A 56,292-nucleotide genomic window follows, 5' to 3' on the forward strand; every position below is an offset into this window, starting at 1 on the left:
GGCACGGGGTCGTTTTTTGCCATCGGTTTCGTGGCCCTGGCGGGCTTTGGCATGGCGCGGGCCACCGCCCACACCAAGCTGCTCAACTTCACCTCCAACATCGCTTCTCTGCTCTTTTTCACCCTGGGGGGCAAGGTGGTGTGGAGCGTGGGGCTGTGCATGGCGCTGGGGCAGTTCATCGGGGCGCGCATGGGCTCCAAGCTGGTGCTCAAGAAAGGGGTGAAGCTCATCAAGCCGCTGCTGGTGACCGTCTCCCTGGTGATGTCCGCCAAGCTGGTGTGGAGCCAGTACCCCGAGCTCTTTGCCTGGTTGGGCTGAGCCGGTACCCCCATGACGAGGGCCCGATCGCAGATCGGGCCCTCTTGCGTTTCAGCCCAGTGCCGATAGTTGCCGGAAATGGGCTTGCAGCGCTTGCACCAGGCGGGCAATGCGATCGCGCTTGAGGCTGTTTGGCCGATAGACCAGGTGGAGCGGGCGGCCCAGTCCCGGCAGGGGGCGTGCCTGTGTCCCCTGCTCACCCACCAACGCCAGCAGGCCGGCGGGCAGGAGCACGGGGCCAATGCCTGCCTTGGCCAGTTCGATCAGCGCCAGGTAGGAATCGAGCTCCATGGCGGGGATAAGCCCGAGGGCGGCCAGGGGCTCGCGCAGATAGCGGTTGGAGGGGTTCTCCAGATCCATGGTCAGGATCTTGCGCACCTTGCCCTGCATCCCCTGACTCACGTCGCCTTCAGTCAGTTGCTTGCTGGTCACAGTTTCTTGCAAGGCGCTCTGGTGATCCGGCTGCGCCGCCTCATCCAGAGCGTCCCCCACCAGATAGAAGGGCTCCTCCAGCAGCCGTTCGGCACACAGCCCATGGCCCGGCGGCAGGCGACCGGCGCAGATCCCGAGCAGGGCATCCCCGCCGCGCACCCGGGCCAGAATGACCGGGGTGTGGTGGGTAGAGAGGGCAATGTGGGGATCCCGTTCAAGGTAGGTGTGCATGAAGCGGGCGAGGTAGCCCGCCAGCAGGGTTTCGGAGCAGGCGATGGACAGAGGGGTCTGATCCGTGAGGATCTGGCTGTCCGCCAGCACCCCCTTCATTTCGGCGAGGCTCGGGGCTACCCGGGCGAGCAGTTCACGGGCCTGGGGAGTGAGGCGGATATGACGGCCATCCGGCTCGATGAGCTTCTTGCCAAGGCGCTGCTCCAGCTGGGCGATGCGCTTGCTGACCGCCGACTGACTGATATAGAGGCGGCTTGCAACCTTGGCCATGGTGCCCTCGCTTGCCAGCAGGCAGAGTGTCTCCAGCCCTTCCAGTAACATGCGTCCTCCCTCCTCGTGTGTTGGACGCGGTTACCTTAGGGGCTGGTGGCATCAGGGGCAAGTACCGTTTGCGGCCCTTGATAGCGGCCAGCGCCACGCCTTGACGGGGGGCGCGAAGATCACCAGGTTGCCGATGAGGCTCACCACCACGCCGACGATGGAGACCGTCTGCCAGACAAAGCCTTCATAGAAGGTGGAGAGGGTGAGGGCCACCAGGGGGAAGAGCACGGTGGCGTAGGCCGCCTTGCTGGCACCGATGCGCCCCACCAGGGTGAGGTAGGCGGTGAAGGCTATGACGGAGCCGAAGATGGCCAGATAGACCATGGCGGCGAGGTAGCGCGGGTCGGTGGGCAGGGTGAGTGACTGACCGAGTACCGTGACCCAGCCCAGCAGCAGCGCCACGCCGTAGACCATGCCCCAGGGTACCATCTGTAATACGTGATAGCCCTGGCGCTGTCCCCGGGCGGAGACCAGGTTGCCCAGGGAGAAGCAGAGAGTGCCGGCGCAGGCAAAGAGCAAGCCCTTCCAGCCGTTTGCACCCAGTTGCGCATCCGCCAGCACCGGCCAGAAGAGCAGCAGGGTGCCAAGCAGCCCCAGCAACGATCCTTGCAGCCAACGCAGGCCCGGTCGTTTACCTTCGAACAGCCAGAGATTGAGGCCGTTGAAGATGCTGGCGCTGGCGAAAATCACCGCCGACAGGCCGCTCGGGATATAGAGGGTGGCGTGGTAGAAACAGAGGAAGTTGGTGGAAAAGAGCAACGCACCGAGCAGGGCAGCATAACGCTGGCCCGCCCAGGGCAGGCGCGGAAACTTGCCGCTCACCGTGAGCAGGGCGAACAGGGCCAGGGCCGCCAGGGCGAAACGATAGAGCACCGAGACCTCGATGGGGATGGGGCCGAGCTGCCAGGCGATGGCAATCCAGGTGCTGCCCCAGATGAGGATGGTGGAAACATAGAGCATCAGATTCATGGTGTGATCCCATCAAGAGAAGATGATGTGATCAGCATGAACCGTGAGGCGGGGGGCCGGCTTGCACCATCTTGCGGTTTTTTCAACGGAGGCGCAGCCTTTGACCATGAGGCGCGATAAGATGGCGACAGGAAAGGGGCGGCAAGTGCCAGAGAGGGACGCAAGCGTGCAGCATGCCATGCAGCAGACAAGACAGGCAGGGGTCTTTGATGCCCTGGTGAGCACCGGTGCCAGGCTGGAGGACTCCTGCTGGCTGGAGCCCGGACTCGGGGTGGCGAGCTGGTGCAACCGCTACGATCAGACCCGCTACCACAAGCCGGGCAACCACACCATCAGCGTCTACCTGCAGGGGGGCGAGCAGACCGAGCGGCTGGACGGCCCCGGTGGCCATGGCGGTGCCGGCAAGGTGTGCATCATGCCGGATCACCACAGGTCCGAGTGGCTGGTGCGCGAGGAGTTTCGCTTCTTCCACCTCTACTTCACCCCCGCCCACTTCACCCGTATCGCCGAGCAAGCGTGCGACAAGGAGGGGCGTCATCTGCAACTGGAAGACAAGACCTTCATCGACGATCCCCAGGCGGCGGCCCTGGTGCAGGGGCAATTGATGAAGCTGGACTGGCAGCACGGCATCGATCGCATGGCGCTCTCCCACGGTGCCTGGATGCTGATGTTGCACGCCTATCGCCATCACACCCGCGAGGCCCCGGCGCTGCCGGAGGTGCGCGGCGGCCTGGCCCCGGCCGTGGTGCGCCGGGTGCAGGAGTATCTGCAGGCTCACCTGGCCGAGCCGATCACTCTGGGAGAGCTCGCCCGGGAGGCGGGTCTGAGCGAATACCACTTCGCCCGGATGTTCGGGCAGAGCCTGGGCTGTCCGCCCCACCGCTACCTGCTCGGGCTGCGGCTCAAGCGGGCCAAGCAGTTGCTGGCGGGAAGCGAGCCTCTGGCCAGCATCGCCGCCCAGTGCGGCTTCTCCTCCCAGGCCCATTTTGGTAACCGTTTTCGGGAGGCGTTCGGCCTGAGCCCGGGCCAGTGGCGAGCCCAGTTGTCATTCTCCTGTCACAGATAACCCTGAGACTCTGGGCAAAAGAGGTGTACCCTCTGTCTCTTGTCCATTGAAAGGAATGCCCATTGAATCATCGCAAACGTCAGACCCGCACTCGCCATCTCTGGTTCAACCACTGGAATGCCCCCCTCTATCGCGCCACCCAGCCGACGCCGCCCGAACCGCTCGTTCCTCACAGTTCCCGCTGAAAACGCCGTTACCCGATAGGATTTTTCCGGCAACTTTGCCACTATTGCGCCATCAGGATGGACTGGATATGGCCGCATGTTTCTGGAACGCATTGAAGTCAAAGGTTTTCGCGGAATAAATCGCCTCTCCCTCGGGCTGGACAACACCACTGTGCTCATCGGCGAAAACGCCTGGGGCAAATCCAGCCTGCTGCGGGCCCTCTGGTGTCTACTGGGGGATGCCGAGCCCTATCAATTTGGTCAGGATGATTTTCACCGGCCCGAAGATCCCGAGCTCGAACCCTCGCGCACGCTGCAACTGGTGCTCACCTTCAGCGAGTATCGTCCCCAGATGTGCCAGCACTCACGCCGTCTGGCCCGCCTCGGGGCGGCCTGGATCCCCCACAAGGACAAGTTCCACCGGGTGCATTATCGTGCCAGCGCCGAGTTGCAGGACGATGGCAGCGTGCTCACCACCCACGACTTTCTCGACGGCATCGGCAAGAGCCTGGCCATCGACAACAATGAGGCGCTGGTGCGTCTGCTCATTACCATGAACCCGGTGTTCAGGCTGCGGGATGCCCGTACCGCCCGGGAGGGCATCGAGCGGCTGCCCTGGGGGGATCTGTGCGAGCAGCGGCTGGACGAGCTGGCCGGCAAGCTCACCGACGAGCCCCAGCGCATCGGCGAGCCAGAACTCAAGGAGGCGCTGCAGGCGGTGCAGCAGTTGATGGAGCACTACTTCAGCGCCCTGGCGCCCATCAAGCACAAGCCTCGCAGCCAGCGGGATATCGTCAATCGCCCCATGACCCTGCGCAATCCCGGCAACCTGCAGGTGCTGCTGCGCAATGCGGATAACCGGGCGCTGCAACTGGCCATGGCGGGCATGGCGGCCATGCTGCTCCACGCCCGGGGCAACCGGGAGCTGGAGGAGGGGGCCAGACCCATATTGATGCTGGAAGACCCAGAGAGCCGCCTGCATCCCACCATGCTGGCCCTGGCCTGGGGTCTGCTGGAGCAGTTGCCCGGCCAGAAGCTGCTCACCACCAACTCGGGGGACCTGCTCTCCTCCTTGCCCCTCAATCAGGTGCGTCGTCTGGTACGCCGCCAGCAGGACATCCTCTGCCATCAGTTGGGAGGGGAGCGCTACAGCAGCGACGATCTGCGCAAGATTGCCTTCCATGTGCGCATCAACAGGCCCATGTCGATGTTTGCCCGCTGCTGGCTGCTGGTGGAAGGGGAGACCGAGATCTGGCTGCTCTCGGAGCTGGCCCAGATCTGCGGCTACAGCCTGCGGGCGGAGGGGGTGCGCATCATCGAGTTCGCCCAGTGCGGCCAGGCTCCCCTCATCAAGGTGGCCCGGGACTTTGGCATAGAGTGGCACCTGCTCACCGACGGTGACGAGGCGGGCGCCAAGTATGCGAGCTCCGCCCGCTCCCTGCTCAAGGGGGAGCGCGAGCGGGATCGGCTGACCCAGTTGCCGGCGGCAGACATAGAGCACTACCTCTACCAGAACGGGTTCGAGGGGGTGTTCCGGCGCGAGGCGGGGGTCGGGGGGCGCTCCACCCTCAACGCCGGGCGCATCATCGCCAAGGCGATCCACCATCGCAGCAAGCCAGGCATGGCCCTGGCGGTGGTGGAGGAGGCGGAGCGCCTCGGCAGCGAGCACATTCCCCCTGTGCTCAAGCAGATGTTTGCCCGGGTGGTTGCCCTTGCCCGGGGACAAAGCTGACCGGCGACGTTGGGAAGACGGAGGGAGTTTGGATATACTCCCTGCCTCTTGTCCTTCCTTACCCTGTGATGGGTGCACCCGCACCCGGACTGCTGCCGGAGACCCTATGTTCGTCCAACTTCCTTTTTGGCTCTTTCCCCTGACCGGTCTGATGGCCCTGGGGGCCCTGATCGCCGTGGGGCTCGTCCTGTGGCGCGGGGATCTCTGCCCGGGCCAGCGCTCGCGGATCACTACCCAGCTCTTCTCGGTCTGGGTGATCACCGGGCTCTCTCTGATGCTGGCGGTGGAGGCCAAGGTTGCGGGCTGGCTCATCTGGAGCGGGGGGGCCGCCCTGGTGCTCGGTATCGTGCTCTCCCTAGTCCAGTCTCGCCTGGAGGGCAAGCGCGCCATCCCCGCCACCCTGCTGTGGTTGCCCGCCATGCCGCTCGCCCTCTACGGGCTGGGTCTGATGCAGATCCAGGGCTGGCTCGGCGGCCTGCTGCAGATGGTGCTGCTGGGGTCGGCCTTTGCCCACCTGATGCTGCTGCGTGCCCGCCACCGCCTGCAAGCCTTCAATCTGCTGCTGCCCCTGGCGGGGCTCGTCTCCGCCATCCTGAGTCTTATCTGGCTGGCGGTGCTGGTGGGTTGGCAGGGGAGCAGCGCCGGGCTCGACCCGCTGATCCCCGGGGTAGTGACCCAGGCCGGCCTGCTGGTCGCAGCCCTGCTGCTCTGGTTCAGCCCCATCTACCGTCAGCAGGAGACGGCCCCCGTGGTGGTCTCCGTGACCCTGTGCGGCCTCATCATCGCCCAGATTGCGGCGACCAGCGTGTTGCACCAGCTGGCCTGATCCCGGCGCATCCTTCCGCCCGCACCTTGTCGTGCGGGCTTTTTTTATGGCAAAGAGGGGCAAGGCGGGGAGGGGCCTGAGGGGCGAGAGATCGCTAGCTGCCTGAAAAAACTGCGATTTGTTGCAAAAGAGCGCAGTATGTGACTGTTTAATCCCCGAATAAACTTTTTTTAGGATATTTACTTGCAATCTCAGCGTTGGCGCCTATTATGGGCGACCTCGGACGCGGGGTGGAGCAGCTCGGTAGCTCGTCGGGCTCATAACCCGAAGGTCGTCGGTTCAAATCCGGCCCCCGCAACCAACTATTTGTGTCCATGGCAAGCGCATAGCGCTGCGGTGGAGACGAAGACAGCAAGAAGCAACTGCTCTGCTTTTTGTGGTGGCAATACAATTCGGACGCGGGGTGGAGCAGCTCGGTAGCTCGTCGGGCTCATAACCCGAAGGTCGTCGGTTCAAATCCGGCCCCCGCAACCAACTATTTGTGTCCATGGCAAGCGCATAGCGCTGCGGTGGAGACGAAGACAGCAAGAAGCAACTGCTCTGCTTTTTGTGGTGGCAATACAATTCGGACGCGGGGTGGAGCAGCTCGGTAGCTCGTCGGGCTCATAACCCGAAGGTCGTCGGTTCAAATCCGGCCCCCGCAACCAACTATTTGTGTCCATGGCAAGCGCATAGCGCTGCGGTGGAGACGAAGACAGCAAGAAGCAACTGCTCTGCTTTTTGTGGTGGCAATACAATTCGGACGCGGGGTGGAGCAGCTCGGTAGCTCGTCGGGCTCATAACCCGAAGGTCGTCGGTTCAAATCCGGCCCCCGCAACCAACTTCTGACTTATTTTCTTCTGCATTACCTCTCTTATCCCCTCCAGCATCTGTTGCTTGCACACAATAATGTGTGTTTTTCCGATCCCTCTCGCCATTTGTTCGGTATCATCCTGCTTTCTGTTCATGGATGAGGCCGCACCCTGTGATGACCCCTTTTAGCTATTCTTCTCCCCAAATCACGATGCAGAGCACCTCCCTCGCCGAGGTAATGGCAGGGCCGGCTGCCGTCAAACTCCTGCTCATTGCCGACTCAGCGCGCGATACCCTGCTGGCGACGCCTCCCTTTGCCGCCGTGGCAACCCAGATAGCCCTGGGTCAGAAGGCCCCCTATTCCCTTGACGACAGTCAGGGGCTGCAACGGGTGATCTTCATGGATGCCCGCCCGGCCCTGGATCATCGGCTCTACAAGCAGGTGCGCAGCTGGGTGGGCTCGCTGGCGGGCCTCAAGGCGACGCACCTGGCGCTCCATCTGGAGGGCTTTGACGATGAGCATCGCGCACAACTGGCAAGGGTGGTGCTCGCCTGCCTGCTCGCCGCCGATGTGACCCTGCCGACCCAGAAACGGAGTGAGGCGACAAGACCGGGTTATCAGCAGTTGCAACTTTCCCCCCCTTGCGAGCTGGACATGGCCCGCCTGAGCGCAGAAACCGAAGGCAACGGTCTGGCTCGCCACCTGGCAGTGCTGCCAGCGTCCGAGCTCAATGCCCGTCATTACCGGGCCTATGCCCGGGAGCTGGCGCAGCAGGAGGGGTGGCAGTGGCAGGAGTTTGATGAGACGACCCTGGCACAGAAGGGGGCTGGCGCCTTCCTGGCGGTGGCCCGTGGTTCGGCGGACGGTCAGGCCGCCATCGTCAGGCTCAGTTACTGTCCGGCCAACCCGGTGCGCCGCGTCGCGCTGGTGGGCAAGGGGATCTGCCACGACTCCGGTGGCTACAACCTGAAAGTCGGTGGCAGCATGTATGGCATGCACCTGGACATGGGGGGCAGCGCGGTGGCCCTTGGCACGCTGCTGGCCATCAGCCGGGCGAAACTCCCCGTTGAGGTGCACTGCTGGCTCGCCATCGCCGAGAACCACATCGGCCCGCAGGCCTTCCGGCCCGGTGAGGTGGTGACCGCGCTGAACGGCACCACCATCGAAGTGGTGGACACCGACGCCGAGGGGCGCATGGTGCTGGCGGATGCCCTGACCCTGGCGGCCGGGGACAAACCCGACTTGCTGATCGACTACGCCACCCTGACTGGCGCCTGCAAACGGGCGCTCGGCAGCCGTTACAGCGGCGCCTTCACCAACCGCCCCGTGTGGCTCACCACTCTGATAGCGCTGGGCCAGCAGAGCGGGGAGCGAGTCTGGCCCTTCCCCCTGGACGAGGATTACGATGACAACCTCGATAGCGAGTGGGCCGATCTGTTACAGTGCGCGCCGGGCGCCTCCCCGGATCACATCGATGCCGCCCGTTTTCTCACGCGCTTCGTGCCCGCCGAGCTTCCCTGGTTGCACCTCGACCTGAGTGGTTTTCGCAACAAGGGGGGCAATGGCGTGGTGGGCAGCGAGGTAACCGGCTTTGGTGTCAGGCTGACCCTGACCCTGCTCGACAGCCCTCTGGGGATGGGTGCGCCCGACGCATGACAACGTGGCCAAGCACAATCAATAAGGACAAGCGTGAAACAAGCAAGCTATGACTGGGTGCTGTTCGATCTGGACGAAACCCTGCTCGATTTTCCGGTCGCCAGGGCGCTGGAGCGGACCCTGCAGATCTACGGCGTGGCGCCGACTCCCCCCAAGATGGCGGAGTACCATGCCCTCAACCAGCGGCTCTGGCAGCAGTACAACTCAGGGGAGATTGACGCCACCCACCTGCAGCAGACCCGTTTTTCGCTCTTTGCCGAGCAGGTCAACGTGGCGCCCATGGCGATGAACGAGACCTTCCTGCAGCAGATCATCGCCCTGAGCGTGCCGCTGGAGGGGGTGGAGGAGACCCTGCAGGCCCTGAAGCGCAAGGTCAGAATGGGGATCATCACCAACGGCTTCAGCCTGCCCCAGCGCGGGCGCCTCGACAAACTGGGCTGGAACAGCTGGTTTGAGCCTCTCGTTATCTCTGACGAGGTGCAAGTGACCAAGCCGGCGGCGGCCATCTTCCAGCATGCCCTGGCGCAGATGGGTCAGCCGAGCCCGGCGCGGGTGTTGATGGTGGGGGACAATCCCAAGACCGACATCGCCGGTGCCGCCGCCCAGGGGCTTGCCACCTGCTGGTACAACCCGGGACGGGAAACAGGTCCGTGCGAGGCGACCCACGAGATCCACCACTTCGCCCATCTCTGCGCGATTGTGCTGGGAGAGTAGGTCCCCATGTCCGCAAGGATGTAAAAAAACAAGGCAGCCCATGGGCTGCCTTGTTTGCATCCGGCGTCTGCTAGCGGCCGAGGCGGGCGAGCAGCCAGGCCTCCAGCAAGGCCACTCCGGGGGCCAGCACGGCTTCGTCGAAGTCGAACTCCGGATGATGGTGGGGGGCCGCGAGGTTGGCTCCCAGGATGAGATAGGCGGCCTCGCCGCCGTGCTGCTGTACCCGCTCGATGAGGAAACCGGCATCCTCGCTGGCCCCGAAGCGGCGGGTGTGGATGGTATCAAGGGAGATCCCCTGTGCGAGAGGCACGATTTCCTCGATGAGGGCTGGGCTGTTCTCGATGCCGATCGCTTCCCCCTGTTTGCGAATGTGGTAGGTCGCGCCCTGCATCATGGCCGCCCCCTCCACAATCTGCTGCACCTGATTGAACATGTAGTCGTTGAGGGCCGGCGTCGCGCCACGGGTCTCCCCCATCAGGCGGGCATGGCCCGGGATGACGTTGCGTCCACTGCCGCCGTTGAGCTGCCCCACGTTGATGCGGGTCATGCCGTCCCGATGGCGGGGAATGCCGAGCATGGCGGTGGTGGCCATGCAGGCCGCCGCCAGGGCATTGTGGCCCGCGTTGGGCTCGAGCCCCGCATGGGCGGCTTGCCCCATGAACTCCACGTCGAATTTGGTTGAACAGAGAAACTCGGTGGGGTTGACCACCAGCTCACCACTGCTCGCGTGAATGCCGATGTGCAGTGCCAGCAGGGCGTCCACGTCGTCGAGCTGCCCCCCTGCCGCCAGCGCCTTGCCGCCTCGGCAGCCCTCTTCAGCCGGCTGGAAGAGGAGCTTGATGCGGCCAGTGAGGCGATCGGCGAGGGCCGCGATCCGCTCGGCCAGCACCAGCCCGATGGCGGTGTGGCCATCGTGGGCACAGGCGTGCATCCAGCCCGGGTTGGCGGAGTGCCAGCCTCCCTGGCCGGGCAGGTGTGACGCCTCCTGGCTCTCTTCGACCTCCACCGCATCGATATCGAAGCGAAACGCCAGGGTGGGGCCGGGCCGCCCGCTCTCCCAGAGTCCCATCACGCCGGTGAGTGCGTCGATCCGCGTCAGCCACTCCGGATGCGCCCCCTGGTGCAGGGCACGGGCCTTCTGGGCCTCGACGTCTATTTCCCGTCCCATGATGAGGGTGCTGGCGAGCAGTTGATCCCCCAGCATGATGGAGAAACCGAGTTCACTGAGGTGTTGGGCGATGAGGGTGGTGGTGCGAAATTCACACCAGGCGGCTTCGGGGTGACGATGAAGGTCGCGGCGCCAGTGGCGCAAGGCATCCTGAGTCATGGTGGTTCCTGCGTGGCAAATCCAGCGGCCATTGTGACGGGCAGGGGGGCAAGAGTAAATCCCGCAGGGGGAGATGCGACAAGGGGAGCCCGGGCTCCCCTTGAAAGATGGCATGGATGTCGACGAGGTCGTTTTGTGTGCGCAGATCGCACTCAATGATGGCTTGGCATCATCCTTTGCCAGAGCACGTCAAAAACCCATGTTGCAGTCTGTTTTTTGAACCGCCCTTCTGGTGCAGAGGTGGCAGATGGCTGATTGACCGACTTAGAGCTGTGCCAGCGACGGCATGGAGACGGCAACCAGAGTGAAAAACACGGTGAAAACGGCGGTAACTACGAACTCTTTCATGATTTTATCTCCCTTGGTTGGCTCATGATGGAACCAAGATACCACAACAGAACGATAAAACAACGAAAAATGTAATTATGAGGCAAAAATGGTTTGGTGGTGAAATATGGCCGCATTTTCCCAAGTTTAAGGGCGTTTTTTATCCTGGGAAGGGTTTCATAGTGATATCAGTGAAAGCGGATACATATAAAGTCTTTAAATACATTGAGTTATGTTGTTCTTGTGGCTTTCTTCTTGGTGGCTCCAATTGGGTTTTTTGTGGTGATCTCCATTTTTCATCAGCAAAATGGCCTGCGGGATGCGCCGATTGATGTCGTCCTAGGGAGGTTGGTGGTTGTCAGCCAGGTTTTGTCATCCCATGTCATGTTTTCTCACAACTTGTTTCCCAACCCCAGTCTGCAAGGCTGTTGCCAGCCAGGGTTATCCGATGAAGGCTCAATTTTCTGCTCATCCCAAACAGGATGGGAGCAAAAAGAGTACGAAAAAACGACAAAACGGCCGCCAAAGGAGCATGGAAGGAAAGGGGGAAGGCGGGAAAATGGAGGTTCGATCTTCATGGGGCCTTGGGTGGTCGGAAGCCCCGTTTTTCGCTGTTTTCTTGGGGGGACGAGCCACTGGGCCCGCGCGCAGGGGAAGCGGGAGAGATCGTCGGCCCACCCGGGTGGCTATATGGCGCCAGTGTGATGGGATGAAGGGCAGGGGAGGCCTGGCGCAGGGCCGTGGCACTGCGGCACCAAGGCCTTTATCCAGACCCGTCGCGAACAAGGTGAGCAAGCAGAAAAGCGGGGGAAAGAAGTAAAGGAGAAGGTCGTGGGGTCAGAGGCTCAGGGCCGCCGGGCAAGGGGTAAGACATGGCGACAGTGGCCAGTGGATAGTCGGGCCCCCGCAGGGGGAGGAGGGGGTGAGGAGCCCGCATAAAAAAACCCTCCAGAGGAGGGTTTTTTGTCAGACCACAGCCCTTAGAACAGGGTGGTGGAGAGATCGTACAGCTCCTGGTTGAACGGGCGCTTCAGGTTCTCGATGCAGTCGATGATGTCGTGGTGCACCATCTCGTTGCCCTGAATGCCGACGCAGCGGCCACCCTGGCCCGCCAGCAGTTGCTCGACGGCGAAGGCACCCATGCGGCTGGACATGATACGGTCACGGGCAGTGGGAGAACCGCCACGCTGGATGTGACCCAGGATGGTGGCGCGGGTTTCGCGGCCGGTCATGGCCTCGATGTCTTTCGCCAGGGCGTTCACGTCGGTGACGTGCTCGCAGATGGTGATGATGGCGTGCTTCTTGCCCTTGGCTTCCCCTTCCTTGATCTGCTGCAGCAGCTTCTCCTTGTCGAAGGCCACTTCCGGCACGATCACGTACTCGGCACCACCGGCAACAGCGGCAGACATGGCCAGATCGCCGCAGTGGCGGCCCATGATCTCGACCACGGAGATGCGGTGGTGGGAGCTGCAGGTGTCGCGCAGGCGGTCAATGGCGTCCACGACCACGTTCAGGGCGGTGTCAAAGCCGATGGTGAAGTCGGTACCGGCGATGTCGTTGTCGATGGTGCCCGGCAGGCCGATGCAGGGGAAGCCCTCTTCGGTCAGCTTCTTGGCACCCATGTAGGAGCCGTCACCGCCGATGACCACCAGGGCATCGATGCCGTGTTTCTTCAGGTTTTCGACCGCTTCGGCACGGACTTTCGGATCCTTGAAGGCGGGGAAACGGGCGGAGCCCAGGAAAGTACCGCCACGGTTCACGACGTCGGAGACGCTGTGACGCTCGAGCTTGACGATACGGTCCTGGTGCAGACCGAGGTAGCCATCATAGATGCCGTAAACTTCCAGGCCATGATGCAGACCGGCGCGCACCACGGCGCGGATGGCTGCGTTCATACCCGGTGCGTCACCACCACTGGTCAAAACACCAATACGTTTGATTTGTTTGGTCATGAGTGCCTCTGGATCTGAGTTGTCGAAAATCAAGATTCTGAAAAATACGGCTGGCCGCTTTTACTATATCGGCTTTCCTATGGCGAGAGGGTCCATAGGAAAGCGATATGCAAAGAGGGGCGGGGCCCCTCTTTGCTTGGCGCTTACTTGGCGGCGCCAGCGATGATCTGGGAGAAGTCGTCCACTTTCAGGGACGCGCCACCCACCAGGCCACCGTCGATGTCCGGCTGGCCGAACAGGTCGGCAGCGGTGGCGCCAGTCACGGAGCCGCCGTACAGGATCTGTACCTTGGCAGCCACGGCTGCATCAAAACCGGCCAGGTATTGACGGATGTGAGCATGCACGGATTGTGCGATCTCCGGGGTGGCTGTCTTGCCGGTGCCGATGGCCCATACCGGCTCGTAAGCGATGACGGCGTTCTCGAAGGAGGCGATGCCGCAGCGATCGATCACGGCCTTGAGCTGGGTCTCGACCACCTGGTTGGTGGTACCGGCTTCGAACTGGGCCAGGGTTTCACCGATGCACAGCACGGGGATCAGGCCTCCCTTCTGAATGGCTTCGTACTTGGCAGCCACCACGTCGTCGGTCTCTGCGTGCAGGGTACGACGCTCGCTGTGACCGACCAGGGAGTAGGTGCAGCCGAAGGCTTTGAGCATGGAGGGGGCGTTTTCGCCAGTGAAGGCGCCGGACTCGTGAACGTCGGCGTTCTGGGCACCGTAGGCGATTTTGCTGCCGGCGGTCAGCTGTTCAACCAGACCCAAAAAGATAACCGGCGGGCAGACGGCCACTTGCACGGAAGGATGAGCGGCAGCGGCCGGGGTCAGTCCTTTGATCAGGGCTTCTACAGAAGCCTTGGTGCCGTTCAGTTTCCAGTTACCCATTACCAGGTGCTGTCTCATCTTCTATATCTCCTAGGCATTTGATTGCGCAACATTATATGAATTGAACCGAGCCCAAGATAGCTGACCCGGCGGCAAATGACGTAATTTTTTTTCGCTTTCCTGATCCAAATCAGGAATGCAAGGCGCGATTGCTCACTCGGTGACCTGCCCACGCAAACGGGCCCACCATACCCCAATCCACTCGTGAATGGCAGCCTCGGAATACATCAGATAACGCCCCTTGGGGAGGTAGCTGTAGAGGGGTTGCGGCTCCTGACTCTGCTTGGCGGTGTAATCGGTGGGAGCCGGCACCGCATCGAGTCCCTGACTGCGATAGAGGGCCATGGCCCGGGGCAGGTGGGTGGCCGAACTCACCAGCGCCACCCGCTTGCCGTTGAGGTGGGCGGCGATGCTGACCGCCTCGTCATGGGTGTCTTTGTTGTTTTCAAACAACGTCATGCGCGCACGCGGGATGCCAAGGCTTTCCGCCATGCGGGCGTTGACCTCGGCGTTCGACAGGGGATCCCCGGCCACGGCGCCGGAGAAAACCAGCTCGGCCTCTGGATAGGCCAGGGCCAGGCGAACCCCTTCCAGGGTGCGCGCCAGGGAGATGTTGTTTTGCCAGGCGCGCTCTGGGATGGCCGGATCGCTCACATGACCGTTGCCCAGCACGACGATGGCCTGGATGTCAGGATGCAGGCTCACCTCGAAGGGGGGATAGGTCTGCTCCAGGCTGCGGGCCAGCTCGTAGCTCACCGGCCGCGTCCCCATCAGGGCAATGATCACCAAGGAGAGGGTCGCCAGCAGCCTGCCGCTTTTTTGAAAGCGGGTGAACCAGAGCAGCACGAGCGCCAGCACCAACAAGGAGAGAGAGAAGGGGAGCGGCATCAGCAGATGGCCCAGCCATTTCTTGATGACAAAGAAGTTGAGCTCGAACACGACAGACACGTCCTTGAGTTTTCAGCAAATTCGGGATGTGACAGAATACCCCTCTTTTTTCCTGTGGCCCAATCCTGTGTGGTTCCTCCTGCGGCCCTCATGGCGGGGCGGTCGAAGATGAGTGTGTCTTGAAGCAAGATCAGAGTTTTGACGGGCGCGCGGACAAGTTCGCTCGCAACATTTACGACTCCACCAAGGGGAGCATTCGCACCACCATTGTCTGGAGTGACATCGAAGCCTGCCTGGCGCGCCTGGGCAACCGGCCGCTGCGTATCCTGGATGCCGGCGGCGGCTTTGGCTACTTCGCCCAGAAACTGGCGGCCATGGGCCACCAGGTGGAGCTGTGCGATTTGTCGGCAGAAATGCTGGATCTGGCCCGGGAGCAGATCGCCCAGAAGGGGTTGGAAGACAGAATTCGTCTCATCCATTGCCCCATTCAGGATCTCAAGCACCACGTGACCGGCACCTTCGATCTGGTGCTCTGTCACGCGGTACTGGAGTGGCTCGCCGAGCCGCGCCAGACCTTGCTGGGTCTGTTCCCTTTCGTCAAGGCTGGGGGCATACTGTCGCTGCTTTTTTACAATCGTCACGGCCTCCTGTTCCAGAGCCTGGTGGTGGGCAATTTCGACTATGTGCGCCTGGGCCTTCGCAAGAAACGCCAGACTGCCCTGACTCCCACCAATCCCCAGTTGCCCGAGCAGGTCTATGACTGGATAGGCCGGGGGGGATTGCGGATCATCGGCAAGACCGGGGTGCGCGTCATCCACGACTACATGCGCCACAAGCAGGATCAGGTCGAGAAGTTCGAGGACCTGCTCGCCATGGAGCAGCAATATTGCCGCCAGGAGCCCTTTGTTTCCCTGGGGCGCTACATCCATGTGATGGCCCAGAAACCGGCCGGTTGAGACACACCGGCGTGAACACGATGCGGGATCCAGCCGCCGGGGCGCCACCGACCCCGGCCTATATCACCACGGCGGGCGAAGACCTGCCGACTATAACAACGAGATGATAACGTCATGATGAGTACATCCCGTACCCTGCCAGAGACGGTGGGATGGGTCAGACAGGAGGGGTTGGCGCTGCACCTCCCCACCGACAGGCTGGCCTTTCTGATAGCGATCAAGACGCTCTCCGAGGACGAGTCTGATCTCTCGGAGGCCGCGCTGCACGATGCCTTTGGCTATGTCAGCAGTGCCTTCGGCCAGATGGACGAGACCCTCACCGGTCGCGCCAACAACGCCATCAACGATCTCATTCGTCAGCAACTGCTGTCGCGTTTCACCACCGACATGGTGGCGGGGGAGAGCCTCTACCGCCTGTCGCGCCTTGGCATGAGCATCGTCGATTTCTTCATGGATCAGCGCCAGGTGGACTCCATCAAGCTCTCCATCCTGCTCGAGCACCTGGCGGCCGAGCTCGACACCGCCCGCAAGGCGGCGCTCGAGACCAACACCCGGGAGCAGTGGGACGCCGAGGTGCTGCCGCGCCTCTCCTTCTCCCTGGAAGAGACGCTCGGGCGCATCGATCTCACCCAGCGCGCCATGGACGAGCAGCAAAACCAGGTCAAGAGCGAGATCGCGGCCCTGCTGACCCAGAACTGGGTCGATGCCATCCACAGCTGCGAGAAGCTCCTGCACGAGACCGGCCAGACCCTGCGCGAGTTGCAGGACACCCTGGACGCCGCCGGCCACCGCCTGCAGGCGGGGCTGCTCAACATTCAGGAAGCGGCCCAGGGGCGTGAGGATCTGTTCCACGTCGAGGAGCTGACCCACGCCCTGCAGGGGCGTCTGGATGTCATCACCGCCTGGGGCCAGCAGTGCATCGAGCTCTGGTCCCGTTATGACAGGCACGTCCACAAGTTCATCCGCAACGCCATCGACATGGACAAGAACCGCGCCTTCAGCCAGCGGCTGCGGGAATCCATCCGCAACTTCGAGCAGCACAGCTGGTTGTTGCGGGTGGCCGAAGAGCCCCGTTTGCTGGAGCTGCGGGATGAAACCATCGCCATCCACGACGAGGAGGTGACCGGCGAGGTGCCCCTCGAGATGGAGTACGTGGAGATGGTGGACATCAACCAGGAGCTGGCGGAGCGCATCGAGCGCTACCTGGCCCGCTACCCGGAGCAGGGAGATCGGCTGGATCTTGCCGACGTGCTGCGGGAATACCTGCTGGATTACCCGGCCCATGCCCACTTCGACGTGGCGCGCCTCCTGATCGATCAGGCCGTGCGTCTCGGCCATGCCAGCGGTGAGCGCGAGCACCACCGCCAACCCGCATGGAAACCCATCAACCAAGCTGGATCCAAGGTTCAGGCCTATGTCATCGATCAATACTGAATTCCCCTTGCCCCTGCGTCTCGCAGAGGCCATCGCCAACCCCTTGTTTCCGCGCATCGACACCGCCCTGCGCTCCGGTCGCCACATCAGTGCCGACGAATTCGAGCAGCACTCGGCCCTGGTGGAGTACCACCAGGAGCTGGAGATCTTCTACGGTCGCTATCAGGTGGAACTCATCAAGGCACCGGAAGGCTTCTTCTACCTGCGTCCGCGCCCGAGCGCCGACATCGGTACAACAGTGTTATCTGAGCTCGATATGCTGGTGGGCAAGGTGCTCTGCTACCTGTTCCTGAGCCCGGACAGGCTCGCCTCTGAAGGGGTGTTCGCCATGGGCGAGCTGCAAGAAGAGGTGCTGAGTCTGGCGGACGAGAAGCAACTGCTGCGCATGGTCAACAGCCGCTCCGGCGGCACGGATCTGGACAAGAAGAAGCTGCTCGAGAAGATCCGCACCTCCATGCGTCGCCTCAAGCGCCTCGGGATGATCACCCCCCTTGGCAACAGCGACAAATTCCGGGTCAACGAGTCCGTGTTCCGCTTCGCCGCCGATGTGCGCTCCGACGAGGATCCCCGCGCGGTGCAACTGCGGATGATCCAGGAAGGGGAGGCCATTTTCCACGATGACGAGATGCCGAGCAGCGATTCCCTGTTCGAGGATATCGAAGAGGATCTGGACGAAGAGCAGCTGGAGCTGGAGGTGGAAGATGATCTGCAACGTTAATGTGCCGGCACTGATGGTGTCTGCCGGTTTGATGGAGAGTGTGGCGTGAGAGGCAAATTCAAATCCCTGACCATGGTCAACTGGAACGGCTTCTTCGCCCGCACCTTCGATCTCGACCAGCTGGTCACGACCCTGTCCGGCGGCAACGGCGCGGGCAAGTCCACCACCATGGCGGCCTTTATCGCGGCCCTCATTCCCGACCAGTCACTGCTCCACTTCCGTAACACCACGGAGGCGGGTTCCAGCAGTGCCTCCCGCGACAAGGGGCTCTACGGCAAGCTGCAGCGTGGCCACTGCTATTCGCTGCTGGAAGTGATGAACAGCCGCGAGCAGCGGATCTGGGTCGGCGTCCACCTCGAACAGGTGGCCAACCGTGACAACAAGGTCAACATCACCCCGTTCGCCCTGGTGGATGTGCCCGAGCACCTGGCGCCCACGGATCTGCTGCTGGAGAAGCTCGACGATGGCAAGGGCCGGGTACGTGCCTTCGCCGATCTGAAGGGGGCGGCAGCGGAGCTTGGCGCCATCAAGGTCGCCAAGTTCAATACGGTGACCGATTATCACAACTTCATGTTCGAGTTCGGCATCACCCCGAAGAAACTGCGGGATCAAAAGGATCGCGGCAAGTTCTATCGCCTGATCGAAGCCTCCCTTTACGGCGGTATTTCGTCTTCCATCAGCCGCTCCTTGCGTGAATACCTGCTGCCGGAGAACTCCGGGGTGCGCAAGGCGTTCCAGGACATGGAGGCGGCCATCTACGAGAACCGCCGCACCCTGGAAGCCATCAAGGAGACCCAGGGTCAGCGGGATCTCTTCAAGAATCTCATCACCGAGACCACCCACTATGTGGCCGCGGAGTATGTGCGGGGCGCCGCCGAGAAGAGCCGTCTCTCCGAGCTGGCCCTCAAGGCACGCTCTGAGCTCGCCGGCAAACGCCGTCTGCTGGCCGAGGAGAAGCAGCGCGCCATCTATCTGGCGGACGAGGTGGATCAGCTCACCAACCGCGAGAAGCTCCTGACCGACGAGCTGGAGTCCGCCGCCGAGCACCTGGCCAAGGTGATGGCGGCCGTGGCCCTGCAAAAGAAGATTGCCCTCTATCGCGCCGATCTGGCGGAGCTCAACGACAAGCTCGAGCAGCAGCAGGCGGTGGTGGAAGAGATCCACGGCCAGTTGCTGGAAGTGGAGGAGCGCAAGGAGCTGGCCCAGGCAGAGGTGGACAGCCTCAAGACCCAGCTCGCCGACTATCAGCAGGCGCTCGATATCCAGCAGACCCGCGCCATCCAGTACCGTCAGGCGGTGCAGGCCCTGGAAAACGCCCGCGAGCAGTGCGAACTGCCGGGGCTCGAGCCTGCGCAGGCGAGCGACACCCTGCACCAGTTCCGCGCAGCCGAGCAGAACCTCACCAGCCGGGTGCTGGGGGCCGAGCAGCAGTTGGCGCTGGCCAAGGCGGCGGTGGCCGAACACGAAGCGGCGCTGGCGCTGCTGCTCAGCATCGCACCCGAGACAGTGCGCGAGGCTGCCTGGCCCACCGCGCAGGCGCTGCTCAAGCGCCACATCGAAGACAAGGCCCGCATTGCCCAGGGGCAGGGTCTGCGCGCCGCCCTGGCTCGCCTCGAGAAAGAGAGCGAAAGCCAGAAGACGCTCTTGCGGCTGCGAGACGAGCTGGCCCAGGCGTCTGGTCAGCACATTGCTAGTCAGGACGAGCTGGAGATCTTCCTCGAAGCCCAGCGCACCCGCCAGGAGGAGCTCTCCGAGCAGCAGGCAGAGGCCAATCAGCGCCGCGCCAGCCTCGAGCATCAGGGCACTCAGCTGGGTCGCGATATCGCGGAACTGACCAAGCTGGCCCCGCGCTGGCTCAAATCCTTTGAAAAACTCGAGCAACTGCGCGAGCAGAGTGGCTTGGCCTTGGCCACCGCCGAAGAACTCTCTTCCGGCATGCAGAGCGTGCTCGACAAGGAGCGGGAGTTTGAGCAGGAGAGCAACCGCATTCAGGGCCAGAAACAGGCGCTGGAGATGCAAATTCGCAACCTGCAGCTGGGTGCCGGCGAGGCGGATCCCCGTCTTGCCCGCATCGCCGAGCAGGTGGGGGGCGTGCTGCTCTCGGACGTATATGACGACATCTCCATCGACGATGCCCCTTACTACTCCGCGCTCTACGGCCCGGCTCGCAGCGCCCTGGTGGTGCTCGACCTCGAAGGCGCCATCGAGCGGCTGAAAAAGCTGGAAGATTGCCCGGAAGATATCTACCTCATTCAGGGCAACCCCGACTCCTTTGACGAGGATCTGGTGGAAGCCGACGAGCTGGGGGACGCCGTGCTGGTGCGCACCAGCAAGCGTCAGGTGCGCTTCTCCCGCTACCCCGAGCTGCCGCTGTTTGGCCGTGCCGCCCGGGAAAAACGCATCGAGCAGCTCGATCTTGAGCGCGAAGGGCTCATCGAGGGCTACGCCAAGGCCGCCTTCGAGCAGCAGAAGTACCACCGTCTCTACGGCCACTTCCGCGACTTTATCGGCCAGCATCTGGACATCGCCTTCCGCCCCGACCCCGAAGCGGAAGTGCAGGCCAAGCAGCACGAGCAGCGCAAGCTGCAAGAAACCATCGCCGAGTGCGACAAGCAGCTGAGTGATGCCAAAGCCGCCGCCGCCCAGCTGACCCGCCATATCCAGCTGGTGCAGGGGATGCTGCCCTTTGCCCACCTGTTTGCCGAGGCAGACCTGGTGGCCCGCCTCGAGGCGGCTCACGCCGACGTGGAGGCGCTTAAAACAGCCGAAGCCTTTATCGCCAAGCACGGCAAGGCGTTGGAAAAACTCGAGACCCAGGTGCAGGTGCTGCGTCAGGATCCGCAGGATCTGGCGGCCCTGCAGGCAGCCTTTGACGAGGTGAGCGACCTGCTGGCCGAGCAGAAGCGCCGTTGCTACGCCCTCGATCAGCTGGTGGCCCGTTTGCCGCACTTTGCCTATCAGGATGCGCAAGATCTGCTGGGCAAGGCGTCCGAGATGAGCGAGCGACTCAAAGAGAAGCTCAAGGCGGCAGAGCTTGCCGCCCGCACCGCCGGTGAGCAGCACAAGCAGATCACCCAGCGCCACACCGAGGCGCTGCAACTGCGCACGGCGCTCGATTCCAGCGCCTCGGCCAAGGGGCAGACCCTGGCGGAGTTCGAGCAGGAGCTGGCGGCCATGGGGCTGACCCTGTCGGATGACATGGAAGAGAAGGCCCGTGCCCACAAGAAAGAGATTGAAGAGCTGCTTATCCGCACCCGGACCCGCCGCACCAGCGCCGAGGCCCAGTTGCAGGTGTGCAAGCGCGAAATCGAGTCCCTTGGCGGTCGTCTCAAGCTCGAAGGCAAGGATTACTACAGCGCCCGCAAATCCCTGGTGGGTCACAAGGCGAGCTGGTCGCGGGTGGTGCGTCTGGCACGGGAGACCGACGTCGAGAAGCGTCTGAACAAGCGCGAGCTGGCTTATCTTGACAGCGACGAGCTGCGCTCCATGTCGGACAAGGCCCTCGGCGCCCTGCGGGTGGCGGTGGCCCACGACGAGGCCCTGCGCGATGCGCTTCGTCTGTCGGAAGGCAACCGCAGCACCGAGCAGAAGGTCGCCTTCTACGTGCAGGTCTACCGTTACCTGAAAGATCGCATCCGCAACGACATCATCCGCTCGGACGATCCGGTGGAAGCCATCGAGGAGATGGAGATCGAGCTGGCGCGCCTCGCCGATGAGCTCAAGCAGCGGGAAACCCATCTGTCCCTCTCCTCCCACGAGGTGGCGGCCAAGATCACCAACATCATCCGCCGGGAGCAGAACCGCATCCGGGTACTGAACCAGGGCCTGCAGAACATCGCCTTCGGTCTGGTGCGCGGGGTGCGTCTCAACGTCAATATCCGCGAGGCCCACACTCGCCTCCTGACCGCTCTCGCCGATCAGAGCGCCATGCACAACGATCTCTTCGCCGACAAGGAGCTCAGCTTCTCCGAGGCCATGGCCAAGCTCTTCCAGCGCCTGAACCCGCAGGTGGAGCAGGGAGAGCGCAACTATCAGGTGATGGGGGACGTGCTGCTGGATTATCGCAACTACCTGGAGCTGGAGATCGAGGTGCAGCGCGGGGCCGACGGCTGGCTGCGTGCCGAGAGCGGCGCCCTCTCCACCGGCGAGGCGATCGGCACCGGTCAGGCCATCCTCTTGATGGTGCTCATCAGCTGGGAGGAGGAGTCCCGCCGTCTGCGCGGCAAGGACATCGCCCCCTGCCGCCTGTTGTTCCTCGACGAAGCGGCGCGGCTTGATGGCAAATCCATCGCCACCCTGTTCGAGCTGTGCGAGCGCCAGGACATGCAGCTCCTCATCGCGGCGCCGGAGAACATCAGCCCCGAGAAGGGCACCACCTACAAGCTCATCCGCAAGGTGCAGGGCAAGCACGAACATGTGCATGTGGTGGGGCTGCGCGGCTTTGGCTTCGCCGACGACAAGCTCATCGCCTGACTCTGATGGGCAAATAGCAAGAGAAAAGGGAGGCATTCGCCTCCCTTTTTATTGGAAAAATATGGCAAAGTAGCGGCGCTGCCTGTGATGGAATAAGGCTACGGATGAACGGGCTTGCCCGGTTCTGGTTAATAAGTATCCCTCTTGTTGTGCTGGGTTGCGGACGCAGATCGGAGGGTGTTTGTGTGCGCGAGTTGGCAAACGCGAGCAGAGAAGTGGCACCTTGATTGTCTCTTGGCTGTAACAGTGGTGATTTAAAGCCTGTGTTTATTGCAACAATCGCGGCGACCACTGCGTTGGCAACTGGGCAGGGCCCCATGATGGCAAGGGGCCGCCTACATTGCGGTGGCTTGCCGGTATGGGGAGAATCTACCCGTTACTGCGACGCGATATGATCAGCCGGGCTATCTATCCGGCAAGGTGAGCGAGGAGAAGTAGATGCGCGGCATCGGGAGAGAAGGAGTGGTGCAATCGGCCTGCAAAGGGGGGCTGTTGCTTGTCTGCCTGCTGCTGGCAGCCTGTAGCAGCCGTTATGACGAGAGCCACGGCGGCAGCTGGCGCGGCTAAAGCGAGACCGGTTACGCCAGCTATTATGCCAACCGTTATCACGGTAAAAAGACCGCCAGCGGCGAGATCTATCTCAATAACCTCAGTAGCGCTGCCCATATGGAATTGCCCTTTGGCTCCATGGTGCGACGGGTCACCAACCTCGCCAACGGCAAGAGCGTAGTGGTCAAGGTCAATGATCGCGGCGCCTTTAAAAGCGGGCGAATTATCGATCTCTCCAAATCCGCCTTCGGCTCCATCGGCAATATTCGCGAAGGTGTTATCAAGGTAAATGTTGAGGTGTTGTGACCACTTACGATGTCGCAGAGTCTGGTGGAATATGGTGGGCTCTGCAGATCGTAATGTCCTTGCAGCAGATGGCAGCTGGAAACATACACAGGGATGAATAAAGCATGGCTATGGACACTTTCGCGTTTCGCAAACAATGGCGCATGACGAAGGCGCGCATTCAAGCCACCTGGTTCTGGCGTGTGTTCGGCATCCGTGCCATGCAAAAGGGGTGGACCAAATTTCTGGTGGCGGTAGCCATCATGGCCGGCTTCTGGAGCGTGTTTTTTTACGTTGAATTGCTTAACCCCATCCTGCCGCTGGAACAGTTGACGAAAAATGAGGGGGTGCTTGTGCAGGTTTATAAGCCCCTCCGTACTGCACATAACTCCGCGATCAGGATCCTGACGGACTCGGGAGAGGAAATAGCCTATCGAGGTAGTATCTATAACGAAGCAGTGTTGCTTGCCGCAAAAGGAAAGCGGGTCACGGTCTGGAGTCAGCCTTATTACAGATTTTGGTGGCCCTTTTATTTCGAACAGGCGTGGCAGGTGCAGGAAGGTGAGCAGGTCTTGATAAGCTATGAGAATACGTACAAAGGCCGATTGCGATATAGGCTAAACAAAGAATGGCTGGCCCAGCACTTGTTGATATTGACCATCCTCTCCTTAGCTATTGTGGCTTTGGCTTGCCACAAGGGAGCGACAGCAGAGTAATTATTATTTTTAAATCGTTCATCGCCAGTGATGGGGAAATGATCTCTATGAATCACACAATGCTGGGTGAATTTATCCAGTTTTACGGGTAACCAGAGGGCGGTGCAGTTTTATGAGCGCCTTGGTTACAAGGTGGAGGAGGGGGATCAGGGATAAATACAGTATGACTATGGAATTTTTTGAATTACGCAAACAATGGCGCATGACGAAGGCGCGCATTCAAGCCACCTGATTCTGGCGTGTGTTCGGTGTCCGTGCCATGTAAAAGGGGTGGACCAAGTTTCTGGTGGCGGTAGCCATCGTGGCTGGCTTCTGGAGCCTTTTTTCATACGTTCAATCACTTAACCCAGCCTTACCGCTGGAACAGTTGACGAAAAATGAAGGGCTGATTGTGCATGTTTACCAGCCCCTTCGTACTGCACACGGCTCCACGATCAGGAGCCTAGCGGACTCAGGAGAGGTGTACAGATCTCGTTATCACCTGACAGGGGCTGACGGGTGAACACACAAACGGGAGGCCTGGGCCTCCCGTTTTCCATGGGAAATATGAGAGAGTAGGCCCCTGTTAACGGAAGCCAGACTGGCGATGCTGGTCGCTCTGTCCCATCGAGGAAGCAACGCATGACGACGCGACAAAAAGGGCTGCTGGCCTCCCTGTGCCTGCTGCTGGCGGCCTGCAGCAGCCAGCCTGATGCAGGCAGTGCGGGCAACTGGCGAGGCTATACCCAGACGGGGCTCGCCTCCTATTACGCCGATCGCTACCACAACAAGCGCACCGCCAGCGGGGAGCCTTACCAGCGCCACGCCAACACCGCCGCCCACATGGAGTTGCCCTTCGGCGCCTTGGTCAGGGTCACCAACCTCGCCAACGGCAAGAGCGTGGTGGTGCGGGTCAACGACAGGGGCAATTTCCCCCGCGGGCGCATCATCGATCTCTCCAGGGCTGCGTTCAGCGCCATCGGCAATCCCCGATCTGGGCTTATCAAGGTCAGGATTGAGGTGCTCTAGTCACCGGGTCTGCATGTGCCGGTGCCCCTCCATACCCGGGCCGCTGGAAGAGGGCATTTCCCAGTGATCGCGGGCCATCTTCTTTATTCCATTGGTGAGGTCGCCAACGCGACTTCCCATTTTCCGGTGTGCTATTAAGATAGCCAAACGAAAATCAGGGCGTCTTTACCATCTGGCGGCAACCGGGCATGACATGGTGTGTGAGACACCCCTTCAACCCCCTGCCCATGTTTTGTCGCTAAGGAGCAGGCTATAAAGAGAGACGTCATTCACAGGGAGGATCAGAACATGACTGACAAACGCGCCATTCAGGCAATGGCCATCCCCGAGCACAAGGCAAAGTCCCTCGATCCGGAGCCCTTTGCTTCCCTGGTCAAGCACCGCACCCGGCGCAGGCTGGGGGATCATTTCGGCCTCGCCAATTTCGGGGTCAATCTGACGACCCTGGCACCGGGGGCCATCTCGGCGCTCAAGCACCATCACGGCCTGCAGGACGAGTTCGTCTATGTACTCTCGGGCAATCCCACCCTGCGCCACGGGGAGGAGGAGTACCGGATGTCGCCGGGGGAGTGCATCGGCTTCAAGGGGGGGAGCGGCCTGGCCCACCAGTTGCTCAACCACGGTGAGGTGGACGCCGTCTATCTCGAGGTGGGGGACAGGCAGCCAGGGGACACCGTCGACTATCCCGACGACGATCTGGCCCTGGTACAGGGTGCCGATGGCGCCTGGTCAGCCAGACACAAGGATGGCACCCCCTACTAGGGTGCCTCTTCGGGCAATGAGAGAGACCTCCATGGTGTTCAGCCCCTTTTCTGCTGTCAGGGCAGAGGATTTTCTGCCGCTGCTCAACGACGAGACGCTGCGAAAGCACCTGATCCCTCACCCGCTTTTCGATGTGGCCGGGGTGCGCGACTGGATGGCGTACAAGCTGGGAGTCGACGCCCGGCCAGGTTGTCGCGTGCGCGCCATCTTCCTCGACGGCACCCTGGCGGGGTGGTGCGGCATCCAGCCCGATGACGAGGGGGTGGAGCTTGCCATCGTGCTCGCCAGGGCCAGCTGGGGAAGCGGCGTGGCGATTTTCAACGAGATGATGGGGTGGGCGAGGGAGCTTGGCCATCGGACGATCCTCTTTCACCTGCTGGATACCCGCCCGCCTTATCGATCCCTCGCCAGACGGGCCATCTGGGTGAGGAAAACTCGCCTGGGCGAACACCCTTTCACCACCTATTGCCTTGACGTTGAACGTTGGTCTGCAGGCCCTTAGCCTGGACCAGGGGGCCGCAAGTCGTACCGCCTCCTGGCGGGTCCCGTTGCCACCCTTTGCGCCATGATCCCTCCCGCTCGTTTGTTCCTCCGTGCACGGCGTGGTTATCCACCCCGTTGAACACAGTGTTCATTCTGCCCCCCTATATGGCCTCCACCGTCCTGCCTACACTGGGCAACGTCTGATGGGGGCGCATCCGGCAGTATAAATCGCTGTCCAGGTTGCACTCTCTGGCGTGTTGACGATGTACAACGGAGAAAACTGGATGAAAAAAGAGACAGACAAACTGGTATCGATCGCGGTGCTCAAGGCCCGTGACGGCATGGGAGAGCGCCTTCGCGATGCCCTGCTTGCCTTGATTGGCCCCACTCGCCAGGAGCCGGGCAACCTCGATTACGTGCTGTTCGAGTTGAAGGATGAACCCGGCACCTTCTACATGCGGGAAGCCTTCGTGAGTCAGGCCGCCCTGAATGCCCACTGTGAGACCGCGTATTTCCAGGCTTTCGCTCGCCAGGCGGACGAACTGCTGGCCGAACCCCTTCGGCTTGTCTTCATGGAAGAAGTGAGCCCCTGATCCTTGCCGCAGAGCCCGATGATCCCCTCATCGGGCTTTTTGCCTTCAGCCTCGCTCCCGGCAATCGCATCTACCTGCTCGGCTGCGTGGCCATGGCCCTCAACCCCATCCTGATCAAGCGCTGCTACCGGGGGGAGTCCTTCCTCCACCTGACCGGCTGGACCCTCATCTGCGCCACTGTGCTGCTCACCGGCATGCTGACCGGGGAGACAATACACTGGGAACAGGTAGGCTGGGGGGTAGGGGGTGTGCTGCTGACCATGGTGGTCATGGTGCTGCTGCCCCTTCATGCTGGCAAACGGGGGGCGGTCTGAGGGGCTGCCTGTCGCCCTTATCAACCAGGGAGTACGTCATGAGAAGAACCCTGATCCTGGTACGCCATGGCAAGTCGAGCTGGGAGGACGCATCTTTGTCTGACCGCGCTCGTCCGCTGGCGGCGCGCGGGCTGCGCGATGCGCCCCTGATGGGGGCTCGTCTGGCGCGCCTGGGGGTGAAGCCCGATCTCATCCTCTCGAGCCCCGCCTGCCGGGCTATGACAACCGCCCGGCTGCTTGCCGCAGAGTTGGGTTATTCCCCGAACCACATCGCCATCGACGAGGGCCTCTACGAGAGCGATGCCGGGACCCTTCTCGGGGTGGTGGGGGCGCCTTCAGATGATCTCGCCTGCGTACTGCTGGTGGGTCATGATCCTGCCTTCACCGACCTGGCTCATGGCTTTTCCTCCGGTATCACTCGCATGCCGACCTGCGCCGTCGCCCGCTTCATCTTCGACGCCCCCTCCTGGTCGGCGCTCCCGTTCTGCTCGCCGGTGGTGGCCGTGCTGGACTTCCCGAAGAAAGGGTAGAGGGGGGGCAAGCAGGCAGAAACGACAAGGGGAGCCGCGGCTCCCCTTGTCGTGATGGTGACGGGGTCATTTGGCCGCGATGGGCCCCTTGGTGCCCGCATCGTTGTCGACCCAGCCATCTTCTCCCTTGAGGCGGCGATCCCCCTGGATGGTGTAGATGACCATGCCCTCCTTGAACACCAGGGCGCCGTCGGATTTCCTGGCACTGACCTGCTTGTCGTTGACCCACACCTGATCCTTGTCATCGATGCGGATGTTCGCGACCGTGGCGCCCGTCTCGGGGAAGGTGGCGACCCAGTTGCCGGTGTAGGGGCTGGCGCTGGCCGCTGCGGGGGCGGCGCCAAATCCGGCGGCGGTGTTCTCGGCCTTGCTCTTGTTGATGTCACAGCCGCTAAGCTCGCTCACCTGGGTACAGCCTGAGCGCTCCAGCTTCTGCTCATAGCTCATGTTCAATCCGCCTTCGTCGGCCGGGGCGGCGGTGCCAAATCCTGCCTTGGCGTTTTCCGCCTTGCTCTTGTGAATATCGCAGCCCTGGGCTTCGGTCACCTGGGTGCAGCCGGAGTGTTCCAGCTGCTCGGCGTATTTGTGGTTGATGGCGTGAACCTGGGCGCTGCCCAACAGGGTGAGGGTCAGGATGAGCGCAGTCTGTCTGAACATGATCAATACCTCTGGCAATGGGTCATTCGGGCTTGCTGCTCCCTGGGCGGCAAGGGGCTTGCGTTGGCGAGCTGCAGCCCTCTCTCACCATAGCTGGAGGGAGCGAAAGACGATGTCTGCGTCAGCTCTGGGGGATGCGGACCCCCTTGTCGAGGTAGAGGCTGCTGTAGTGGGCTCGGTGGGTGACGAACATCACCTGATGGCGACTGCCATCGGAGAGAATGATGAAATCACCGGCCTGGGCCGGGCTTTGCAAGCGGATCTCGTGTTCGGGGGCCGTCAACTTGTCGGCCTCCTCCCGGAAGGTGAGGGTGTAGGAATACATATGGCGCTCCACCGCAGGCTCATATACAGACACGCCTACAACTCTAGCCCCGGTGGCCGGGATCCGCGGCGCCCAAGCGGCGCCGATGGTGCAGATAATGTCAGCAGCGGTGAGGCACAGGGATCAGGGACGACCACTGAGCAGGATGGCGCCGCCCAGGGTGATGAAAAGCCCGCCGGTGATGCGGCCAACGAGGCGCTCGCTGCGACCTGGTTTGAAGTAGCGACCGGCGCGCCTGGCCAGGGCGACATAGCACAGATGCACCAGGCTGACGATGGCGCAGATGGTCAGGTACATGGTGATGAACTGCAGCGTCAGCGGACTCTGGTGATCGAGGAACTGGGGCAGCAGGGCGCAGAGGAAGACGATGGTCTTGGGGTTGCTGGCGGAGACCAGAAAGGCTTCTCGCAACAAGGAGAGGGTGGTTCTGGTGCGTCCCCGAGCGGTGGAGGGAGAGAGCCCTTGGGCATTGGTATTGGCCGCGCGCAGCGCCTTGTAGCCCAGATACACCAGGTAGCCACCCCCCGCCAGCTTGAGGGCGACAAAGAGGGGAGGCAGGGTTTCCAGCAGGGCCCCCACCCCCATGGCGACCAGACCGATGAGGATGGCCTAGCACCCCAGGTTGCCGAGGATGCTGACAAGGGGGGGCGCACCAGCCGTGTTGCAGACCGTTCTTGACCACCAGCAGCACATTGGGGCCAGGAGTCAGGGTCGCCAGCAGATAGGCTAGCGCAAACAGCATCCAGGTATTCGGGTTCATGAGCACGTCCTTGGCGTCAAAGCTGGCATGATGCCAGCCTCTTCGACGAGTCGTCCAGCGGCGTCTCCCCCGACCCCGAAGAGGATTCAGGGGAGGGCAATCCGGTGCAGCATGGTCTGCGGCAGGAAATGCAATAGGCAAGGATATGTATAAAAAAACCGCATGAAGGCAGTTTTTGATGATGCCTTCACATCGCAGATAAGCTGTCTTTTTTCTCGCCGGTCAACTAATGGCGTCGCAGCATACTGATTTCACCGATGTCGATGGATTGCCAATCGTAACCGCTGACCATCCTGCCACGAGCTTGTGGACGGGTGACGGTTTGAAAGAGCGACCTTCCTTTGGTGCGAGACAGGTCACGGTTGTGGACAGAAAGATCCCCTCTACTTGGCCATATGGAACCGCAATGAAAGAGGGGGGAGGATGTCACTTTTTGATGAGCGTCGTGTGCAGGATCTCTGTGCCCGCTTGCTGGCAGACACTAATAACCAGGGATATTCACTCGATAGCAAGCATGGCCGCGAGTTGAGAGATCTCCTGCAGGCTGTGGGTGGAGTCAAGCCAGTGGGACGAGGGGCTCGTCATGTGTTGACCGATGCTGGATGGAATTATCTCGCAGCACAGCTGGCACAGGTTGCACCAGTGATGCCGGACAGGCGTGACACGATAAGGGCTCTCGGGGTGGACCTGCCCGCACATCTAAACCAGGCCAGTTTTCATGCCCTCTGGCATGGGGACAGCAAGAGCGGGATAGATCCAGATAATGATGCTATCGACATCACGCTGACACAGGATGAAGTGATTCGACTTCGCACGCTGAGCCCGCTGTCACTCATCGACCAGGACGGACTGCGCCACGACATGAGGGCGCAACTGGCACTATTGGGAGAGCTGGTCTTACCGGAGCGCTGCTTGAGTAAGTTACATGGCATTGAGTGGCAGGGGCGGCAACTGGTCACGGTGGAGAACAAGGGAGCTTTCGTGGATTACCCGCTGCAAGTGGGGGAGTTGTTGCTCTATGTGCCTGGCCGCAATACCAAGTTGGCACGTCAGGTATTCCCGCTGTTGCCGGCTGCCGTACCCTGGGCCCATTTTGGCGATCTGGATCAGCGCGGATTGGATATCGCTAACGAGCTGGCCCATGCCCTTCGTCGTCCGTTGGCTCTTTGGCTACCCGACACCTTGATGGCCTATGTTCATCACTATGCCCGCACTCTGATCCGCCGTCTGGAGGGGCAACCGATCAGCAGAGGCAAGATCCCATGGTAGGAGGTCCCCGTGGTGAGTGAGCATGGCAAGCAACTGGAAGAGGTCCTTATATATCTGATCGAAAAGGGATTGTGGTTGGAACAGGAAGTATTGGTGCTAGCCGGAGGTTGGCAGTCATGGCCACTCGACGCGCCTTGCGGCCAACGCAGTAATGAAAAAACCGCCATCAGGCGGTTTTAATGGTTGTCAGCCCCTATTTCAGGACTTTTTTCAGCTTCTTGATCTTGCCTTCGTGCTTGGCGATTTTCGCCTGGCGGGCGGCGATCTTCTTCTTGATCTCTTTCTTGCTGGCCATGGGGCGGCTCCTTGGTCTCGTGGGCGCCATGGGGATCAGGGTGCCCGGGGTCTTTCCATGCGTGCCGGGAAGGCCCTCTCCATTGGCGCACTGACAGTCAGGGGAGGGGCATACCGCGGAACTGGTTTGCAGGATAGTCCAGTTTCCCGCGGGTGCCACCCGAACGGCAGGAAACAGAGGCAACAAAAAAGCGCCCCTGGGGGCGCTTCTGGCTTGAAGGGTCGGTATCAGGCCTTCTTCAGGTAGGCGGCCACCAGCACGATCTGCATGCCGTTGACCTTGCCCTCGATGTGCAGCGGGTTGTTGGTCAGGCGAATGCCCTTGACCAGGGTGCCGCGCTTGGCGGTGAAGCCGGCGCCCTTGACGTCCAGATCCTTGATCAGGGTGACGGAGTCCCCTTCCACCAGCACGGCGCCATTGGAGTCGACGGTCGGCACGCTGTCGTCATCGTCGCTGGTCACGCCGGCGTCTGCCCAGGCCTTGACCTCGTCTTCCATGTACATCATGTCCAGCATGTCCTGGGCCCAGAGCTCGCCCCGGGCGACGAGGGCCTTCAACTGGCGCCAGGCCATCACCTGCACCGCCGGCACCTGGCTCCACATGCTGTCACCCAGGCAGCGCCAGTGGTTCACCTCCGTGGTGTCCGGCTGCTCCAGCTGGCCGCGGCAGGTGGCGCAGAGGGCCACGCTGTGGTCGTCGTCGCTGGCGGGGGAGTGCGGCACCGGGAAGGCAGTCAGCGCATGTTCTGCGCCACACAGCTCGCATTTGGCATTTGCACGGGCTTGCAGGATGGCATTGATGGTCATGATTGGGTTCCGTTTATAGGGGTAAAGCGGCTCGCCGTGGCGGGCTGCGCGAATGAGGGGGCGGAATATAGCACAAATCCCTGCTTTTTGTCAGGCTACCAGCGCCGCACAGGCGAGTGCTTTTTGACGGCAGATCGCTAGAATGAGCCTCCCTTTTTGCGCCAAAGGACAGGTTCACCGTGCTGGCCCACCGTTTTCGACAACTGGACTGCTTGCTCACCGCCGAGCGACGCTGGTGGCAATACCAGCCCTATCACCACCTGGGGATCGCCTTTGCCCGCGAGGCGCCAGCCCTTGCGAAGTGCCTGGCAGCCCTGACCCTTGACGAGATAGCGCACCTCGACGGGGACATGGATGCGCTCTGCACCCTGCTCGCCCCCTGGATCCCGGCGGGGGCCGAGTTGCAGGCTCTCGGCGAGCTTGCCCCTTTCGCCCCCGAGCCCGTCCAGTGCGCCAGGGCCATGGCGATGTACATGCCGGGACGCAAGCAGGGGCAGATAGAGGCCTTCACCGGCTGCCTGCCCCCCCACCAAGGTCCCTATCTGGAGTGGTGCGCCGGCAAGGGGCATCTGGGGCGCCTGGTGTCGCTGCACCGTGGCGCGGAGATCCTTAGCCTGGAGTGGCAGGGGGCGCTCTGCGAGGAGGGGCGGCGGCTCGCCGCGCGCGACGGCGCCAACATGCGGTTCGTGGAGGCGGATGCCTTTGCCGCCGAGTCCGGGGCCCTCATCGCCCCGCACCATCACGCCATGGCGCTCCATGCCTGCGGCGATCTGCACACCCATCTGTTGACGCGGGTGGCCGAGGGGCGTGCCCAGGGGGTGACCCTCTCCCCGTGTTGCTACCACCTCATCAGAGGAGAGCACTACGCGCCCCTCTCCTGGGCCGCCAGGGCCAGTGCCCTGCGCCTTGGCAAGAGCGATTTGAAGCTGCCGCTGCAGGAGACGGTGACCGGCGGTGCCCGCATCGCCCGGCTGCGGGAGCGGGAGGTGGTGTGGCGCCTCGCCTTCGACTGCCTGCAGCGCCAGGTGCGCGGGGTGGATGAGTACCTGCCGGTGCCCAACCTGCAAAAGAGCCTGCTGACCGGGGGCTTCGAGGATTTCTGCCACTGGGCCGCCGAGCGCAAGGGGATGGGCTTGCCCGCGGGGCTCGACTACGCCGCCTTGCTGGCACAGGGGGAGCGCCGTTTTGGCGATGTCGCCCGCATGGAGCTGGTGCGCCACCTGTTTCGCCGCCCCCTGGAAATCTGGCTGCTGCTCGATCGCGCCCTTTTCCTCGAGGAGCAGGGCTACCGGGTGGAGGTGGGCACTTTCTGTCCCAAACCCATGACCCCGCGCAATCTGCTGATCCGGGCGGTGCGCGCAGGGGGGATCTGAGCAAGCGTCCGCACAGGTCGGATGGCTGCGCCAACAAGACCAGGGGCTGGATCCCCCTGCAAACGAGTGCCATCTGAGTGCAGGGAGGCATGGCTCACAATTTCGCCAAATTCTTAATTCTTGTCGTGAATTTAGTTGCCAGGATGCCTATGCTCGCCCTGACATTTTCAAGACAAGGATGGTTACCCATGTTCATGCTCACGCGCACCGCCTGCCTGGTTGCCCTCGTCTGGGCACTGCCCGGCCAGAGCGCCATGACAATCCAGCCCGATCCCCAGAACAGCGGTGGCTATGTGATGGCGGCGGCGGATCTTGCCAGTGCGGCCCAGGCCAAGACCGCCAACCCCATGTACGGGATCTGGTCCCACGCTCTGGCCACCCGGCCCAACACGGTGGTGGAGGCCATCGTGGCCCGCGCCCCCGGCAACCCGGACAACGTCAAGCGGGTCGAGCGGGTCTTCACCGAATCGGACTGGGAGTTCCTGACCCAGATGGCCGCCCCGGAGTACACCTACGAGCGCTTCCTGCGGGCGGTGGGCAAGTTCCCCGCCTTCTGCGGCGACTACACGGACGGGCGCAATGCGGACGCCATCTGCAAGAAGTCCATCATCACCGCCTTCGCCCACTTTGCCCAGGAGACCGGCGGCCACATTGCCAAGGAGAATGTCTCCGACAACCCCCTTGGGCTGGAGGAGTGGCAACAGGCCCTGGTGCACGTGCGGGAGATGGGTTGGTCTGAGGGGCAGACCGGCTACACCACGGGGTGTGGCCAGAGTGACTGGCAGAACCGGCGCTGGCCCTGCAGCACCGGTCAGGGCTATTTCGGTCGCGGTGCCAAGCAGCTCTCCTACCACTTCAACTACGGCGCCTTCTCCGAGGCCATGTTCGACGGCGACGCCACCGTGCTCCTCAACAACCCCGGGCTGGTGACGGACTCCTGGCTCAACCTCGCCTCCGCCATCTGGTTCTTCCTGACGCCCCAGGCTCCCAAACCCGCCATGCTGCACGTCATCGACCGGACCTGGGTGCCCTCCCAGCGTGAGCTGGCGGCGGGCATCGGCTACGGCTTTGGCACCACCATCAACATCATCAACGGTGGCATCGAGTGCGGCGAGCAGAACAAGAACAAGGGCCAGCCGGTCAACCGTATCCGCTCCTGGGAGGGGCTTGCGGCCCACTACGGGATCCCGCTGCTGGCGGACGAGAAGAACACCTGCTGGCAGCAGACCCCCTATGGCAGCCTCAACCTCAACGGCGCCACCGACGTGCTTTACACCAACTGGGACGGCAACTGGAAATACTACCCGGACAGACCCGGCGGCTACTCCTTCGAGTGCGATCTGGTGGGGTACCAGACCGCCTATTCGGCCCTGGTGCCGGGGGATTACGAGAAGTGCGTGACCAACTTCTACGGCTCCCACGCCAGCTGGCCCAAGGTACGGGTGGTGGCCACGCTGGATCCGGCCCCGGTCGACCCCGGCACGCCGCCGGTGGACGGGGTACCGGCCTGGGAGGCAGGCAAGGTCTACACCGCCGGCAACAAGGTGAGCCACAAGGGCGTGGTGTATCAGGCCAAGTGGTGGACCTAGGGCAACGAGCCGGGCAAGGGCGACCCCTGGGCACCGGTGACCTGAGAGTCAGTACAAGCGCAAGCACCCCGGGGAGGCCGCGCGCCTCCCTTGTTGATCGCAGCGCTGGCTTGTTGCGCCTCTTTTGGCGCTGATAGCCTGCGGGTTCACACCGAGGGAGGATGACCATGAACATCGCCATTCATTTTGAAATTCCGGTACAGGATCTGGAGAGAGCCATTCGCTTCTATGAGGGGGTCTTCGAGACGGTGCTGGAGCGGGTGCAGATCGATGGCAACGAGATGGCGCTCTTTCCCCTGGAAAGTGGCACGGCGGGCTGCTCCGGCGCCCTGGCGAAGGGGGAGAGCTATGTGCCGAGCCTGGATGGCACCCGGATCTATCTGCGGGTGGCTGACATCGAGGGGGCCATGGCCCGGGCACTGGCATCGGGCGGGGCCTGTCTCTATCCCGTCACCCGGGTCGGGGAGAGCCTCCGGGTGGCGGAGTGTCGGGATTGCGAGGGGAATCGCATCGCCTTGCAGGAGGGAACCTGACCATTATTTATCCGGTGCATGGGGTGTGTTGAGTCATTCATACGATGAATAAAGAGGGGGATTTTCCCGCTCCGGGAGCCTCAGCCTCGCGGTAAGGCCCCGGTATGGTCAGTTGTCGCCCCCCGGATCCCGTGCTACTTCATCTGGTGCGGCAAGAAGGCGAGCACCCGTTCGCCCGGTCTGTCGCCCCAACTCTCAGGAGGCATCATGGAAGGACATTGTCTGTGTGGCGGGATCACCGTGTCGAGCGGCGATCACAAGGAGGTCAACCTGTGTCACTGCGCCATGTGCCGGCGCTGGTCAGGGGGGCCCATGTTCGCGGTGCACGGGGGCAAGGGCGTGCGGTTCACCGGGATGGCCCCGGTGGCCTACCGCTCGTCGGAGTGGGCGGAGCGCGGATTCTGCCCCACCTGCGGCACCCATCTTTTCTACCATCTGTTGCCGACGGACGAGTACATCCTCTCCGCCGGCCTGTTTCAGGATCAGGGGTTCGAGCTCACCGGGCAGATCTTCATCGACGAGAAGCCCGACTTCTATGCCCTCAAGAACAACACCCCGACCCTGACCGGACAGCAGGTGTTCGAGCAGTTCGCCCCCAAACCCTGAGCCTGTACTCACCCCGAGGAGAAGCCATCATGGATGAACAACCGAAGGTGAAGGGGCCTGCCTCCTACTTTCCTGCCATCGAGCAGAAATACGGCCAGCCCATCGCCCACTGGCTGACCCTGCTGGCAGGGCGGGAGGAGCGCAAACACATGGCCCTGGTGGCCTGGCTCAAGGACGAACACGCCATGGGCCACGGCCATGCCAATGCCCTGGTGGCCCACTTTTTGGCGCAGCCCGATGCGCCCGGCGTGGCATGACAGTGCCACAGTGCAAAACGTGCAGGAAAGCCAGAGGATCAGAGAGATGAAGATAAGCGTCAGCGTCTGGGTTGCCAGGCCGATTGCCGATGTGTGGCAGGGCTGGAACACCCCCGCCAGCATCATGGCATGGAACGCCGCCTCCCCGCAGTGGCACTGCCCCCAAAGCCGGGTGGATCTGCGGGTGGGTGGGCGTTTTTGCCACCACATGGCGGCGCGGGATGGCAGCACGGGGTTTGATTTCGAGGGGACCTTCACCGAGGTCACAGCGCCGACGGGGCTCGGCTACGTCATGGACGATGGCCGCGAGGTGAGCGTGCGGTTCGTGGCAGAGCAGGGGGGCACCCGGGTGGAGGAGCGGTTCGATGCCGAGTCCCTGCACAGCGGCGAACAGCAGCGGGCGGGGTGGCAGAGCATCCTGGATAACTTCAAGCGACATATGGAAGCCGCCAGCTGACCCCTGTGGGGCGCCATAAAAAAACCACCGCAAGCTGGCGGTGGTTTTTTTATGGAGTTCGCCCGGGGCAAGGCGGGGCGGGGAAGGGGGTCACTCCTCGATGTCCAGCAGCACCAGGATGGCGCTCTCGCCCCCCCACTCCCGCGGCGCCTGGTGAAAGGCGCGCACAGCGGGGTGCTGGGCCAGCCAGCTCGGGATGCGCTGCTTGAGGATGTGCTTGCCGATGCCGTGCATCACCGAAGCGACGTGGATGTTCTCTTTTCGGCACAGGGTGAGCAGGGCCGCCAGCTCCTGCTTGGCCTGGTGCTGGTTCATGCCGTGCAGATCCAGATAAATCTCCGGCGGGTAGCTGCCGCGCTTGAGCTTTTTCAGCTCGAATTTTGACACGTCGTCGCGCACGTAACGGGTCGGCCCGTCCGCCTCGAGATGGGGCTGGTACTCGTCGCTGAAAAAGTAGTCAACCCCAAGCTTTTCGCGGCTCTCGCGCACTTCGCGTTTCTGCTTGACCGGGTTTGAGGAGGCCCTTATGGTATCTTGCTTAATTTTCCGGGTACCTTTGACAGCATCACGAAACAGCAGGCTTTCCTCGTCTGTGAGTGAGGGCGTATTTTTCATCAGGTACTCGTCTTGCTCGCTGTATAAAATTCTCGGGCCGGATATTACTCGACTTGGAGGTGGATTTGGACAAGATATTTATCGATGAGGTGGTTGCCGAAATGCACACCATCCAGGACATGTTGCGCTGGGCCATGAGTCGTTTCAACGACGCCGGGATCTTCTACGGACATGGTACCGACAACGCCTGGGATGAGGCCGTGCAACTGGTGCTGCCCGCGTTACATCTGCCGCCGGACGTGGATCCGGGCATGCGCCACTCCCGCCTGACCACCAGCGAGCGCCACCGCATCGCCGAGCTCATCATCCGCCGCGTGCAGGAGCGCATTCCGGCGCCTTACCTGACCAACAAGGCCTGGTATGCGGGCTGGGAATTCTACGTGGACGAACGGGTGCTCATTCCGCGCTCCCCCATCGCCGAGATGGTGGCCAACCGCTTCGCCCCCTTCCTGAAAGACGAACCGACCCGGATCATGGACCTGTGCACCGGCTCCGGCTGCATCGCCATCATCATGGCCCACGAGTTCCCCCATGCGGAAGTGGATGCCATCGACATCAGCGTCGATGCCCTCAACGTGGCCGAGCGCAACATCAACGATCACGGGCTGGAGCAGCAGGTTATCCCCATTCGCTCCGATCTGTTCCGGGATCTGCCGGCCGGTGACAAGTACGATCTCATCGTCTCCAACCCGCCCTATGTTGACTCCGAGGACATGTCGGATCTGCCGGAGGAGTTTCGCCACGAGCCGGAGCTGGCCCTGGCGTCGGGCTCCGACGGCCTCAAGCTCACCAAACGTCTGCTGGCCAATGCCGCCGACTTCCTGAAAGAGGATGGCGTGCTGGTGGTCGAGGTGGGCAACAGCATGATCCACCTGGAAGCCCAGTTCCCCGAGGTGCCCTTCACCTGGGTCGAGTTCGAAAACGGCGGCCACGGCGTCTTTGTGATGACCCGCGCAGAGCTCGAGCAGCACCAGGCCCATTTCGCCATTTACAAGAACTAAGCAGCAAGGAGCATTCATGGCAGGGAACAGTTTCGGCCAACTCTTTCGGGTCACCACTTTCGGCGAGAGCCACGGTCTGGCGCTGGGCGCCGTGGTCGACGGCTGCCCGCCGGGGCTGGAGATAAGCGAAGACGATTTGCAGGGGGATCTGGACAGGCGCAAGCCCGGTACGTCCCGCTACACCACTCAGCGCCGCGAGGCGGACGAGGTGAAGATCCTCTCCGGGGTGTTCGAGGGCAAGACCACGGGCACCTCCATCGGGCTGCTCATCGAGAACACCGATCAGCGCTCCAAGGACTACTCCGAGATCAAGGATCTGTTCCGTCCGGGTCACGCCGACTACACCTATCACCAGAAGTACGGCCAGCGTGACTACCGTGGCGGCGGCCGCTCCTCGGCCCGCGAGACCGCCATGCGGGTCGCGGCGGGGGCCATCGCCAAGAAGTACCTGAAACAGGTGCACGGCATCGAGATCGTGGGTTTTCTCTCCCAGCTCGGCCCCATCAAGGCGGAAGGGTTCGACGAGAGCCAGATCGAGCAGAACCCCTTCTTCTTCCCCGATGCGGGCAAGCTGGAGGCGCTGGATGAATACATGCGTGCCCTCAAGAAAGAGGGCAACAGCGTGGGGGCCAAGGTGTGTGTCGTGGCACGCAATGTGCCGGTGGGCCTGGGGGAGCCGGTGTTCGACCGCCTCGACGCCGACATCGCCCACGCCATGATGGGCATCAACGCGGTGAAGGGGGTGGAGATCGGTGACGGCTTCGCGGTGGTGGAGCAAAAAGGCTCCGAGCATCGGGACGAGATGACTCCGGCCGGCTTTGCCAGCAATCATGCGGGGGGCATCCTGGGGGGCATTTCGTCGGGTCAGGAGATCGTGGTGAGCATGGCCCTCAAGCCTACCTCCAGCATCACGGTGCCGGGCAAGACCATCACCACCAGCGGTGAGGCCACCGAGATGATCACCAAGGGTCGTCACGACCCCTGCGTCGGCATCCGTGCCGTGCCCATCGCCGAGGCCATGCTGGCCCTGGTGCTGATGGATCACCTGCTGCGCCACCGCGCCCAGAACCAGGGCGTGCACACCCAGACCCCGCAACTGCGCTGATCATGCTGCAGGCAGGGTGAGTGATCACCAAAAACCACAAGGCGACCCCAGGGTCGCCTTTTTCATGGTTTTTTGCCGGCGTCGGCGTCAGGGGGCCGATGGCGTCGAGAGCGATGACAGCCGGGTTGCGTCCAGGCGGCAGCGGGGCGGCGCAAAGGCGGGATCCGGTGAGGGCAGGGCGGCGATGGCGGAATCGATGCGGGCGAGCGAGTCCTCGTTCACGGCCTCTTTGGCAAACATCAGGCGCACCGGCTGCTGGTGCAAGAGCACCTGACACTGGATGGCATCGCTCGCCCCGAGCTGGCCGAGCCGGTAGCGGGCGTACTGCCACTCCATGATGACGCCGTCGAGGCGGCGCGCCAGCAAGAGGGTGAGCAGCCTGTCATCGCTGTTGTATTCGCTCGCCTGCCCGAGGGCGGGGCACTCCTCGCTCATCGGCAGGGGGCGGGTGCCCCGCAGCTTGCCAAGGCGCAGCCCCTTGGCCTGGCACAGGGTTGCCAGCTCCGTGATCTCTCGCCAGCCCTCGGGCTCCCCGGCCTGCGGGCGCTGGCTCAGCAGCACGAAGCTGGCGCGCCGATAGGGGGCGGAGAAGCGGGCGAACCGCTCCCGCTCGGGGGTTTTCAGGGCGCCCATGGCCACGTCCAGCTGCTGGCGCTCCATGAGGTAGAGGGCCCGGGCCCAGGGGAGGTTGCGAAAGGCGGGCTCCACGCCTGCCTTGCCCAGGATCTGGCGGGTCAGGGTCACGTCCAGTCCACCGAGGGTGCCGTCGGCAGCGATTTGACTGAAAGGGGGCCAGTGGCTCCAGGCCACCGACAGGGTCTCCCTGGCGGCGAGGGGCTGGGCGAAGAGCAGGGGCAGGACGAGGCCCAGCATGCGCCGGGCGGTGGGGGTGAACTTCCGTTTCAATCAAAACCTCCTGTTCCGTGTATCGCGCCGTCCCCGGCAGGCTGCGCAGGGGCATTGATACATACGGCGATTCGGGCCATTTTGTCCTGCCTTCGTCCCTATTTCCAGCCGTGCTGGGAGGCGCATCACATTTTCCTCGTCTAAGTGCGCCAACTCCGTTAGACTGCGCCTCTATTCTTTCCCCTTTGCTCTGCTCCCCGGGGAAATCGTTGTTTTCTCTATAGGCCCGGATCCTGTGAGATGGCATCGGCTCAGCAGAGGAGCCCCACCACGATCTTTGGCGCCCCTATCCCTAGCAGGTAACTATGAGTTTTACTTCCCTCGGTCTGGCCGAACCCTTGTTGCGTGCCGTTGCCGAGCAAGGCTACGACACCCCGTCTCCCATTCAGCAACAAGCGATCCCGGCGGTACTGGCTGGCCGTGATCTGATGGCCGCCGCCCAGACCGGGACCGGCAAGACCGCAGGTTTCACCCTGCCGATGCTGCAGCGTCTGATTGAAAGCAAGCGCAAGGTCTCCCCGAACCGCATCCGCGCCCTGGTGCTGACCCCGACCCGCGAGCTGGCCGCCCAGGTGGGCGAGAGCGTGCGCAACTACGGCAAGTACCTGCCGATCCGCAGCCACGTGGTATTTGGCGGCGTGAGCATCAACCCCCAGATGATGGCGACCCGCCGTGGTCTGGACGTGCTGGTGGCCTGCCCGGGCCGCCTGATGGATCTCTACAACCAGAACGCCGTCAAGTTCGACGAAGTGGAGATCCTGGTACTGGACGAAGCGGACCGCATGCTCGACATGGGCTTTATCCGCGACATCCGCCGCATCCTGGCCCTGCTGCCGAAGAAGCGCCAGAACCTGCTCTTCTCCGCCACCTTCGCCGACGAAATTCGCGAGCTGGCCACCGGTCTGCTGGACAACCCGGCGGTGATCGAAGTGACCCCGCGCAACAGCACCGCCGAGCGCATCGAGCAGCTGGTACACCCCTGCGACAAGGCCAACAAGATTGCCCTGCTGAGTCACCTGGTCACCAGCAACGACTGGCAGCAGGTGCTGGTGTTCACCCGTACCAAGCACATGGCCAACCGCGTTGCCGAGACCCTCGACAAGAACGGCGTCAGCGCCGCCGCCATCCACGGCAACAAGAGCCAGGGTGCCCGTACCCGTGCCCTGGCCGGTTTCAAGGATGGCAGCGTCAAGGTGCTGGTGGCGACCGACATCGCCGCCCGTGGCCTGGACATCGACAAACTGCCGCAGGTGGTCAACTTCGAGCTGCCGAACGTGGCGGAAGATTACGTGCACCGTATCGGTCGTACCGGCCGTGCCGGCGCCGCCGGTCACGCCATCTCCTTGGTCGCGGCCGATGAAGGCAAGCTCATCAAGGCCATCGAGCGCCTGACCAAGCAGAACATCCCCTGCGAGCAGGTGGCCGGCTTTGAAGCCTCCCGCGAGACCCTCGACAACATCGCCCGTGGTATCGGTGCGCCGCTTCGCAAAGAGCCGCGGGATCCGAGCGAGCAGCGCCGTGCGCCGCGTCCGCAAGGTCAAGGCCAGCGTCAGGGGGCCGGTCGCTCCGGCAATGGCGGCGGTGGTAACGGCGGTGGCAATCGCACTGGCAACGGCGGCAAGCCCAAGCCTCAGGGTGGTCAGCGTCCGGCTGATGGCGCCGCGAAGCCGGCCCAGGCCCGTCGTCCCCGTCGCGCCAGCCACAACCAGTAAGCGGTCAGGGAGCCAGGCTCCCCCACTGTTCGGTTGATACAAAAAGCCCCGCCAATCTGGCGGGGCTTTTTTTGTCCTGGTAGACGCTATTCACCGTAGAGGCGGATCTCCAGCACATGGGTGATGGCCTCGCCGCTCCAGTGGTACTCCAGATGACGGGCGTGGTCCACACGGCTGACCAGGCGGGGGCGATAGAGCACGTGACAGTCGTGACCGGGGTGGCGCACCGAGCGGTAGTGGATGCCGTCCGCCCCGGCGACCTTCTGCTCCCGGGCGAAGGCCTGGGCGGGGCCGTAATCGGTGGCGTGATAGAGGGGGCCTGGCAGAAACGCCGGGCCCGTGATGTCGATGAGGCTGGCGCTGAACTGCGCCTGGATCACCCGCATCTGCACCTTCTGGGCCGGCTCCCGGGTGTACCCGAAGATCCGCTCCCTGTGGTAGACCGTCTCCTTGATGCCGGTGTCGAGGGAGGGGGCACAATAGTAGCCGCCAAAGTTCCCCGTGGTGAAACGGGCACCCTCGGGATTGAGGTGAGTGAAGGCGGCCATCACATAGCTGCCGCCGGGCAGCCCCACCAGCCAGTCTTCCCTGGGCACCCGCATCAGCTCGCCCGCTTCTTCCCTCAGCCTGTCGTTGGTCAGGGCCTCGACGGCCCAGACCGCCTCCAGCTCGTCGGCGGTAGCGACGTCTTCATAGAGGCAGATGGGGGGAAAGCGGCTCGGAATGATGCGATAGGCGCAGGCATTGTGGAAGGCGCGCAAGGGCGGGGAGGACATCAGGCCATCTCCCCGCGCCAGGCGTGCAGCCGGGTGGCCACTTCGTAGAGATCGGCCACCCGCCCACCCTGCATGACCTCCATGGCGCTGCGCCCGGCAAAGAAGGGGTGGCTGTTGGGTTTGCGCACCCAGCCATAGATGCTCTCATCCAGGCTGAACAGTAGCCGCAGGCTCTTGTGGATGTTGAGCAAATAGCTCATCCGCTCCTGGAGATCGGCGCTCAGCCGAATGCCGCCGCTGGCCTCCTTGTACTTGTTCAGGGTGGAGCGGGAGGTAATGCCAAGCAGCCTGAGCTGTTCATCCGTGCTGCACTGCCATTTGTCCAGGATGCGAAACACCACGGGCAGGGCCTTGCTGGGATCGACGGCGGGCTGTTGCCGGGGAAGAGATGCGGTGGCGACCATGTTGCCTCCCGGGTTGGCGTGCCAGACGGGCACGGGATCATGAGTTGTCTGCTAAGCAGTGTAGGGCAGGGGCGCAGTCATGTACATATCTATACATGGTTGCACTCAAATGTTCATTATTGGATGGATTTCGCGAGGAGGGGCGTGGGTCGGCCAAGTGAGCCCGTGCCAATGAAACGCCCCGCCAACTGGGTTGGCGGGGCGTGTCTCTTTGCGGCGTTTCTGCTTGTCGGGTCGGGGAGATCAGAGGGCGGGCAGCAGCCCCATGCTGACGCTGACCTGCACCCCGACGATCAGTACCCCCATGGCACCGGCCAGACCCAGGGCCAGCACGCCACCCGGGACGCGGTAGTGGTCTGCCTCGGCCTGCTTGCGGCTCTGCCACACCAGGGCCACCGGCAGCAGCACCGCCAGCACCGCCAGCGCAATGGCGGCGTAACCCAGCGCCATGATGAAGCCTTGCGGAAAGTAGAGGGCGAACAGCAGGGGCGGCACGAAGGTGATGAGGCCGGTCTGGGTGCGGCCCTGCCAGTTGTCCTTGCGACGGGTCACCTTGGCCATGAAGTCGAACAGTCCCAGGGTCACCCCGAGGAAGGAGGTGGCGAGCGCAAGATCCGCAAACAGATGCATCGCCTGGTTGAAGGCGGGCCAGCTCACCAGGCCGCCGACGTTGGCCAGCAGGCTGTCCAGGGCGCCGCCGGTCTGGATCAGGGATTGCTGGCCCAGCAGCCCCAGGATGGCGACCTGCCACAGCACGTAGAGCACGAGTGGCAAGGCGGAGCCCCACACGAAGACCCGGCGCAACTGCCTGGGGTTGTCCCCGAGGTAGAGCATGACGCTCGGGATGGAGCCGTGGAAGCCGAAGGAGGTGAAGATGACCGGCAGGCCCGCCAGCAGCAGGCCTTCCCCGAGGGGCATGGAGAGCAGGTGCTGCCCCTGGGCGCGGGGCAGCAGCAGCGCCAGCACCGCCACCATGATCACCAGCTTCACGGTGAACATCAGGCGGTTGAGGTAATCCACCTGCCTGGTGCCGACGCACACCATGCCGCCAAACAGCAGGGTAAAGACCCAGGCCGCCTGCTCCTGGCCGAGGGGAAGGCCGGCATCGGCCAATGCCTGGGCCAGCAGGCTGCTGCCGCCGCTGATGTAGGCGGAGGCCAGGGCGTAGAACAGCATCAGGATGCAGAAGGAGGCGATGCCCTTGCCCCAGGGGCCGAGCAGGTGATCTGCCAGCTGGTGCAGGTACCACTTGCCGGTGCTGAGGCTGGCTTCCACCTGCAGCATGGCGGTGAAGGCCATCAGGGCCCAGAGGCCGATCATCAGCATCAGGGTGGCGGGGCCGCCCAGGGACGAGGAGGCCAGCGGCAGGGCCAGCATGCCGGCGCCTATGGTGGTGCCGGCAATCAACAGGGTACAACCCAGGGTCTTGGTATTCATGTCATCCATCCGAAAGTGAGGGGCGCTGTTGCAAACAAGAGAGAGCCAGTTGGCTGTGTCGGGAGACGCCTCCGGGGAAAAGCCGGAGGCTAGCAATATCGGTGTGGATACATCTGTACCTGAAACCTGTCAGTTGTAAAAATTGGTTGCCAAGTTAGCGGATTGAAATGGCGGAAACAACCCCTTAAAAGCGGATTTTGTGCTGTGGCAAGCCGAAGGGTGGCAATAAAAAGTGACACATTGCGCCATGCGCCGAAAAAATGCGCCCCTCAAGGGGAGGCCGCCCGTCAGGCTGCGTTGCGGGTCGACATCGAGAGCGCCCGCGTTGGCGGCAACAGGGCTTGCAGAGGGTAACACGGGGCCCTGGTGGTGCGACTGGCCTGATATAAGCAAACATCGGGTCATACTCCAAAAAGCCATCATTTTCACTTATATCGAGCCGAGGCGCCGATAAACGGGTCCTGGCGCGGGGTGGCCAACCCTGCCGGCGGGGTTGCCGCCCGGCAGATCACCTCAAAGCCAGAAGGCGCAGGGCAAAAGCTGAGACAACAGGGGAGAACACAAGCAGGTGTGGGGGAGGAGGCTCAGGGGCTGGCACGGCGGGCCGCCCCCGGGGTGGTGCGTCGTGGTCGGGTCAGCGGCGGCGTTTGAGGGTACGGCTCACATAGTGCAGGCCGCTCTGGTAGTCGCCATTGACCGCCTTGAGGGCCAGCGTCAGGGCCTGGCTTGCCAGGGCGTCGTGCTGCTGGGGCAGGGAGTTGATGCCAAAGGGGAGGAAATCGAGCAGGCGGTCATCCCCGAAGGTAGCCATGGCGAGCTGGCTCATGTCAGCCTCCTGCTCCAGCAGGTAGTCGAGCACCCCCTCCATCAGGATGTAGGAGGTGGTGATCAGCGCCTCGGGCAGTTGCCCGAGCTGCTGATGGAGCGTCTTGATCAGGCGATACCCTTCGGTGCGCGAGAAGTGGGCCCCTTCACACAGGTGGCGGGTCGCACTGTGACTGGCAATGGCCTGTTCGAAGCCCGCTTTTCGCTCCTGACTGATCGTCAGTTCCGGCAGTGCAGTGATCAAGGCGATATGACCGATGGCCGGGGTGAGCAGGGAGGTGGTGAGGTCCAGGCTCGCCTTCTGGTTTTCACTCGCCACGGTGACGAAGTGCTCGGTGGCCATGGCACGGTCGATGGCGAGGATCTGCACGCCCCTGGACTGCTGCTCCAGGTAGAAGGGATCCGCCGGGAGGAGGCAGCTTGCCACCAAGAGCGCGTCCACATGGCGGCTCACCAGCATCCGGGCCAGCTCCTTTTCGGTGTCCGGATCGTCCTCCGAGCAGACGATGAGCAACTGATATCCCTGGGTGCGGGCCCCTTGCTCCAGGCGCTTGGCGAGCTTGGCGTAACTGGCGTTTTCGAGGTCGGGCAGGATGAAGCCGAGGGTGCGGGTCTGGCCGCCGCGCAGGGAAGCGGCGCGGCTGTCCGGCTGATAGTTGTGGGCATGGACCACGGCCATCACCTTGTCGCGGGTTGCCTGGCTGATGCGGTATTGATCGGCCTTGCCATTGATCACATAGCTGGCGGTGGTGCGAGAGACACCGGCCAGCGCGGCGATTTCATCCAGTTTCATCATGTTGGCTCTGTTTGAGTTGCAAGGCCCGCGCCGGTTCCTGGTTGGGGCGCCGAAAAGTGTGCGCGGGATCATATCATTGAAACGTACTTTCTGCGGGATCTTGAACAATGCGCTGAAACGATTCAGTCTGAGTGTAAGTGAAACGATTCAGCTTGTCAGTAACGGATGATTATCTGCACTTGGAAATGGGTTCCGGCTCACCAAAGCGAGAGATCACCGTCTATTGTCAGCAGGCAAGTTACCCAAAAATCGAGTTGAGTTGAGCCGGTACGCCGCGAGGCGAAGCCGGACCTGATGGAGAATCTCTATGTTGAAGTTGGCGCGACAGCAAATCCTGCTGGGACAATCGGTGACGACCAAGGCGGACGCCATCGCCCTGCTGGCAAGCAAACTGACCGACGCCGGTCTGGTTGAAGCAGGTTACGTGGACGGCATGCTGGCGCGGGAAGCGCAGCACGCCACCTATCTTGGCAGCGGTATCGCCATTCCCCACGGCACCACGGACACCCGTCATCTGGTGAAGAGCACCGGCGTCATGGTGGCCCAGTTCCCCCACGGCATCGAGTGGGACGAGGGGCAGATTGCCTACGTCGCCATCGGCATCGCCGCCAAGTCCGATGAGCATCTGGGCATTTTGCGCCAGCTCACCCACGTGCTGGGTGACGAGCAGGCCGCAGCCCAGCTCAAGGGGGCGACCGACGAAGAGACCATCATCAATATCCTGACTGGCGCGACTGGCGCCAAAGAGGTGCAATACCTGACCCTGGCGGACTTCCCGGCCGACGACCAGGACCAGTTGCTGCTGGGGGCTGCGGCCCGCGCCAAATCCGCAGGCTGGGGAGACGCCGCCATGGTGAGCGCCCTCCTGGACAGTCAGCCTGTTCACCTGGGGGAGGGCATCTGGCTGGCCCGTGCGCAAGCGGCCCAGACCGGTTGGGTGCTGGCCACCCCGAGCACCCCGCTGAACGTCGGTGAATTGCCGGTCAGCGCCCTGCTGCTGCTGTGTGCCGCAGATAGCGGCCATTTGACGCAACTCGAGAATCTGGCCAAGCTGGCCGCAGCCGGCCAGCTGGCCACCCTCTCTGGCAACGACGGTCTTGCCATGTTGCAGGCGGGTCCGGCGAGCGGGCTGTCCGAGACCTTCACCATCATCAACCCCCACGGTCTGCACGCTCGTCCGGGCGCCATGCTGGTCAAGGTGGCCAAGGAGTATGAATCCGACATCCGCGTCGCCAACCTCGATGGCAGCGGTGAAGCCGTCTCTGCCAAGAGCCTGATGAAGGTGATCGGGCTTGGGGTCAAGTGCGGTCATCGTCTGGCGTTTCGCGCCGAAGGAGCGGATGCCGAAGCCGCCCTCAAGGGCATTGGCGAAGCCATTGCCGCCGGCTTGGGCGAGGGGGCGCACTGATGGACATCGTCACCATCACCCTCAATCCCGCGCTCGATCTCACCACCCGTCTGGAGGTCATGCACCCTGGCGAGGTCAATCTGGTGAGCGAGGCCAATTTGCGCGCCGCGGGCAAGGGGATCAACGTCGCCATGGTCTTGAAAGATCTCGGCCGTGACGTAGGCCTGACCGGCTGGCTCGGTGAGGGCAACCAGCAGAGCTTTGTCTCCCTGTTCGAGGAACGAGCCCTTGCCGATCACTTCGTGCGCGTGGCGGGCGACACCCGGATCAACGTCAAGATCTCCGAACAATCCGGCCGGGTGACCGATCTCAATCTGCCGGGACTCGCCGTGCAGGAAGGCGATGTCAGCGCCCTGGAAGCGGCGCTGGAGCGACTGGCTCCCCACACCGACTGGTTCGTGCTGGCGGGCAGCCTGCCCAAAGGGGTGTCCCCCGATTACTGTGGCCATCTGATCCACCTGCTCAAGGCCAAGGGCAAGCAGGTGATCTTCGATTGCAGCGGCGCGGCGTTGAGCGAAGGGATCAAGGCGGCGCCGACCCTGGTCAAACCCAACCTGGAAGAGCTGAGCCAGTGGGCCGGTCGTCCCGTGAAGACCCTGAGCGAGCAGGCCGAGTGCGCCCGCGCGCTGCAGGCAAGCGGGATCCCCAACGTGGTGATCTCCAATGGTGCCGACGGCCTCATCTGGTTTGCACCGGATGCCACCTGGCAGGCGATTCCGCCGCGCATGGAGGTGGTCAGCACCGTGGGTGCCGGCGACTCCCTGGTGGCGGGCCTGGTCCATGGCATGAGCCTGGACTGGACGCCGGAGCAGACCCTGCGTCTGGCCACCGCCGTCTCGGCACTGGCGGTGAGCCAGGTCGCGGTCGGCTTCAACGATATCAATGTGCTCAAACCGTTACTCGAGCAGGTGCGCGTACAGCGTCTGGATGATCTGGCACCGACTCAACCCCAACCCCATTTGATGGCTAACTCAGGAGATGCCCAATGAAAGCAATTCTGGTTACGGCTTGCCCGGCGGGCATTGCCACCAGCTTTCTCGCTGCAAAACGGATAGAACAGCAGGCCAAACTGGCTGGCTGGGAGCTCACCCTCGACGTCGAGTCCAGCGTGCAGCCCCGTCAGGTTCCCTCGAAAGAGCAGATTGCCGCCGCCGACCTGGTGCTGGTCGTTGCCAGCGCACCGGTGGATCTGGCCGCCTATGACGGCAAGTCGCTCTATCGGGGCGACATGGTTCTGGCGCTCCAGGATCCCGCTGCCCTGCTGGAAGCCGCGCGAAGCGGTGCCAGCGTCTATCGCCATGAGGCGGCACCTGTGGTTGCCAAACCGGCCAGCGGTGCCAAGCGCATCGTGGCGGTGACGGCCTGCCCGACCGGGGTGGCCCACACCTTCATGTCGGCCGAGGCCCTGGAGACCATGGCCAAGCAGCTGGGTCACCAGATCCGCGTCGAAACCCAGGGCTCGGTCGGTGCCCAGAATGCCTTGACGGCGGACGAGATTGCCGCCGCCGATCTGGTGTTCCTCGCCACTGACATCGAGGTGGACATGGCGCGCTTTGACGGCAAGCCGGTCTATCGGACCAGCACGGGTGCGGCGCTCAAGAAAACCCGGGCCGAGCTCGACAAGGCCTGGACCGAGGCGAAGGTCTATCGCCACAGCGGCGCGGCTGCGGTCAAGAAAGAGGAGAAAGCGGGCCCCTACAAGCACCTGCTGACCGGCGTCTCCTTCATGCTGCCCATGGTGGTGGCGGGGGGCCTTATCATCGCGCTCTCCTTCATCTTCGGCATTGAAGCGTTCAAGGAAGAGGGGACGCTGGCCGCGGCCCTGATGAAGATCGGTGGCGGCTCCGCCTTCGCCCTGATGATCCCGGTGCTGGCAGGCTACATCGCCTACTCCATCGCCGACCGTCCGGGTCTGGCGCCCGGCATGATCGCCGGTATGCTGGCAAGCTCGCTCGGCGCCGGTTTCCTTGGCGGCATCGTCGGCGGCTTCCTCGCCGGTTACAGCGCCAAGTTCCTGAGCGACAAGGTGCGCCTGCCGGTCACCCTGGAAGCCCTCAAGCCCATCCTCATCATTCCGCTCTTTGCCAGCCTGTTCACCGGTCTGGTGATGATCTACGTGGTGGGTGGCCCGGTGGCGGGCATCATGAACGCCATGACCGAGTTCCTCAACAACATGGGCTCTGCCAACGCGGTGCTGCTGGGTGTCATCATCGGCGCCATGATGTGCTTCGACATGGGGGGCCCGGTCAACAAGGCGGCTTATGCTTTCGGTGTCGGCCTGCTCGCCTCCAAGACCTATGCCCCCATGGCAGCGGTCATGGCCGCCGGCATGGTGCCTGCACTGGGGATGGGGATCGCGACCTTCCTGGCCAGCAGAAAGTTCATCAAGGCGGAGCAGGAAGCGGGCAAGGCCTCCTTCGTGCTGGGTCTGTGCTTCATCTCCGAGGGGGCTATCCCGTTTGCCGCCAAGGATCCCATGCGCGTCATCCCGGCCTGCATGGCGGGCGGCGCCCTGACCGGTGCGCTCTCCATGCTGTTCGGCTGCGAGCTGGTGGCACCCCACGGTGGTCTGTTCGTGCTCTTCATCCCGAACGCCATCAGCCATGTGATGATGTACATCCTGGCGATCGCCGCCGGTTCTCTGGTGACCGGGGTGGCCTACGCCATGCTCAAGCGTGGCGAGGAGCAGGCCAAGCTGGCGACCGCCTGAGGACGTCACGGCGTGACACACCCTTCATGACAAGGCGGCCCTGGGGCCGCCTTTCTTGTTGAGGGGAGGGGCAACGTGGGATTTAAAAATCCCAGCCCGGCGGGGGCGGCGGATCGGCCGCCTCTGCGGCCTGCGCCTTGCGGCGAGCGGCCTCGACCCTGGCCTTGCGGCTGCGGCACAGGCGCATCACCTCCTGCTGCTGGGCAGGGGTCATGGCAAGCCAGTTGAAACGCTCCTCGCGACTTCGCAGGCATCCCTTGCAATACCCCTTGTTGTTCAGTTCGCAGACCCCGACACAGGGGCTCTGGAGCGGGAAGATTTCGAGCTGTTCCATCCATGACCTCTCACACCTTGTCACCTTGTTATAACCCAGAAGATCACGGCAGGAGAAATCCGTCGTCAGGGGCGTGAAGGCGTTTGCTTTCCCCGGGCAATTTTGGCATCTTCCCCGCCGTGCAAGACACTCGGTGTTATATGAGGACATATGAATAGACATGCGTACTGGTTGGCCGTCGCCGTGGTGGGGCTGGCCGGTTGTGCGGGCAACCCTGAACCGGTCAAGGTGCCCCAGAAGAAGGTGGAATCCGGATGTTTTCTGAACTGCGAGATCCCTGAGAATCTGGGCAAGCAGTATCTGGATGGCGCCCTGCCGGGGGATCTGGTGCGGGTAGAGCGGGTCAACAGCCGCGCCCGCGCCGATTACAGCAAGTTCGGTCCCCAGAGCCGGATGGTGATGGAACGCTCCGGCCGCATGGCGAGCCGCTATGGGGAGCTCTATCGTCAGCTCTCACGCTGGGTCGCCAATGGGGGCAATCCCGCCCATATCACCCAGTACGGCATCAGCCTGGCGCAGCTTGGCGGTGCAGACCGCATGGGCAACGTGCTCTTCACCGGTTACTACTCGCCGGTGCTGGAGGTGCGCCATCGCCCGGACGCCCAGTACAAGTATCCCATCTATGCCATGCCCAACTGCGGCGGTCGCTGCCCGAGCCGGGCCGAGATCCACCGGGGGGCGCTGGCCAACCGGGGGCTGGAGCTGGGCTACAGCAAATCCCTCATCGACAACTTCCTGATGGACGTGCAGGGTTCCGGCTTCGTTCACTACGGCGATGACGACCGGTTGCAGTACCTTGGTTACAGCGGCAAGAACGGCCACGGCTATGTCAGCATTGGCCGGGTGCTCATCGACCGTGGCGAAGTGCCCAAGGAGCAGATGTCCATGAAGGCCATCAAGGAGTGGGCCAATCGTCAGCCGGAAGAGAGCGTGAAGGAGCTGGTGGAGCAGAACCCCTCCTATGTCTTCTTCGAGCGCCGTCCCACCAATGACGTGGTGGGGGCTGCCGGCATTCCGCTCTTGCCGATGGCGGCGGTGGCTGCCGACAAGACCCTGCTGCCCATGGGTACCCCCATCCTCGCGGAAGTGCCGCTGCTGGACAAAGAGGGCAACTGGACCGGCAAGCACCAGCTGCGGCTGCTGATTGCGCTGGATGTGGGAGGCGCGGTGAAGAAGGGCCACCTCGATCTCTACCACGGCATGGGGGAGAAAGCCGGTGTCGCGGCCGGTCACTACAAGCATTTTGGCCGGGTCTGGAAGCTGGGTCTGCACCACGGGCCGACCGCCGCCCCCTGGTTGTAACGCCCCCGGGTTGTAATGTAAGAGGGGCCATGGCCCCTCATTTCTCTCAAGAGACGGGAGATTCCCATGAAAAAAGCCGCCGGAGCAATCCGGCGGCTTTTTGTTTGCGGGGCAGATCTGGCGATAAGGGCCGTCAGCCCTTTCGGATATCGAGCTTGATGGCGCCCACCGGCTGACAGCAGCAGGGGAGGCACTCCCCCTGGGAGACAAAGGCGAGCGGGACGGCGGCGTAGTGCACCTTGCCCGCCAGCAGCGGGGTGCGGCAGGCGCCGCAATAGCCGCTGCGGCACTGGAACTCCACGTGATGGCCGTGGCGCTCCAGGGTCTCCAGCACGCTTTCGCCGGGATGGGGGTGCAGCACACCGTCCAGGGTCTGTACCTGGGGGGCTTGCCCCTCCGGCGCCGTGGTGGCGGAATGCAGGGGCGCGTTCAGGGTGGCGGTGGCGTCACTCACGGACGTCGCTCTCCCGCATCATGGTCTGCCAGCAGAGGTCGCCTTGCATCACAGCTCGAAGTCACCCAGATCGTCGGCGTGCACTTCACTGTCGATCTGACCCACCAGATAGGAGCTTACTTCCACTTCCTGGGGCGCCACCTGCACGTTGTCGGAGGAGAGCCAGGTGTTGATCCAGGGGATGGGGTTCTGCTTGGTGCCGGCAAAGGCCGGTTGCAGGCCGACGGCCGCCATGCGCAGGTTGGTGATGTATTCCACGTACTGGCAGAGGATGTCCTTGTTCAGGCCGATCATGGAGCCGTCCTGGAACAGGTACTCGGCCCACTCCTTCTCCTGCAGGGCCGCTTCCTTGAACAGCTCGAAGCAGGCCTGCTCGCACTCGACGGCGATCTCCGCCATCTCGGGGTCGTCGTTGCCGCTGCGCATCAGGTTCAGCATGTGCTGGGTGCCGGTCAGGTGCAGCGCTTCGTCACGGGCGATCATCTTGATGATCTTGGCGTTGCCCTCCATCAGCTCGCGCTCGGCGAAGGCGAAGGAGCAGGCGAAGCTCACGTAGAAGCGGATGGCTTCGAGGGCGTTGACGCTCATCAGGCACAGGTAGAGCTTCTTCTTGAGCTCCCGCAGGCTGATGGTGACTTCGCGATCCCCGATCCGGTGAGTCCCCTCACCGTGCAGGTGATAGACGGAGGTGGCCTCGATGAGATCGTCATAGAAGTGGCTGATGGAGCCGGCGCGCTTCAAGATCTGCTCGTTGGTCACGATGTCGTCGAACACCTGGCCCGGGTTGTTGACGATGTTGCGGATGATGTGGGTGTAGGAGCGAGAGTGGATGGTCTCGGAGAAGGCCCAGGTCTCGATCCAGGTCTCCAGCTCCGGGATGGAGACCAGGGGCAGCAGGGCAACGTTGGGGCTGCGGCCCTGAATGGAATCCAGCAGGGTCTGGTACTTCAGGTTGGAGATGAAGATGTGCTGCTCGTGGGGCGGCAGAGCCTGGAAGTCGATGCGGTCGTGGGAGACATCCACCTCTTCCGGGCGCCAGAAGAAGGAGAGCTGCTTCTCGATCAGCCGCTCGAAGATGTCGTGCTTTTGCTGATCATAACGGGCCACGTTGACCGACTGGCCGAAGAACATCGGCTCCTTGAGCTGATCGTTTTGGGTCTGGCAAAAAGTAGAGTAAGCCATGGTTCGAATGCCGTGAAATAGGGAAAACAGGAGGGCGGGAGCTTGATGCTCCCGCCCGGTTTATCAGTGCGTTTCGCGGTTAGATCTTGCAAGCCCCGCCAGCGCAGCCGTCATCTTGCAGATCGGTCTGGGTGTCGTCGGCACCATCACGGGTGTTGTGATAGTAGAGGGTCTTGAGACCGTATTTGTAGGCGGTCAGCAAGTCTTTGAGCAACTGCTTCATCGGCACCTTGTTGCCTTCGAAGCGGGCCGGGTCGTAGTTGGTGTTGGCGGAGATCGCCTGATCCACGAACTTCTGCATGATGCCGACCAGCTGCAGGTAACCGTCGACGCTCGGCTGTTTCCACAGCAGTTCGTACTGATCCTTCAGGCGGTGGTACTCCGGCACCACCTGCTTGAGGATGCCGTCCTTGGAGGCTTTCACCGACACCAGGCCGCGGGGCGGCTCGATGCCGTTGGTGGCGTTGGAGATCTGGCTGGAGGTCTCGCTCGGCATCAGGGCGGTCAGGGTGGAGTTGCGCAGACCCACGGTCTTGATCTCTTCGCGCAAGGTTTCCCAGTCCAGGTGAAGGGGTTCATTGCACAGGGTGTCCAGATCCTTTTTATAGGTATCGATGGGCAGGATACCCTGGGCATAGGTGGTCTCGTTGAAGGCCGGGCAGGGGCCGAACTCGCGGGCCAGTTGCACGGAGGCCTTCAGCAGGTAGTACTGGATCGCCTCGAAGGTGCGGTGGGTCAGGGCCAGACCGGAACCATCGGAGTAGCGGGCACCGTTTTTCGCCAGGTAGTAGGCGTAGTTGATGACGCCGATCCCCAGAGTACGGCGGTTCATGCTGCCCTTCTTGGCGGCCTTGAGCGGGTAGTCCTGATAGTCGAGCAGGGCGTCCAGAGCGCGCACGGCCAGCTCGGCCATCTCTTCCAGATCTTCCAGCTTCTCGATGGCGCCCAGGTTGAAGGCGGAGAGAGTGCACAGGGCAATTTCGCCGTCCTCGTCATCCACGTTGTTGAGCGGCTTGGTGGGCAGCGCAATCTCGAGGCAGAGGTTGGACTGGCGAACCGGTGCCACGGAGGGGTCGAACGGGCTGTGGGTGTTGCAGTGGTCCACGTTCTGGATGTAGATGCGACCGGTACCGGCGCGCTCCTGCATCATCAGGGAGAAGAGATCCACCGCCTTCAGGGTCTTCTTGCGAATGGCCGGATCCTGCTCGTACTTGACGTAGAGCTCTTCAAACTTGTCCTGGTCCGCGAAGAAGGCGTCATAGAGGCCAGGTGCATCGGACGGGGAGAACAAGGTGATATCGCCGCCCTTGATGAGGCGCTGGTACATCAGCTTGTTGATCTGCACGCCGTAGTCCATGTGACGGACCCGGTTCTCTTCCACGCCGCGGTTGTTCTTCAGTACCAGCAGGCTCTCCACCTCGGTGTGCCACAGCGGGTAGAACAGGGTGGCCGCACCGCCGCGCACGCCGCCCTGGGAGCAGCACTTCACCGCAGTCTGGAAGTATTTGTAGAAGGGGATGCAGCCGGTGTGGAAGGCTTCGCCGCCACGGATGGGGCTGCCCAGACCACGGATGCGACCAGCGTTGATGCCGATGCCGGCGCGCTGGGAAACGTAGCGCACGATGGCGCTGGCGGTGGCATTGATGGAATCCAGGCTGTCGTCACACTCGATCAGCACGCAGGAGCTGAACTGGCGGGTCGGGGTGCGCACCCCGCTCATGATCGGGGTCGGCAGGGAGATCTTGAAGGTCGAGACCGCATCATAGAAGCGCTTGATGTAGTCCAGACGGGTATCTTTCGGATACTTGGAGAAGAGGCAGGCTGCTACCAGGATGTAGAGGAACTGCGGGCTCTCGTAGATCTCGCCGGTGACGCGGTTCTGTACCAGGTACTTGCCTTCCAGCTGCTTGACCGCCGCGTAGGAGAAGTCCATGTCGCGCCAGTGATCGAGGTAGCCGTTCAGCTCCTCAAATTCCGCCTGGGTGTAGTCTTCCAGCAGGTGCTTGTCGTACTTGCCCATGTCCACCAATCTGGCGACATGCTGATACAGGTGGGGCGGCTCGAACTGGCCGTAGGCCTTCTTGCGCAGGTGGAAGATGGCCAGACGGGCAGCCATGTACTGGTAGTCCGGGCTTTGCTCGGAGATGAGGTCAGCAGCAGCCTTGATGATGGTCTCGTGGATGTCGGCGGTACGGATACCGTCATAGAACTGGATGTGGGACTTGAGCTCCACCTGGGAGACCGACACGTTGTCGAGCTTCTCGGCAGCCCAGTCGAGCACACGGTGAATTTTATCCAGATCGATGGGTTCTTTGTGTCCGTTACGCTTCGTCACAAACAAGTTCATTGGCTGATGACCCCTTTCATTGATACCTGCCGGTATCGGTTGATTCCCGAAAAGCCATCGCACAATGGCGCAACCCGGCTCCGTCTGTCGAGGGAAACTGGGCAGGGATTGTGCGATGAATCACAAGATGTAGTGTTATTTTTAATGCGAACTACAAGATAGTGAGGTCGATGCGGTAATGCAATCTGTGGATAACGCATTAGCTGTGGATAAATTGTGGGTGTCGGGACGGGAGTTAGTGGACGCTCACAGCGAACGGGTTTTCATCCGTCCGATCCGTCAAATGCAAGTCCGGCGATCGAAGATGGAAAATTAAAATAACTTTTTTTGCTTGCGAAAGCAGGGTGTTTTTACTAGCAAATCCGGCCTGCTCATCCCTTGTGCAGTCAGGGTCAAAAGGTGTCCTGTTGCGCCGTTCGGGGGGTTGCCAAGCCCATAAAAAGAGGGATCGTCCGGGATCCCTCTGGTGTGCTGCGGGGGAGCTGCGCGTCGGGGCAGATGCCCACATGGCCATCGGGACAACATCAAAGTTGCCCCGCAGATCCACCTCTATCCTGATGCCTTGTCGCTCATGGGCAATGAACGTGTCAGCTCAGCTCGTAGCGAAGCCAGTGGTGCAGGGCCTGCACGGTA

Annotated in this window: 52 protein-coding genes, 4 tRNA genes and 2 pseudogenes (1 of these 58 only partly in view); 37 read left to right on the forward strand and 21 right to left on the reverse strand. The window is 62.6% G+C overall.

Annotated elements, in window-relative coordinates; genetic code table 11:
* Window positions 1-318, forward strand: a 318-nt coding sequence (locus C3418_RS02860; RefSeq protein ID WP_181023055.1) for a TSUP family transporter, incomplete at its 5' end; no start/stop codon positions are given.
* Window positions 319-369: 51 nt separating this feature from the next.
* Here the strand turns inward: C3418_RS02860 and C3418_RS02865 are convergent.
* On the reverse strand, window positions 370-1,302 hold the full coding sequence (locus C3418_RS02865; protein ID WP_069784640.1) for a LysR family transcriptional regulator: 933 nt from the start codon (window positions 1,300-1,302) through the stop codon (window positions 370-372).
* A gap of 51 nt (window positions 1,303-1,353) precedes the next feature.
* On the reverse strand, window positions 1,354-2,271 hold the full coding sequence (locus C3418_RS02870) for a DMT family transporter (RefSeq protein ID WP_069784639.1): 918 nt from the start codon (window positions 2,269-2,271) through the stop codon (window positions 1,354-1,356).
* A 178-nt stretch (window positions 2,272-2,449) separates the two neighbouring features.
* Between C3418_RS02870 and C3418_RS02875 the strand changes: the two genes are divergently transcribed.
* The 10 genes from C3418_RS02875 (at window position 2,450) to yjjG (ending at window position 9,222) form a co-directional block, all read left to right on the forward strand.
* On the forward strand, window positions 2,450-3,337 hold the full coding sequence (locus C3418_RS02875) for a helix-turn-helix domain-containing protein (protein WP_048208720.1): 888 nt from the start codon (window positions 2,450-2,452) through the stop codon (window positions 3,335-3,337).
* A gap of 62 nt (window positions 3,338-3,399) precedes the next feature.
* A complete protein-coding gene (locus tag C3418_RS24650) occupies window positions 3,400-3,522 on the forward strand; it encodes a hypothetical protein (RefSeq protein WP_256094327.1) in 123 nt (40 codons plus the stop codon).
* A gap of 76 nt (window positions 3,523-3,598) precedes the next feature.
* The gene (locus C3418_RS02880; protein WP_039038583.1) at window positions 3,599-5,233 is read left to right on the forward strand and encodes an ATP-dependent endonuclease; all 1,635 of its coding nucleotides are present in this window, start codon (window positions 3,599-3,601) and stop codon (window positions 5,231-5,233) included.
* Between the two features lie 106 nt (window positions 5,234-5,339).
* Window positions 5,340-6,059 carry a hypothetical protein gene (locus C3418_RS02885; protein WP_010674858.1) on the forward strand — a complete coding sequence of 240 codons (720 nt, stop codon included), beginning with the start codon at window positions 5,340-5,342 and terminating at the stop codon, window positions 6,057-6,059.
* A 224-nt stretch (window positions 6,060-6,283) separates the two neighbouring features.
* Window positions 6,284-6,360 (forward strand) — tRNA-Met (locus tag C3418_RS02890).
* A 96-nt stretch (window positions 6,361-6,456) separates the two neighbouring features.
* A tRNA-Met gene (locus tag C3418_RS02895) sits at window positions 6,457-6,533 on the forward strand.
* Window positions 6,534-6,629: 96 nt separating this feature from the next.
* Window positions 6,630-6,706, forward strand: a tRNA-Met gene (locus tag C3418_RS02900).
* A gap of 96 nt (window positions 6,707-6,802) precedes the next feature.
* Window positions 6,803-6,879: transfer RNA gene (locus C3418_RS02905), tRNA-Met, on the forward strand.
* Window positions 6,880-7,023: 144 nt separating this feature from the next.
* Window positions 7,024-8,508, forward strand: a complete 1,485-nt coding sequence (locus tag C3418_RS02910; protein ID WP_052816265.1) for a leucyl aminopeptidase family protein — start codon at window positions 7,024-7,026, stop codon at window positions 8,506-8,508.
* A gap of 33 nt (window positions 8,509-8,541) precedes the next feature.
* Window positions 8,542-9,222, forward strand: coding sequence for a pyrimidine 5'-nucleotidase (gene yjjG, locus C3418_RS02915; RefSeq protein ID WP_052816263.1), 681 nt, complete (start codon window positions 8,542-8,544; stop codon window positions 9,220-9,222).
* A 70-nt stretch (window positions 9,223-9,292) separates the two neighbouring features.
* On the opposite strand, the gene C3418_RS02920 is transcribed toward yjjG, so the two are convergent.
* From C3418_RS02920 to elyC, 4 genes are all read right to left on the reverse strand, one after another.
* Window positions 9,293-10,549 carry an amidohydrolase gene (locus C3418_RS02920; RefSeq protein ID WP_103857914.1) on the reverse strand — a complete coding sequence of 419 codons (1,257 nt, stop codon included), beginning with the start codon at window positions 10,547-10,549 and terminating at the stop codon, window positions 9,293-9,295.
* 1,307 nt (window positions 10,550-11,856) lie between these two features.
* Window positions 11,857-12,828 (reverse strand): 6-phosphofructokinase, encoded by a 972-nt coding sequence (pfkA, locus tag C3418_RS02925; RefSeq protein ID WP_010674852.1) that lies wholly within the window; start codon window positions 12,826-12,828, stop codon window positions 11,857-11,859.
* A gap of 143 nt (window positions 12,829-12,971) precedes the next feature.
* The gene (gene tpiA / locus C3418_RS02930; RefSeq protein WP_029314576.1) at window positions 12,972-13,727 is read right to left on the reverse strand and encodes a triose-phosphate isomerase; all 756 of its coding nucleotides are present in this window, start codon (window positions 13,725-13,727) and stop codon (window positions 12,972-12,974) included.
* A 135-nt stretch (window positions 13,728-13,862) separates the two neighbouring features.
* The gene (gene elyC / locus C3418_RS02935) at window positions 13,863-14,648 is read right to left on the reverse strand and encodes an envelope biogenesis factor ElyC (RefSeq protein ID WP_103857915.1); all 786 of its coding nucleotides are present in this window, start codon (window positions 14,646-14,648) and stop codon (window positions 13,863-13,865) included.
* Between the two features lie 128 nt (window positions 14,649-14,776).
* Between elyC and cmoM the strand changes: the two genes are divergently transcribed.
* The 12 genes and pseudogenes from cmoM (at window position 14,777) to C3418_RS02995 (ending at window position 27,418) form a co-directional block, all read left to right on the forward strand.
* Window positions 14,777-15,553: a tRNA uridine 5-oxyacetic acid(34) methyltransferase CmoM gene (gene cmoM / locus C3418_RS02940; RefSeq protein WP_103857916.1), complete on the forward strand. Its 777-nt coding sequence runs from the start codon at window positions 14,777-14,779 to the stop codon at window positions 15,551-15,553.
* Window positions 15,554-15,667: 114 nt separating this feature from the next.
* Window positions 15,668-16,987 (forward strand): chromosome partition protein MukF, encoded by a 1,320-nt coding sequence (gene mukF, locus C3418_RS02945; RefSeq protein ID WP_103857917.1) that lies wholly within the window; start codon window positions 15,668-15,670, stop codon window positions 16,985-16,987.
* Window positions 16,968-17,705: a chromosome partition protein MukE gene (gene mukE / locus C3418_RS02950; RefSeq protein ID WP_029314572.1), complete on the forward strand. Its 738-nt coding sequence runs from the start codon at window positions 16,968-16,970 to the stop codon at window positions 17,703-17,705. The genes mukF and mukE overlap by 20 nt, the downstream gene beginning before the upstream one ends.
* Before the next feature lie 45 nt (window positions 17,706-17,750).
* The gene (gene mukB / locus C3418_RS02955) at window positions 17,751-22,178 is read left to right on the forward strand and encodes a chromosome partition protein MukB (RefSeq protein WP_103857918.1); all 4,428 of its coding nucleotides are present in this window, start codon (window positions 17,751-17,753) and stop codon (window positions 22,176-22,178) included.
* Window positions 22,179-22,616: 438 nt separating this feature from the next.
* Window positions 22,617-23,033 (forward strand): annotated as a pseudogene (locus tag C3418_RS02960) (septal ring lytic transglycosylase RlpA family protein).
* Between the two features lie 104 nt (window positions 23,034-23,137).
* The gene (locus tag C3418_RS02965) at window positions 23,138-23,728 is read left to right on the forward strand and encodes a hypothetical protein (RefSeq protein ID WP_103857919.1); all 591 of its coding nucleotides are present in this window, start codon (window positions 23,138-23,140) and stop codon (window positions 23,726-23,728) included.
* A 621-nt stretch (window positions 23,729-24,349) separates the two neighbouring features.
* Complete coding sequence (locus tag C3418_RS02970; protein WP_103857920.1) at window positions 24,350-24,736, forward strand: septal ring lytic transglycosylase RlpA family protein; 387 nt, start codon at window positions 24,350-24,352, stop codon at window positions 24,734-24,736.
* Between the two features lie 288 nt (window positions 24,737-25,024).
* The gene (locus C3418_RS02975) at window positions 25,025-25,498 is read left to right on the forward strand and encodes a cupin domain-containing protein (protein ID WP_103857921.1); all 474 of its coding nucleotides are present in this window, start codon (window positions 25,025-25,027) and stop codon (window positions 25,496-25,498) included.
* Between the two features lie 16 nt (window positions 25,499-25,514).
* The gene (locus C3418_RS02980) at window positions 25,515-26,000 is read left to right on the forward strand and encodes a GNAT family N-acetyltransferase (RefSeq protein ID WP_103857922.1); all 486 of its coding nucleotides are present in this window, start codon (window positions 25,515-25,517) and stop codon (window positions 25,998-26,000) included.
* Between the two features lie 265 nt (window positions 26,001-26,265).
* Complete coding sequence (locus C3418_RS02985; RefSeq protein ID WP_103857923.1) at window positions 26,266-26,574, forward strand: putative quinol monooxygenase; 309 nt, start codon at window positions 26,266-26,268, stop codon at window positions 26,572-26,574.
* A gap of 92 nt (window positions 26,575-26,666) precedes the next feature.
* Window positions 26,667-26,888 carry a hypothetical protein gene (locus C3418_RS02990; RefSeq protein WP_254203849.1) on the forward strand — a complete coding sequence of 74 codons (222 nt, stop codon included), beginning with the start codon at window positions 26,667-26,669 and terminating at the stop codon, window positions 26,886-26,888.
* Window positions 26,889-26,926: 38 nt separating this feature from the next.
* On the forward strand, window positions 26,927-27,418 hold the full coding sequence (locus C3418_RS02995; RefSeq protein ID WP_103857924.1) for a histidine phosphatase family protein: 492 nt from the start codon (window positions 26,927-26,929) through the stop codon (window positions 27,416-27,418).
* Between the two features lie 66 nt (window positions 27,419-27,484).
* On the opposite strand, the gene C3418_RS03000 is transcribed toward C3418_RS02995, so the two are convergent.
* From C3418_RS03000 to C3418_RS03010, 3 genes are all read right to left on the reverse strand, one after another.
* Entirely contained in the window at window positions 27,485-28,075 is a 591-nt protein-coding gene (locus C3418_RS03000; protein WP_103857936.1) for a hypothetical protein, read from the reverse strand.
* 121 nt (window positions 28,076-28,196) lie between these two features.
* On the reverse strand, window positions 28,197-28,400 hold the full coding sequence (locus C3418_RS03005) for a hypothetical protein (RefSeq protein WP_039040737.1): 204 nt from the start codon (window positions 28,398-28,400) through the stop codon (window positions 28,197-28,199).
* 123 nt (window positions 28,401-28,523) lie between these two features.
* The gene (locus C3418_RS03010) at window positions 28,524-28,985 is read right to left on the reverse strand and encodes a LysE family translocator (RefSeq protein ID WP_254203848.1); all 462 of its coding nucleotides are present in this window, start codon (window positions 28,983-28,985) and stop codon (window positions 28,524-28,526) included.
* A 598-nt stretch (window positions 28,986-29,583) separates the two neighbouring features.
* On the opposite strand from C3418_RS03010, the pseudogene C3418_RS03015 reads away from it, so the two are divergent.
* Window positions 29,584-30,609 (forward strand): annotated as a pseudogene (locus C3418_RS03015) (Wadjet anti-phage system protein JetD domain-containing protein).
* Between the two features lie 342 nt (window positions 30,610-30,951).
* Here C3418_RS03015 and C3418_RS03025 read toward each other — a convergent pair.
* Complete coding sequence (locus C3418_RS03025) at window positions 30,952-31,530, reverse strand: alkylphosphonate utilization protein (RefSeq protein ID WP_039040739.1); 579 nt, start codon at window positions 31,528-31,530, stop codon at window positions 30,952-30,954.
* Window positions 31,531-31,709: 179 nt separating this feature from the next.
* Here C3418_RS03025 and C3418_RS03030 point away from each other — a divergent pair, with 179 nt between their 5' ends.
* From C3418_RS03030 to C3418_RS03055, 6 genes are all read left to right on the forward strand, one after another.
* Window positions 31,710-32,903 carry a methyltransferase gene (locus C3418_RS03030; RefSeq protein ID WP_103857926.1) on the forward strand — a complete coding sequence of 398 codons (1,194 nt, stop codon included), beginning with the start codon at window positions 31,710-31,712 and terminating at the stop codon, window positions 32,901-32,903.
* A 188-nt stretch (window positions 32,904-33,091) separates the two neighbouring features.
* The gene (locus C3418_RS03035; protein ID WP_103857927.1) at window positions 33,092-34,492 is read left to right on the forward strand and encodes a chitinase; all 1,401 of its coding nucleotides are present in this window, start codon (window positions 33,092-33,094) and stop codon (window positions 34,490-34,492) included.
* 167 nt (window positions 34,493-34,659) lie between these two features.
* Window positions 34,660-35,025: a VOC family protein gene (locus C3418_RS03040; RefSeq protein ID WP_049636770.1), complete on the forward strand. Its 366-nt coding sequence runs from the start codon at window positions 34,660-34,662 to the stop codon at window positions 35,023-35,025.
* A 207-nt stretch (window positions 35,026-35,232) separates the two neighbouring features.
* The gene (locus C3418_RS03045) at window positions 35,233-35,631 is read left to right on the forward strand and encodes a GFA family protein (RefSeq protein WP_103857928.1); all 399 of its coding nucleotides are present in this window, start codon (window positions 35,233-35,235) and stop codon (window positions 35,629-35,631) included.
* Window positions 35,632-35,660: 29 nt separating this feature from the next.
* Complete coding sequence (locus C3418_RS03050; protein WP_049636768.1) at window positions 35,661-35,888, forward strand: DUF4287 domain-containing protein; 228 nt, start codon at window positions 35,661-35,663, stop codon at window positions 35,886-35,888.
* Window positions 35,889-35,934: 46 nt separating this feature from the next.
* Window positions 35,935-36,345 carry an SRPBCC domain-containing protein gene (locus C3418_RS03055; protein WP_041211466.1) on the forward strand — a complete coding sequence of 137 codons (411 nt, stop codon included), beginning with the start codon at window positions 35,935-35,937 and terminating at the stop codon, window positions 36,343-36,345.
* Between the two features lie 90 nt (window positions 36,346-36,435).
* On the opposite strand, the gene smrB is transcribed toward C3418_RS03055, so the two are convergent.
* On the reverse strand, window positions 36,436-36,960 hold the full coding sequence (gene smrB / locus C3418_RS03060; RefSeq protein WP_103857929.1) for an endonuclease SmrB: 525 nt from the start codon (window positions 36,958-36,960) through the stop codon (window positions 36,436-36,438).
* A gap of 65 nt (window positions 36,961-37,025) precedes the next feature.
* Here smrB and prmB point away from each other — a divergent pair, with 65 nt between their 5' ends.
* Window positions 37,026-37,961, forward strand: coding sequence for a 50S ribosomal protein L3 N(5)-glutamine methyltransferase (gene prmB, locus C3418_RS03065; RefSeq protein WP_010674830.1), 936 nt, complete (start codon window positions 37,026-37,028; stop codon window positions 37,959-37,961).
* Between the two features lie 16 nt (window positions 37,962-37,977).
* Window positions 37,978-39,066, forward strand: a complete 1,089-nt coding sequence (aroC, locus tag C3418_RS03070; protein WP_010674829.1) for a chorismate synthase — start codon at window positions 37,978-37,980, stop codon at window positions 39,064-39,066.
* Window positions 39,067-39,153: 87 nt separating this feature from the next.
* Here the strand turns inward: aroC and C3418_RS03075 are convergent, their stop codons facing one another.
* Window positions 39,154-39,972, reverse strand: coding sequence for an ABC transporter substrate-binding protein (locus tag C3418_RS03075; RefSeq protein ID WP_103857930.1), 819 nt, complete (start codon window positions 39,970-39,972; stop codon window positions 39,154-39,156).
* 305 nt (window positions 39,973-40,277) lie between these two features.
* Here C3418_RS03075 and C3418_RS03080 point away from each other — a divergent pair, with 305 nt between their 5' ends.
* Window positions 40,278-41,684: a DEAD/DEAH box helicase gene (locus C3418_RS03080; protein WP_103857931.1), complete on the forward strand. Its 1,407-nt coding sequence runs from the start codon at window positions 40,278-40,280 to the stop codon at window positions 41,682-41,684.
* Window positions 41,685-41,770: 86 nt separating this feature from the next.
* On the opposite strand, the gene C3418_RS03085 is transcribed toward C3418_RS03080, so the two are convergent.
* The 4 genes from C3418_RS03085 to cra all read right to left on the reverse strand — a co-directional run bounded on the left by C3418_RS03085 (window position 41,771) and on the right by cra (window position 45,922).
* Window positions 41,771-42,460, reverse strand: coding sequence for an RES family NAD+ phosphorylase (locus C3418_RS03085; RefSeq protein ID WP_103857932.1), 690 nt, complete (start codon window positions 42,458-42,460; stop codon window positions 41,771-41,773).
* Window positions 42,460-42,864, reverse strand: a complete 405-nt coding sequence (locus C3418_RS03090) for an antitoxin Xre-like helix-turn-helix domain-containing protein (RefSeq protein WP_041211580.1) — start codon at window positions 42,862-42,864, stop codon at window positions 42,460-42,462. Before C3418_RS03090 ends, C3418_RS03085 begins: the two co-directional genes overlap by 1 nt.
* 243 nt (window positions 42,865-43,107) lie before the next feature.
* A complete protein-coding gene (locus tag C3418_RS03095; protein WP_041211460.1) occupies window positions 43,108-44,301 on the reverse strand; it encodes an aromatic amino acid transport family protein in 1,194 nt (397 codons plus the stop codon).
* A 634-nt stretch (window positions 44,302-44,935) separates the two neighbouring features.
* Window positions 44,936-45,922: a catabolite repressor/activator gene (gene cra / locus C3418_RS03100; protein ID WP_181023056.1), complete on the reverse strand. Its 987-nt coding sequence runs from the start codon at window positions 45,920-45,922 to the stop codon at window positions 44,936-44,938.
* A 307-nt stretch (window positions 45,923-46,229) separates the two neighbouring features.
* Between cra and fruB the strand changes: the two genes are divergently transcribed.
* The 3 genes from fruB to fruA are packed head-to-tail and all read left to right on the forward strand — an operon-like array spanning window position 46,230 to window position 50,040.
* Window positions 46,230-47,330, forward strand: coding sequence for a fused PTS fructose transporter subunit IIA/HPr protein (gene fruB, locus C3418_RS03105; protein ID WP_069784633.1), 1,101 nt, complete (start codon window positions 46,230-46,232; stop codon window positions 47,328-47,330).
* The gene (gene pfkB, locus C3418_RS03110) at window positions 47,330-48,319 is read left to right on the forward strand and encodes a 1-phosphofructokinase (RefSeq protein ID WP_069784632.1); all 990 of its coding nucleotides are present in this window, start codon (window positions 47,330-47,332) and stop codon (window positions 48,317-48,319) included. The genes fruB and pfkB overlap by 1 nt, the downstream gene beginning before the upstream one ends.
* Entirely contained in the window at window positions 48,316-50,040 is a 1,725-nt protein-coding gene (fruA, locus tag C3418_RS03115; RefSeq protein WP_103857933.1) for a PTS fructose transporter subunit IIBC, read from the forward strand. The genes pfkB and fruA overlap by 4 nt, the downstream gene beginning before the upstream one ends.
* Window positions 50,041-50,122: 82 nt before the next feature.
* Here the strand turns inward: fruA and C3418_RS03120 are convergent, their stop codons facing one another.
* The gene (locus tag C3418_RS03120; protein WP_039040754.1) at window positions 50,123-50,374 is read right to left on the reverse strand and encodes a DUF1289 domain-containing protein; all 252 of its coding nucleotides are present in this window, start codon (window positions 50,372-50,374) and stop codon (window positions 50,123-50,125) included.
* Window positions 50,375-50,524: 150 nt separating this feature from the next.
* Here C3418_RS03120 and mltA point away from each other — a divergent pair, with 150 nt between their 5' ends.
* A complete protein-coding gene (gene mltA, locus C3418_RS03125; RefSeq protein ID WP_042017118.1) occupies window positions 50,525-51,676 on the forward strand; it encodes a murein transglycosylase A in 1,152 nt (383 codons plus the stop codon).
* Between the two features lie 133 nt (window positions 51,677-51,809).
* Here mltA and yfaE read toward each other — a convergent pair whose 3' ends face one another.
* The 4 genes from yfaE to C3418_RS03145 form a co-directional block, all read right to left on the reverse strand.
* Window positions 51,810-52,130, reverse strand: a complete 321-nt coding sequence (gene yfaE / locus C3418_RS03130; protein WP_039040756.1) for a class I ribonucleotide reductase maintenance protein YfaE — start codon at window positions 52,128-52,130, stop codon at window positions 51,810-51,812.
* 48 nt (window positions 52,131-52,178) lie between these two features.
* Window positions 52,179-53,312 (reverse strand): class Ia ribonucleoside-diphosphate reductase subunit beta, encoded by a 1,134-nt coding sequence (gene nrdB / locus C3418_RS03135; RefSeq protein ID WP_042017109.1) that lies wholly within the window; start codon window positions 53,310-53,312, stop codon window positions 52,179-52,181.
* A gap of 79 nt (window positions 53,313-53,391) precedes the next feature.
* The gene (gene nrdA / locus C3418_RS03140) at window positions 53,392-55,659 is read right to left on the reverse strand and encodes a class 1a ribonucleoside-diphosphate reductase subunit alpha (RefSeq protein WP_039040757.1); all 2,268 of its coding nucleotides are present in this window, start codon (window positions 55,657-55,659) and stop codon (window positions 53,392-53,394) included.
* Window positions 55,660-56,246: 587 nt separating this feature from the next.
* Window positions 56,247-56,292 carry the 3' portion of an HAD family hydrolase gene (locus C3418_RS03145; protein WP_069784630.1) on the reverse strand. Its footprint extends 641 nt past the window's final position, so 46 of the gene's 687 nt are visible here — the last part of the coding sequence; its start codon lies off the right edge, out of view; its stop codon occupies window positions 56,247-56,249.

Origin of the sequence: Aeromonas sp. ASNIH8, from assembly GCF_002919855.1 — a bacterium.
In the GTDB taxonomy this organism is placed as follows: domain Bacteria; phylum Pseudomonadota; class Gammaproteobacteria; order Enterobacterales; family Aeromonadaceae; genus Aeromonas; species Aeromonas caviae.

What these genes read in the sequence shown, in the direction of transcription:
- nrdB (WP_042017109.1), bottom strand. Translation starts at nt 53,312, where the DNA reads ATGGCTTACTCTACTTTTTGCCAGACCCAAAACGATCAGCTCAAGGAG.
- C3418_RS03080 (WP_103857931.1), top strand. Translation starts at nt 40,278, where the DNA reads ATGAGTTTTACTTCCCTCGGTCTGGCCGAACCCTTGTTGCGTGCCGTT.
- C3418_RS02975 (WP_103857921.1), top strand. Translation starts at nt 25,025, where the DNA reads ATGACTGACAAACGCGCCATTCAGGCAATGGCCATCCCCGAGCACAAG.
- C3418_RS02885 (WP_010674858.1), top strand. Translation starts at nt 5,340, where the DNA reads ATGTTCGTCCAACTTCCTTTTTGGCTCTTTCCCCTGACCGGTCTGATG.
- mltA (WP_042017118.1), top strand. Translation starts at nt 50,525, where the DNA reads ATGAATAGACATGCGTACTGGTTGGCCGTCGCCGTGGTGGGGCTGGCC.
- C3418_RS03025 (WP_039040739.1), bottom strand. Translation starts at nt 31,530, where the DNA reads ATGACCATCAATGCCATCCTGCAAGCCCGTGCAAATGCCAAATGCGAG.
- C3418_RS02985 (WP_103857923.1), top strand. Translation starts at nt 26,266, where the DNA reads ATGAAAAAAGAGACAGACAAACTGGTATCGATCGCGGTGCTCAAGGCC.
- C3418_RS02970 (WP_103857920.1), top strand. Translation starts at nt 24,350, where the DNA reads ATGACGACGCGACAAAAAGGGCTGCTGGCCTCCCTGTGCCTGCTGCTG.
- C3418_RS02880 (WP_039038583.1), top strand. Translation starts at nt 3,599, where the DNA reads ATGTTTCTGGAACGCATTGAAGTCAAAGGTTTTCGCGGAATAAATCGC.
- mukF (WP_103857917.1), top strand. Translation starts at nt 15,668, where the DNA reads ATGATGAGTACATCCCGTACCCTGCCAGAGACGGTGGGATGGGTCAGA.
- pfkA (WP_010674852.1), bottom strand. Translation starts at nt 12,828, where the DNA reads ATGACCAAACAAATCAAACGTATTGGTGTTTTGACCAGTGGTGGTGAC.
- C3418_RS03120 (WP_039040754.1), bottom strand. Translation starts at nt 50,374, where the DNA reads ATGGAACAGCTCGAAATCTTCCCGCTCCAGAGCCCCTGTGTCGGGGTC.
- pfkB (WP_069784632.1), top strand. Translation starts at nt 47,330, where the DNA reads ATGGACATCGTCACCATCACCCTCAATCCCGCGCTCGATCTCACCACC.
- C3418_RS03000 (WP_103857936.1), bottom strand. Translation starts at nt 28,075, where the DNA reads ATGTTCAGACAGACTGCGCTCATCCTGACCCTCACCCTGTTGGGCAGC.
- C3418_RS02920 (WP_103857914.1), bottom strand. Translation starts at nt 10,549, where the DNA reads ATGACTCAGGATGCCTTGCGCCACTGGCGCCGCGACCTTCATCGTCAC.
- C3418_RS03010 (WP_254203848.1), bottom strand. Translation starts at nt 28,985, where the DNA reads ATGGGGGTGGGGGCCCTGCTGGAAACCCTGCCTCCCCTCTTTGTCGCC.
- C3418_RS02990 (WP_254203849.1), top strand. Translation starts at nt 26,667, where the DNA reads ATGGCCCTCAACCCCATCCTGATCAAGCGCTGCTACCGGGGGGAGTCC.
- C3418_RS02870 (WP_069784639.1), bottom strand. Translation starts at nt 2,271, where the DNA reads ATGAATCTGATGCTCTATGTTTCCACCATCCTCATCTGGGGCAGCACC.
- fruB (WP_069784633.1), top strand. Translation starts at nt 46,230, where the DNA reads ATGTTGAAGTTGGCGCGACAGCAAATCCTGCTGGGACAATCGGTGACG.
- C3418_RS02995 (WP_103857924.1), top strand. Translation starts at nt 26,927, where the DNA reads ATGAGAAGAACCCTGATCCTGGTACGCCATGGCAAGTCGAGCTGGGAG.
- C3418_RS03040 (WP_049636770.1), top strand. Translation starts at nt 34,660, where the DNA reads ATGAACATCGCCATTCATTTTGAAATTCCGGTACAGGATCTGGAGAGA.
- C3418_RS03095 (WP_041211460.1), bottom strand. Translation starts at nt 44,301, where the DNA reads ATGAATACCAAGACCCTGGGTTGTACCCTGTTGATTGCCGGCACCACC.
- C3418_RS03045 (WP_103857928.1), top strand. Translation starts at nt 35,233, where the DNA reads ATGGAAGGACATTGTCTGTGTGGCGGGATCACCGTGTCGAGCGGCGAT.
- tpiA (WP_029314576.1), bottom strand. Translation starts at nt 13,727, where the DNA reads ATGAGACAGCACCTGGTAATGGGTAACTGGAAACTGAACGGCACCAAG.
- C3418_RS02980 (WP_103857922.1), top strand. Translation starts at nt 25,515, where the DNA reads ATGAGAGAGACCTCCATGGTGTTCAGCCCCTTTTCTGCTGTCAGGGCA.
- C3418_RS02965 (WP_103857919.1), top strand. Translation starts at nt 23,138, where the DNA reads ATGGCTATGGACACTTTCGCGTTTCGCAAACAATGGCGCATGACGAAG.
- nrdA (WP_039040757.1), bottom strand. Translation starts at nt 55,659, where the DNA reads ATGAACTTGTTTGTGACGAAGCGTAACGGACACAAAGAACCCATCGAT.
- C3418_RS02875 (WP_048208720.1), top strand. Translation starts at nt 2,450, where the DNA reads ATGCAGCAGACAAGACAGGCAGGGGTCTTTGATGCCCTGGTGAGCACC.
- smrB (WP_103857929.1), bottom strand. Translation starts at nt 36,960, where the DNA reads ATGAAAAATACGCCCTCACTCACAGACGAGGAAAGCCTGCTGTTTCGT.
- mukE (WP_029314572.1), top strand. Translation starts at nt 16,968, where the DNA reads ATGTCATCGATCAATACTGAATTCCCCTTGCCCCTGCGTCTCGCAGAG.
- C3418_RS03050 (WP_049636768.1), top strand. Translation starts at nt 35,661, where the DNA reads ATGGATGAACAACCGAAGGTGAAGGGGCCTGCCTCCTACTTTCCTGCC.
- C3418_RS03085 (WP_103857932.1), bottom strand. Translation starts at nt 42,460, where the DNA reads ATGTCCTCCCCGCCCTTGCGCGCCTTCCACAATGCCTGCGCCTATCGC.
- C3418_RS03005 (WP_039040737.1), bottom strand. Translation starts at nt 28,400, where the DNA reads ATGTATTCCTACACCCTCACCTTCCGGGAGGAGGCCGACAAGTTGACG.
- C3418_RS03090 (WP_041211580.1), bottom strand. Translation starts at nt 42,864, where the DNA reads ATGGTCGCCACCGCATCTCTTCCCCGGCAACAGCCCGCCGTCGATCCC.
- cra (WP_181023056.1), bottom strand. Translation starts at nt 45,922, where the DNA reads ATGATGAAACTGGATGAAATCGCCGCGCTGGCCGGTGTCTCTCGCACC.
- C3418_RS02865 (WP_069784640.1), bottom strand. Translation starts at nt 1,302, where the DNA reads ATGTTACTGGAAGGGCTGGAGACACTCTGCCTGCTGGCAAGCGAGGGC.
- C3418_RS03035 (WP_103857927.1), top strand. Translation starts at nt 33,092, where the DNA reads ATGTTCATGCTCACGCGCACCGCCTGCCTGGTTGCCCTCGTCTGGGCA.
- aroC (WP_010674829.1), top strand. Translation starts at nt 37,978, where the DNA reads ATGGCAGGGAACAGTTTCGGCCAACTCTTTCGGGTCACCACTTTCGGC.
- fruA (WP_103857933.1), top strand. Translation starts at nt 48,316, where the DNA reads ATGAAAGCAATTCTGGTTACGGCTTGCCCGGCGGGCATTGCCACCAGC.
- C3418_RS03055 (WP_041211466.1), top strand. Translation starts at nt 35,935, where the DNA reads ATGAAGATAAGCGTCAGCGTCTGGGTTGCCAGGCCGATTGCCGATGTG.